This window comes from Halorubrum sp. CGM4_25_10-8A, assembly GCF_005435025.1.
In the GTDB taxonomy this organism is placed as follows: Archaea; Halobacteriota; Halobacteria; order Halobacteriales; family Haloferacaceae; genus Halorubrum; species Halorubrum ezzemoulense.
On sequence record NZ_SGTX01000005.1, the window covers coordinates 110,817 to 166,597 of the forward strand.

The 55,781-nt window shown below is 69.5% G+C and carries 51 protein-coding genes, 1 tRNA gene and 2 pseudogenes (2 of these 54 cut by a window edge); 26 read left to right on the forward strand and 28 right to left on the reverse strand.

Going from position 1 to position 55,781, the window contains the following annotated elements:
- The 5 genes from EXE52_RS07835 to EXE52_RS07855 form a co-directional block, all read left to right on the forward strand.
- Positions 1–244, forward strand: partial view of a phosphoribosyltransferase family protein gene (locus tag EXE52_RS07835; RefSeq protein ID WP_004598137.1) — the end only. It extends 470 nt beyond the left edge of the window; 244 of the gene's 714 nt are visible here — the last part of the coding sequence; its start codon lies beyond the left edge, outside the window; the stop codon is at positions 242–244.
- Positions 245–370: 126 nt separating this feature from the next.
- Positions 371–1,750: an NCS2 family permease gene (locus EXE52_RS07840; protein WP_089308048.1), complete on the forward strand. Its 1,380-nt coding sequence runs from the start codon at positions 371–373 to the stop codon at positions 1,748–1,750.
- Positions 1,751–1,835: 85 nt separating this feature from the next.
- Positions 1,836–3,320 carry a glycerate kinase gene (locus EXE52_RS07845; protein ID WP_089308049.1) on the forward strand — a complete coding sequence of 495 codons (1,485 nt, stop codon included), beginning with the start codon at positions 1,836–1,838 and terminating at the stop codon, positions 3,318–3,320.
- A gap of 20 nt (positions 3,321–3,340) precedes the next feature.
- Positions 3,341–4,399 carry an ornithine cyclodeaminase family protein gene (locus EXE52_RS07850; RefSeq protein WP_049931395.1) on the forward strand — a complete coding sequence of 353 codons (1,059 nt, stop codon included), beginning with the start codon at positions 3,341–3,343 and terminating at the stop codon, positions 4,397–4,399.
- Positions 4,400–4,439: 40 nt separating this feature from the next.
- Positions 4,440–5,003, forward strand: a complete 564-nt coding sequence (locus EXE52_RS07855) for a dihydrofolate reductase (RefSeq protein WP_089308050.1) — start codon at positions 4,440–4,442, stop codon at positions 5,001–5,003.
- A 40-nt stretch (positions 5,004–5,043) separates the two neighbouring features.
- Here EXE52_RS07855 and EXE52_RS07860 read toward each other — a convergent pair whose 3' ends face one another.
- Together EXE52_RS07860 and EXE52_RS07865 are read right to left on the reverse strand one after the other, a co-directional pair.
- The gene (locus tag EXE52_RS07860; protein ID WP_089308051.1) at positions 5,044–7,563 is read right to left on the reverse strand and encodes an extracellular solute-binding protein; all 2,520 of its coding nucleotides are present in this window, start codon (positions 7,561–7,563) and stop codon (positions 5,044–5,046) included.
- 114 nt (positions 7,564–7,677) lie between these two features.
- A complete protein-coding gene (locus tag EXE52_RS07865; protein ID WP_089308052.1) occupies positions 7,678–8,463 on the reverse strand; it encodes a 23S rRNA (uridine(2552)-2'-O)-methyltransferase in 786 nt (261 codons plus the stop codon).
- Between the two features lie 240 nt (positions 8,464–8,703).
- On the opposite strand from EXE52_RS07865, the gene EXE52_RS07870 reads away from it, so the two are divergent.
- Positions 8,704–10,062, forward strand: a complete 1,359-nt coding sequence (locus EXE52_RS07870; protein ID WP_158413992.1) for an MEDS domain-containing protein — start codon at positions 8,704–8,706, stop codon at positions 10,060–10,062.
- Between the two features lie 7 nt (positions 10,063–10,069).
- Here the strand turns inward: EXE52_RS07870 and EXE52_RS07875 are convergent, their stop codons facing one another.
- The 4 genes from EXE52_RS07875 to gatB form a co-directional block, all read right to left on the reverse strand.
- Positions 10,070–10,528, reverse strand: coding sequence for a GNAT family N-acetyltransferase (locus EXE52_RS07875; RefSeq protein WP_089308054.1), 459 nt, complete (start codon positions 10,526–10,528; stop codon positions 10,070–10,072).
- On the reverse strand, positions 10,525–10,740 hold the full coding sequence (locus EXE52_RS07880) for a ubiquitin-like small modifier protein 2 (RefSeq protein ID WP_049931388.1): 216 nt from the start codon (positions 10,738–10,740) through the stop codon (positions 10,525–10,527). The genes EXE52_RS07875 and EXE52_RS07880 overlap by 4 nt, the downstream gene beginning before the upstream one ends.
- A gap of 61 nt (positions 10,741–10,801) precedes the next feature.
- Positions 10,802–11,116, reverse strand: a complete 315-nt coding sequence (locus EXE52_RS07885) for a hypothetical protein (protein WP_089308055.1) — start codon at positions 11,114–11,116, stop codon at positions 10,802–10,804.
- Positions 11,117–11,186: 70 nt separating this feature from the next.
- The gene (gatB, locus tag EXE52_RS07890) at positions 11,187–12,674 is read right to left on the reverse strand and encodes an Asp-tRNA(Asn)/Glu-tRNA(Gln) amidotransferase subunit GatB (protein WP_049931386.1); all 1,488 of its coding nucleotides are present in this window, start codon (positions 12,672–12,674) and stop codon (positions 11,187–11,189) included.
- Between the two features lie 289 nt (positions 12,675–12,963).
- Between gatB and EXE52_RS07895 the strand changes: the two genes are divergently transcribed.
- Positions 12,964–16,392, forward strand: coding sequence for a PAS domain-containing protein (locus EXE52_RS07895; RefSeq protein WP_089308056.1), 3,429 nt, complete (start codon positions 12,964–12,966; stop codon positions 16,390–16,392).
- 71 nt (positions 16,393–16,463) lie between these two features.
- Entirely contained in the window at positions 16,464–17,018 is a 555-nt protein-coding gene (gene pyrE, locus EXE52_RS07900) for an orotate phosphoribosyltransferase (RefSeq protein ID WP_049931385.1), read from the forward strand.
- 27 nt (positions 17,019–17,045) lie between these two features.
- Here the strand turns inward: pyrE and EXE52_RS07905 are convergent, their stop codons facing one another.
- Positions 17,046–18,008, reverse strand: a complete 963-nt coding sequence (locus EXE52_RS07905; protein ID WP_049931384.1) for a MoxR family ATPase — start codon at positions 18,006–18,008, stop codon at positions 17,046–17,048.
- 129 nt (positions 18,009–18,137) lie between these two features.
- Between EXE52_RS07905 and EXE52_RS07910 the strand changes: the two genes are divergently transcribed.
- A tRNA-Ser gene (locus EXE52_RS07910) sits at positions 18,138–18,222 on the forward strand.
- A gap of 58 nt (positions 18,223–18,280) precedes the next feature.
- On the opposite strand, the gene EXE52_RS07915 is transcribed toward EXE52_RS07910, so the two are convergent.
- Genes EXE52_RS07915 through EXE52_RS07925 form a run of 3 tightly spaced genes read right to left on the reverse strand, consistent with a single transcriptional unit; the run spans position 18,281 to position 21,559 of the window.
- Entirely contained in the window at positions 18,281–18,904 is a 624-nt protein-coding gene (locus EXE52_RS07915; protein ID WP_049931383.1) for a hypothetical protein, read from the reverse strand.
- A gap of 4 nt (positions 18,905–18,908) precedes the next feature.
- The gene (glyS, locus tag EXE52_RS07920) at positions 18,909–20,711 is read right to left on the reverse strand and encodes a glycine--tRNA ligase (RefSeq protein WP_049931382.1); all 1,803 of its coding nucleotides are present in this window, start codon (positions 20,709–20,711) and stop codon (positions 18,909–18,911) included.
- Positions 20,711–21,559 (reverse strand): CBS domain-containing protein, encoded by an 849-nt coding sequence (locus EXE52_RS07925; protein WP_049931381.1) that lies wholly within the window; start codon positions 21,557–21,559, stop codon positions 20,711–20,713. The genes glyS and EXE52_RS07925 overlap by 1 nt, the downstream gene beginning before the upstream one ends.
- A 358-nt stretch (positions 21,560–21,917) precedes the next feature.
- Here EXE52_RS07925 and EXE52_RS07930 point away from each other — a divergent pair, with 358 nt between their 5' ends.
- Positions 21,918–22,139 carry a hypothetical protein gene (locus EXE52_RS07930; RefSeq protein ID WP_086216502.1) on the forward strand — a complete coding sequence of 74 codons (222 nt, stop codon included), beginning with the start codon at positions 21,918–21,920 and terminating at the stop codon, positions 22,137–22,139.
- Positions 22,140–22,195: 56 nt separating this feature from the next.
- Here the strand turns inward: EXE52_RS07930 and EXE52_RS07935 are convergent, their stop codons facing one another.
- The 3 genes from EXE52_RS07935 to EXE52_RS07945 all read right to left on the reverse strand — a co-directional run bounded on the left by EXE52_RS07935 (position 22,196) and on the right by EXE52_RS07945 (position 25,315).
- Entirely contained in the window at positions 22,196–23,092 is an 897-nt protein-coding gene (locus EXE52_RS07935) for a ketopantoate reductase family protein (protein WP_086216501.1), read from the reverse strand.
- An 82-nt stretch (positions 23,093–23,174) separates the two neighbouring features.
- The gene (locus EXE52_RS07940) at positions 23,175–24,359 is read right to left on the reverse strand and encodes a pyridoxal-phosphate dependent enzyme (protein ID WP_089308057.1); all 1,185 of its coding nucleotides are present in this window, start codon (positions 24,357–24,359) and stop codon (positions 23,175–23,177) included.
- Entirely contained in the window at positions 24,359–25,315 is a 957-nt protein-coding gene (locus EXE52_RS07945) for a succinylglutamate desuccinylase/aspartoacylase family protein (protein WP_089308058.1), read from the reverse strand. Before EXE52_RS07945 ends, EXE52_RS07940 begins: the two co-directional genes overlap by 1 nt.
- A gap of 152 nt (positions 25,316–25,467) precedes the next feature.
- On the opposite strand from EXE52_RS07945, the gene EXE52_RS07950 reads away from it, so the two are divergent.
- Positions 25,468–27,660, forward strand: a complete 2,193-nt coding sequence (locus EXE52_RS07950) for a caspase family protein (protein ID WP_089308059.1) — start codon at positions 25,468–25,470, stop codon at positions 27,658–27,660.
- Here the strand turns inward: EXE52_RS07950 and EXE52_RS19010 are convergent.
- Positions 27,657–27,788 (reverse strand): hypothetical protein, encoded by a 132-nt coding sequence (locus EXE52_RS19010; RefSeq protein WP_255510316.1) that lies wholly within the window; start codon positions 27,786–27,788, stop codon positions 27,657–27,659. The two genes, EXE52_RS07950 and EXE52_RS19010, sit on opposite strands and share 4 nt — an antisense overlap.
- 215 nt (positions 27,789–28,003) lie before the next feature.
- On the opposite strand from EXE52_RS19010, the gene EXE52_RS07955 reads away from it, so the two are divergent.
- The gene (locus EXE52_RS07955; protein WP_089308060.1) at positions 28,004–28,252 is read left to right on the forward strand and encodes a hypothetical protein; all 249 of its coding nucleotides are present in this window, start codon (positions 28,004–28,006) and stop codon (positions 28,250–28,252) included.
- 107 nt (positions 28,253–28,359) lie between these two features.
- Entirely contained in the window at positions 28,360–29,157 is a 798-nt protein-coding gene (locus tag EXE52_RS07960) for a winged helix-turn-helix domain-containing protein (protein ID WP_089308061.1), read from the forward strand.
- 225 nt (positions 29,158–29,382) lie between these two features.
- Here the strand turns inward: EXE52_RS07960 and EXE52_RS07965 are convergent, their stop codons facing one another.
- Positions 29,383–29,916, reverse strand: coding sequence for an inorganic diphosphatase (locus tag EXE52_RS07965; protein ID WP_049931373.1), 534 nt, complete (start codon positions 29,914–29,916; stop codon positions 29,383–29,385).
- Positions 29,917–30,269: 353 nt separating this feature from the next.
- Here EXE52_RS07965 and EXE52_RS07970 point away from each other — a divergent pair, with 353 nt between their 5' ends.
- Positions 30,270–30,620, forward strand: a complete 351-nt coding sequence (locus tag EXE52_RS07970) for a PadR family transcriptional regulator (RefSeq protein WP_049931372.1) — start codon at positions 30,270–30,272, stop codon at positions 30,618–30,620.
- Positions 30,621–30,725: 105 nt separating this feature from the next.
- On the opposite strand, the gene EXE52_RS07975 is transcribed toward EXE52_RS07970, so the two are convergent.
- Complete coding sequence (locus tag EXE52_RS07975; RefSeq protein WP_233125179.1) at positions 30,726–31,502, reverse strand: hypothetical protein; 777 nt, start codon at positions 31,500–31,502, stop codon at positions 30,726–30,728.
- Positions 31,489–32,085, reverse strand: coding sequence for a ribonuclease HI (gene rnhA / locus EXE52_RS07980; protein ID WP_049931370.1), 597 nt, complete (start codon positions 32,083–32,085; stop codon positions 31,489–31,491). The genes EXE52_RS07975 and rnhA overlap by 14 nt, the downstream gene beginning before the upstream one ends.
- Positions 32,086–32,197: 112 nt before the next feature.
- Between rnhA and EXE52_RS07985 the strand changes: the two genes are divergently transcribed.
- The 6 genes from EXE52_RS07985 (at position 32,198) to EXE52_RS08010 (ending at position 36,725) form a co-directional block, all read left to right on the forward strand.
- Positions 32,198–32,623, forward strand: a complete 426-nt coding sequence (locus EXE52_RS07985) for a pterin operon protein (RefSeq protein ID WP_137703607.1) — start codon at positions 32,198–32,200, stop codon at positions 32,621–32,623.
- A 30-nt stretch (positions 32,624–32,653) separates the two neighbouring features.
- On the forward strand, positions 32,654–32,992 hold the full coding sequence (locus EXE52_RS07990; RefSeq protein ID WP_137703608.1) for a hypothetical protein: 339 nt from the start codon (positions 32,654–32,656) through the stop codon (positions 32,990–32,992).
- A 30-nt stretch (positions 32,993–33,022) separates the two neighbouring features.
- Positions 33,023–34,018, forward strand: a complete 996-nt coding sequence (locus EXE52_RS07995; RefSeq protein WP_086216067.1) for a transcription initiation factor IIB family protein — start codon at positions 33,023–33,025, stop codon at positions 34,016–34,018.
- Between the two features lie 51 nt (positions 34,019–34,069).
- Positions 34,070–34,996, forward strand: a complete 927-nt coding sequence (locus EXE52_RS08000) for a hypothetical protein (RefSeq protein WP_137703609.1) — start codon at positions 34,070–34,072, stop codon at positions 34,994–34,996.
- A gap of 65 nt (positions 34,997–35,061) precedes the next feature.
- Positions 35,062–36,387 (forward strand): DNA repair protein NreA, encoded by a 1,326-nt coding sequence (gene nreA, locus EXE52_RS08005; RefSeq protein ID WP_086216069.1) that lies wholly within the window; start codon positions 35,062–35,064, stop codon positions 36,385–36,387.
- Positions 36,388–36,449: 62 nt separating this feature from the next.
- On the forward strand, positions 36,450–36,725 hold the full coding sequence (locus tag EXE52_RS08010) for a preprotein translocase subunit TatA (protein WP_049931364.1): 276 nt from the start codon (positions 36,450–36,452) through the stop codon (positions 36,723–36,725).
- A 37-nt stretch (positions 36,726–36,762) separates the two neighbouring features.
- Here EXE52_RS08010 and EXE52_RS08015 read toward each other — a convergent pair whose 3' ends face one another.
- Together EXE52_RS08015 and EXE52_RS08020 are read right to left on the reverse strand one after the other, a co-directional pair.
- Entirely contained in the window at positions 36,763–37,059 is a 297-nt protein-coding gene (locus EXE52_RS08015) for a rubredoxin-like domain-containing protein (protein ID WP_089308066.1), read from the reverse strand.
- A gap of 170 nt (positions 37,060–37,229) precedes the next feature.
- Entirely contained in the window at positions 37,230–38,228 is a 999-nt protein-coding gene (locus tag EXE52_RS08020) for a radical SAM protein (RefSeq protein WP_089308067.1), read from the reverse strand.
- A 125-nt stretch (positions 38,229–38,353) separates the two neighbouring features.
- Between EXE52_RS08020 and EXE52_RS08025 the strand changes: the two are divergent.
- A pseudogene (locus EXE52_RS08025) lies at positions 38,354–39,076 on the forward strand (DUF6517 family protein).
- Positions 39,077–39,167: 91 nt separating this feature from the next.
- Positions 39,168–40,277, forward strand: a complete 1,110-nt coding sequence (locus EXE52_RS08030) for a DUF373 family protein (protein WP_049931361.1) — start codon at positions 39,168–39,170, stop codon at positions 40,275–40,277.
- 51 nt (positions 40,278–40,328) lie between these two features.
- Here EXE52_RS08030 and EXE52_RS08035 read toward each other — a convergent pair whose 3' ends face one another.
- Together EXE52_RS08035 and EXE52_RS08040 are read right to left on the reverse strand one after the other, a co-directional pair.
- Positions 40,329–40,511 carry a hypothetical protein gene (locus EXE52_RS08035; RefSeq protein WP_049931360.1) on the reverse strand — a complete coding sequence of 61 codons (183 nt, stop codon included), beginning with the start codon at positions 40,509–40,511 and terminating at the stop codon, positions 40,329–40,331.
- A 101-nt stretch (positions 40,512–40,612) separates the two neighbouring features.
- A complete protein-coding gene (locus tag EXE52_RS08040) occupies positions 40,613–41,716 on the reverse strand; it encodes a hypothetical protein (RefSeq protein ID WP_137703610.1) in 1,104 nt (367 codons plus the stop codon).
- A 256-nt stretch (positions 41,717–41,972) separates the two neighbouring features.
- On the opposite strand from EXE52_RS08040, the gene EXE52_RS08045 reads away from it, so the two are divergent.
- Complete coding sequence (locus tag EXE52_RS08045; protein ID WP_158413993.1) at positions 41,973–43,781, forward strand: response regulator; 1,809 nt, start codon at positions 41,973–41,975, stop codon at positions 43,779–43,781.
- A gap of 108 nt (positions 43,782–43,889) precedes the next feature.
- Here EXE52_RS08045 and EXE52_RS08050 read toward each other — a convergent pair whose 3' ends face one another.
- The 4 genes from EXE52_RS08050 to EXE52_RS08065 all read right to left on the reverse strand — a co-directional run bounded on the left by EXE52_RS08050 (position 43,890) and on the right by EXE52_RS08065 (position 49,498).
- Positions 43,890–44,951: a phosphotransacetylase family protein gene (locus tag EXE52_RS08050; protein ID WP_137703612.1), complete on the reverse strand. Its 1,062-nt coding sequence runs from the start codon at positions 44,949–44,951 to the stop codon at positions 43,890–43,892.
- Entirely contained in the window at positions 44,944–47,106 is a 2,163-nt protein-coding gene (locus tag EXE52_RS08055; RefSeq protein WP_094583577.1) for an acetate--CoA ligase family protein, read from the reverse strand. Before EXE52_RS08055 ends, EXE52_RS08050 begins: the two co-directional genes overlap by 8 nt.
- Positions 47,107–47,195: 89 nt before the next feature.
- Positions 47,196–48,977 carry a PAS domain-containing sensor histidine kinase gene (locus EXE52_RS08060; RefSeq protein WP_137703613.1) on the reverse strand — a complete coding sequence of 594 codons (1,782 nt, stop codon included), beginning with the start codon at positions 48,975–48,977 and terminating at the stop codon, positions 47,196–47,198.
- 134 nt (positions 48,978–49,111) lie between these two features.
- Positions 49,112–49,498 (reverse strand): helix-turn-helix domain-containing protein, encoded by a 387-nt coding sequence (locus EXE52_RS08065; RefSeq protein WP_049931354.1) that lies wholly within the window; start codon positions 49,496–49,498, stop codon positions 49,112–49,114.
- A gap of 114 nt (positions 49,499–49,612) precedes the next feature.
- Here EXE52_RS08065 and EXE52_RS08070 point away from each other — a divergent pair, with 114 nt between their 5' ends.
- The 3 genes from EXE52_RS08070 to EXE52_RS08075 all read left to right on the forward strand — a co-directional run bounded on the left by EXE52_RS08070 (position 49,613) and on the right by EXE52_RS08075 (position 51,062).
- Positions 49,613–50,248 (forward strand): helix-turn-helix domain-containing protein, encoded by a 636-nt coding sequence (locus tag EXE52_RS08070; RefSeq protein WP_086216075.1) that lies wholly within the window; start codon positions 49,613–49,615, stop codon positions 50,246–50,248.
- Positions 50,249–50,322: 74 nt separating this feature from the next.
- Complete coding sequence (locus tag EXE52_RS18490) at positions 50,323–50,481, forward strand: hypothetical protein (protein WP_007345024.1); 159 nt, start codon at positions 50,323–50,325, stop codon at positions 50,479–50,481.
- A 125-nt stretch (positions 50,482–50,606) separates the two neighbouring features.
- Positions 50,607–51,062, forward strand: coding sequence for a pyridoxamine 5'-phosphate oxidase family protein (locus EXE52_RS08075; RefSeq protein WP_089308075.1), 456 nt, complete (start codon positions 50,607–50,609; stop codon positions 51,060–51,062).
- 348 nt (positions 51,063–51,410) lie between these two features.
- Here the strand turns inward: EXE52_RS08075 and EXE52_RS19145 are convergent.
- The 3 genes and pseudogenes from EXE52_RS19145 to EXE52_RS08090 form a co-directional block, all read right to left on the reverse strand.
- Positions 51,411–51,491: pseudogene (locus EXE52_RS19145) on the reverse strand (transposase); the annotation flags it as partial.
- Positions 51,492–51,788: 297 nt separating this feature from the next.
- Positions 51,789–54,260 carry an RND family transporter gene (locus tag EXE52_RS08085; protein ID WP_137703614.1) on the reverse strand — a complete coding sequence of 824 codons (2,472 nt, stop codon included), beginning with the start codon at positions 54,258–54,260 and terminating at the stop codon, positions 51,789–51,791.
- A gap of 3 nt (positions 54,261–54,263) precedes the next feature.
- Positions 54,264–55,781: the 3' portion of a CARDB domain-containing protein gene (locus EXE52_RS08090; protein WP_303649168.1), read on the reverse strand. The gene runs 114 nt beyond the window's last position; only the last 1,518 of its 1,632 coding nucleotides appear in the window; the start codon falls outside the window, past its right edge; the stop codon is at positions 54,264–54,266.

Here is a 55,781-nt window from a genome sequence, read left to right on the forward strand (position 1 = left end):
CGCTTCGGGCATCGAGCTCACCTACTACCTCCCCGCGAGCGCCATCGACGCCGGCGACACGGTGTTGGTCGTCGACGACCTGATCCGGTCGGGCGAGACCCAAGAGCTCCTCTTGGACATCGCGCTCCAAGGCGACGCTGACGTTACCGGCGTGTTCGCGCTCATCGCCGTTGGCGACGAGGGGATGGACCGCGCGCGAGCGATCACCGACGCGCCGGTCGGCGCGCTGACCACGTTCGAGTAGCCACGTTCGCGCATACTCTTCGAGAATAAACAGGACTTTTTCGCGTTTTAATGCGCGTTTGTGTATATCTGAGCGCTTCGTTCAGCAAAGCTTATCACTCGATCCCGGGGAACATCTACCCGTTCAATGGGCCTTTCAGACACGCTCGCCGAGCGGTTCGACGTGGAGTCGCACGGGTCGGACGTCCGCACCGAACTGGTCGCCGGGCTCACGACGTTCCTCGCGATGTCGTACATCATCGTCGTGAACCCGTTCATCCTGGCCGACGCGATCCAGATCCCCGGGTACGAGTTCTTCGAGGTGGTCCAGATGATCGCCATCGCGACCGTCCTCTCGGCGGCGGTGGGGACGGCCGTGATGGCGCTGTACGCGAACCGGCCGTTCGGGCTCGCGCCCGGGCTCGGGCTCAACGCCTTCTTCGCGTACACCGTCGTGCTGGGGCTCGGCGTGCCGTGGCAGACGGCGCTGGCCGCCGTCTTCGTCGAGGGGGTCCTGTTCATACTCCTGACCCTCGTCGGCGCGCGCGAGTACGTCATCCGGCTGTTCCCGGAGCCGGTGAAGCGCTCGGTCGGGGCCGGCATCGGCCTGTTCCTGCTTTTCATCGGGCTTCAGGAGCTCCAGATCGTCGTGCCGGACGAGGCGACGCTGGTCACGCTCGGCGGCGTCTTCGCGAACCCGTGGGCGATCCTCGGGGTCTTGGGGCTGGTGCTGACGTTCGTGCTGTGGGCGCGGAACGTCACGGGCGCCATCGTCATCGGCATCGCGACCACATCGATTGCCGGCTGGGCGCTCACTCTCGGCGGCGTCTTCGCCCGCGGGACGGTCACGCCGGAGACGCTGCCGTCGGCGCAGTACGACATCACGCCGCTCGCGGGCGCGTTCGTCGACGGGCTGGCGAACATCGACCCGCTCACGTTCGTGCTGGTCGTGTTCACGTTCTTCTTCGTGGACTTCTTCGACACCGCGGGGACGCTCATCGGCGTCTCGCAGTTCGGCGACTTCCTCGACGATGACGGCGACCTCCCCGACATGGACAAGCCGCTGATGGCCGACGCCGTCGGGACCACCTTCGGCGCGATGGTCGGCACCTCGACGGTGACGACGTTCATCGAGTCGTCCGCGGGCGTCGAGGAGGGCGGTCGCACCGGGCTCACCGCCCTGGTCGTCGCCGCGCTGTTCCTCGCGTCGCTCGCCGTGGTCCCCGTCGTCGCCGCGATCCCCGAGTACGCCTCCTTCATCGCGCTGATCGTCGTCGGCGTGATGATGCTTCAGGGGCTCGTCGAGGTCGACTGGGACGATCCCGCGTGGGCCGTCTCCGCCGGGCTCACGGTCACCGTGATGCCGTTCGCCTACTCCATCGCCGACGGACTGGCGGCCGGTATCGTCGCGTACCCGATCATCAAGCTCGCGGTCGGCGAGGGCGACGAGGTCGCGCTCGGGCAGTACGCCATCGCCGCGCTGCTGGCGGTCTACTACGTCCTCTCGACCGCCGATCTCATCCTCTGAGCGGGGCCGGGCGGGGCTCCTCCGGGCGCCCCGGCGGAGTCCTCTTGAAGCGTCGGAACGCAGACAGGAATGAGCGATCCGACCCATGTCTGACGCACCCGACGACGCCGACCGTTCCGTGACCGTCGCGGACCGCGAGGGACACGCGGGCGATCCGGTCCGCGAACTCGCGCTCGACTGCGTCGTGGCCGGCATCGAGGCGGCGCACCCGGCCGGAGTGGTCGACGACGCCCTCGCGCTGGACGGCGACCGGCTGACGGTCGCGGGCGTCGAGGACGCGAACACGGCCCACGACGACGCGACGGCCGCCTACGACCTCGCCGCGTACGACCGCGTGCTGGTCGTCGGGGCGGGCAACGCGGCGGGCCACTTCGCGGCCGCGGTCGAGCGGCTCCTCGGCGGCCGGATAGCTGAGGGCGCGGTAGTCACGGACGACCCCGTCGAGACCGAGCGGGTCGCCGTCCTCCCCGGCGACCACCCGACGCCGAGCGAGACGGGCGTCGAGAGCGCCCGTCGGGTGCGGGCGCTCACGGCCGACGCCGGCGCCGACGACCTCGTGATTGGCCTGCTCACGGGCGGCGGGAGCGCGCTGCTGGCCGCGCCCGCCGACGGGATCGGGCTTGACGGCCTGCGCGAGACGACCGAGGCGCTGCTGGCCAGCGGCGCGACTATCGACGAGATCAACGCGGTCCGCAAACACCTCTCGGCGGTGAAGGGGGGACGGCTGGCCCGGGCGGCCGCCCCCGCCGACGTCCTCGGCCTCGCGATCAGCGACGTGACCGGCGACGACCCGGCGGTGATCGCGAGCGGCCCGCTCTCGCCCGACCCGACGACCTACGCGGACGCGAACGCGGTCCTCGACCGGTACGGGGTCGACACCCCGGACGCCGTGACCGCGCGGCTCGATCGCGGCGCCGCAGGCGAGGTCGCGGAGACCCCCGAGACGGGCGACCCAGCGTTCGACGGCGTCGGGGTCCGGATCGTCGCGAGCGCGCGGACGGCCCTGAACGCGGCCCGGGAGGTCGCCGCGGCGCGGGGGTACGACCCGCTCGTGCTCTCCTCGCGGGTGCGCGGCGAGGCGCGGGAGGCGGCGAAAACCCACGCGGCGGTCGCCGAGGAGTGCCGGGCGGCGGGCGACCCGGTCGCTCCGCCCGCGGTCCTCCTCTCGGCCGGCGAGGTGACGGTGACGCTCGGGGCGGACCCCGGCGAGGGCGGGCCGAACGGGGAGTTCGCGCTGTCGGCGGCGGCCGAGCTCGACGCGTCGGGGCGCGACAGCGAGGGGATCGCCGTCGCGAGCGTCGACACCGACGGTATCGACGGCGCGACGGACGCGGCCGGCGCGCTGATCGACGACCGCCTCGTCGGCGACGGCCCCGAGGCCACCCTGAGCCGCGATGCGGCCGCGGCCGCGCTCGACGAGCACGACGCGTACCCGCTGCTCGACGGGGCGGACGCGCTGGTCCGCACGGGACCGACCGGGACGAACGTCAACGACCTGCGCGCGGTGGTGGTCGGCGGACGCGTTGCGGGGTCTGAGGCGAGCGGATCGCGTTCGGAAGGGACTAAGTGACGGCCGGCGAATTTTGCGGCATGCAGACGCTGCTCCTCAACGCAGACGACGTAGACGAGAACGCCGAGATGGACCGGGTAATCGACGCGGTCCGCGGCGCGTTCACCGCCTACGAGCGCGGCGACGCCAAGATGCCGGCGAAGTCGTACATCGATCTGCCCGAGTACAACGGCGACTTCCGGTCGATGCCCGCCTACCTCGATGTCCGTGAGGAGGACGTCGCCGAGGAGACGGCGACCGGCGACGGGTGGGACGCAGCCGGGATCAAGTGGGTGAACGTCCACACCGACAACCCCGCCGACCACGACCTCCCGACCGTGATGGGGACGATGATCTACTCTGACCCCGAGACGGCGTTCCCGCTGGCGGTCCTCGACGGGACGACGCTGACGATGAAACGCACCGGCGCGGCCGCCGCGGTCGCGACCGACCACCTCGCCGTCCCCGACGCGAGTTCGCTCGGGATCGTCGGCGCCGGCGTCCAGTCGTACACCCAACTCGAAGCGATCTCGACGGTGCGGGACATCGAGGAGGTCGTCGTGAGCGACCTCGACGAGGAGCGCGTCGCCGACTTCCTCGACGCCTTCGGGGGCCGGTTCGACGTGCGCGCGGGCTCGGTCTCGGAGGCGGGCCACTGCGATATCCTCTCGACGGTGACGCCGGTCGAGAGTCCGATCGTCGGTCCCGAGGACGTGGGCGACCACACGCACGTCAACGCGATGGGCGCGGACGCGGAGGGGAAACACGAGCTCGCGGACGACCTCCTCGTCGACGCCACGGTCGTCATCGACGACCACGAGCAGTGCACCCACTCGGGCGAGATCAACGTCCCCTACGCCGCGGGGACGCTCACCGACGAGGACATCTACGGCGAGATCGGCGAGATAGTCGTCGGCCGTCGGGCGGGCCGTCCCGGGACGCCGGGGACCCCCGCCGACGCCGACGGCGTGAGCGGCGTCAGCGTCTTCGACTCGACGGGGCTCGCGATTCAGGACGTGGCGGCCGCGCGCGTCGTCTACGAGCGCGCCGACGAGCTGGACAACGGGTACCCGTTCGACCTGCTGGGCCTCGACGGCTGAACGACGGGCCGCTTTTGTCTCCTCGCCGCGTACGCCGGCCGTGAGACTCGTCAGCGTCGCGGCGCTCGCGGAGAACCGGGTGATCGGGAGAGACGGCGAGGTGCCGTGGCCGCACATCGAGGCGGACGTGCGGCAGTACCGCGAGCGCGTCGCGGAGTCACCGGTGATTCTCGGCCGACGCACGTTCGACTCGATGCGCGGCGACCTGCCCGGACGCCGCCAGATCGTCGTGAGCCGGAGCGTCGACGCGGTCGACGCGCCGACGGCGCTCGTCGCGAGCGGCGTCGAGGAGGCGCTCGCGGCGGCCCGCGACGTCGTCGGGGACGCCCCCGCCGAGCGGGAGCGCGTGCCCGCCGAGACCAGTCCGGCGTCGGGGCCGGTCGAGGCGTCAGACGAGGGGGACGAGACGGTCTACGTCCTCGGCGGCGGCGGCATCTACGAGCTGTTCCAGCCGCACCTCGACGGGATGGCCCTCAGCCACGTCGAGGGCGCGTTCGACGGGGACACGTACTACCCGGCGTGGGACGAGGCGGAGTGGGACGTGGCCGAAGAGACGGCGTACGACCGGTTCACGCTGCGCGAGTGGGTCCGTCGGGCGCGCTGAGCGGGTTTCTCTCGGCCTTTTCGATCGCCCGCGACAGCGACTACGCCCCGCCGTCGCGCTCGGCCGCGTAGCGTTCGAGCTGGACGGCGGTGCTGTCGGCGAGGCGCTCGACCGCGGACTCGACCCCGTGCTCGCGGGCGTCGACCGACGCCTCGGCGGCGAGCGTCCGGACCGTGTCGAACGGACCGATCCGCGCGCCCGTCGTGGCCGCCGCGTCCTCGGCGTCGAGCAGCTGGTCTATCGCGGTGCGGTAGCCGGGGTTCTCGTCGAACCACCCCTGGCGGTCGAGCCGGTCGATCGCGCCCTCGTGGACCGGGAAGTAGCCGGTCTCGCGGTGCCAGCGCGCCTGCCGTTCCGGGGCCGCGAGCCAGGCGAGGAACGCCGCGGCGGCGCGCTGCTCCGCCGGCGACGCGCCGTCCGCGACCCACAGCGATCCCCCGCCGACGACGACGCCGTGCCGCTCGTCGGCGACCGGGAAGTAGCCGACGCCGACCGGGAAGGAGGCGCCCTCCCGCACGTCGACCATCGCGGAGGTGGAGCCGATGAGCATCCCGGCGCGCCCCTCCTGGAACGCCTCGCGGGCCTGCCCGCGGGCCTCGATGCCGGGGTCGTGGTACAGGCCGTCGGCGGCCATCTCGGCGATCCAACGGTAGATCCGCTCGCCGACGGGTCCGTCGAACCGGCTCTCCGCCGGCGTGCCGCCCCGACCGTTGTCGGCGTCGACGAGGGGTTCGCCGGCCTCGGCGAACCACTGCTCGATAAACCACGAGTACGTCGCGAACGTGATCCCCGTCTCGGTCGCGCCGCGCTCGACGAGCCGCTCGGCGCAGCGCCGGACCTCGTCGAACGTCTCGGGCGGGTCGTCGGGGTCCAGTCCGGCCCGCTCGAACGCCGCCCGGTCGTAGTACAGCACGGGCGTCGACGCGTTGAACGGCATCGAGTGGAGCACCCCGTCCGTCCGGTAGTAGTTCGCGACGGGGTCGAGCAGGTCGTCGGCGTCGAGGGCGACGCCGGAACCGCTCGCGGCGGCGGGCCCGCCTCGGGCGACGCGCCCGGATTCGGCGTCGAGGAGGCGCTCGACGGGCGTGAACGCCCCGCTGTCGAGCGCGCGCTGGGTGCCGATCTCGTAGAGGTGGGCGATCGCCGGCGGCTCGCCCCGGTCCGCCGCCGCGAGCGTCGCCTGGAACGCGCCGCGGTAGCTTCCCTTCGAGGCGGGGCGGACCGCGACCCCGTCGGTCTGAGCGGCGAACTCGGCGGCGAACTCGTCGAGGAGCCGCGCCTTGCGGCCGCCGAACGCGTGCCAGAAGTCGAGGACGACCGCGTCGTCGTCGGCGGTCCCGTCGGCGTCGTACGCGTCGAGCGCGTCGTCTAAGGTCCCGGTCCGGTCGGCGAGCGTCGACGCGCCGGCGGCCACCTCCGCCAGCGACGTCTTCTGCGCGTGCGCGACCGCGGTGGCGTCGCCCGCGTCCGCGGCCGTCTCCTCGGCGAGGTCGCCGACCGACTCGACGGCGTCGACCACCGCCTCGATCGAGGTCGCCTGGTCGTCGGTCGCGTCGCGGATCTCCGCGACACCGCTCGTCGTCTCCGAGACGTCGTCGGCGAGGTCGGTGAACGCCTCCAGCGCCGCCTCGGCCGTGCGGATCCCCTCGTCGGCGCGCTCGCGCATCTCGACCATCTCGTCGACGGTCGCGTCCGTCTCCGCGCGAACCGACCGTATCGACGACTCGATCTCGCCGGTCGCCTCTCGCGCCTCCTCCGCGAGGCCCTTGACCTCCTCGGCGACCACCTCGAAGCCGGCCCCGGCCTCGCCGGCGCGGGCGGCCTCGATCGAGGCGTTGAGCGCGAGGATGTTCGTCTCGTCGGCGATGTCCTGGATCAGGTCGGTGACGTCCTCGATCGCCGCGACCTCCGACTCCAGCGTTTCGACCCGTTCGAGGGCCTCCTCGGTCCGCTCGTCGACGACGCGGAGGTCCTCGATCGCGGCCGTCGCGGCGTCGGTCCCCTCGTCGGCCCGCTCGGCGACGTCGGCCGCGGTCTCGGCCACCTGGTCCGCGGAGGCGGCGACCTCCTCGGTGGCGGCCGAGACGGTCTGGAGCTCGCTCGTCGCGGCCGCGATGTCGTCGCGCTGGCGGGTCGCGGCCGACTCGATCTCGTCGACCGCGGCGTACACCTCCTCGCTCTGGTCTTTCGCCCGGTCGACGTTCGACCGGACGTGCTCGGTCGCGCCAGCGACCTCGTCGCCGAAGCCGTCGGCGTCGGACACCGTCTCCGCGACCCCCTCGACGAACTCGTTGAGCGTCGCCGCGAGCGCCGCCGCCTCGCCGTCGGTCTCCGCGGCCGGGAACCGAGCCCCGAGGTCGCCGTCGGCGAGCCGCTCCGCGACCTCCCGGAACGCCTCGGCCGGCACGTCGCCGTCGGACGTTCCCGACGGGTGCGCCGCCTCCGACGAGACGCCGCCGTCGGTGGTCGCGTCGGGGTCTGTCGTCGAGCGGTCTCCGTCGGCGGCACCGCGATCGGACGTGCCGCGATCGGAGCCTGTGCGTGCGTCGTCACTGTTCATTTGTCGTCACTCTCCGGCCGGGGTACATAAGATCGAGAGTCAGATTATTCCGACTGATAGCGACCGCGCGGACGGGAGAGGCGGGCGGGAGCGAGCGCGACCGGCGATGCCTGCTCAGGCCGACGGCTCCGCGTCGTCGACGGGCTCCGCGAAGCCGAACCGCGGCTTGACGTCGGTGACCTCGACCGCGAGCGTCTCGCCGACGTCGGCGTCGACGAACAGGGTGTAGCCGTCGACGTAGGCGATGCCGTCGCCCTCGTCGCCCTCCTCCTCGACGGTCACCTCGATCCGGTCGCCCTCGGCGACCGGCGAGGTGGTGTACCCCTTCGCGACGAGGTACACCTCCGAGGAGGCGTCCCGCGAGGCGGGCGGCGAGACGGTCCGGGCGTACTGGAACGACTCGCTCACGTCGTCGCGGAAGGCATCAAGGTCCTCGCCCTGGAACACCTTCACGACGAAGTCGCCGCCGGTCGCGAGCAGTTCGTCGGCGGTGTCGAGCGCCTGCCGCGCGAGGTGGACCGAGCGGGCGTGGTCGAGGGAGTACTCGCCGGTCATGTTCGGCGCCATGTCGCTCGCGACGACGTCGGCGCCGCGCTCGCCGACCGCCTCGCGCAGGTAGTGCCGGGTGCGCTCCTCGGTCATGTCACCGCGGATCGTCTCGACGTCGCCCTCGTCGAGGTCCTCGATGCGCTGGAGGTCGACGCCGACGACGGTGCCGCCCTCCCCGACCTCCTCGGCGGCGACCTGGAGCCACCCGCCGGGCGCGGCCCCGAGGTCGACCACGGTGTCGCCGGGGGCGAGCAGGTCCGCCTCCTCGTCGAGCTGTTTCAGCTTGTAGGCGGACCGGGCGCGGTACCCCTGCTGTTTGGATCGGTTGTAGTAGTCGTCTTTCCCGCTCATGGCGTCATCACCGCAGGCGGACGCGGGGCCACCGAGATCGGGGTGGAGGTAGCGCTCATACCCGTAACGACGGGGGCGACCGGGAAATGAACGTCGGATGCGGGCGACGGCGGCACAGTGCGACTCGACCGAGATCCGCCGCGGCGTCTCCCGCTGAATCTCGCCGTGATGAGCGGAGACACATCGGTTGCGGGCGTCAATTGTTTTTTTCAGCATCCGGCCTTTACTATAGCTGTTCAGATGACCACCGCAGGCGAGTCGACCGGCTCCACGGCCCGGCCGCGGGCGGACCTGCGCGCCGAGTTCGCCGACTGCGACCTCGACCGCCACCTCGCGCTGTTTTACGAGTCGACGGCGACGCAGCTCGACACCGTGGCCGCGTTCCTCTCGTACGGGCTCGAGACCGGGCATCGGTGCGTGTACCTCGTCGACGCGAACCCCCAATCGCGGATCGAGAACGCGCTGCGCGCGGAGGGCGTGGACGTGGCGGCGAAGCTCGACGCCGGGGACCTCGCGATCCGCGACGCATCGGAGGTGTATCTCGACGAGGGCTTCGAACGCGACGGAACCGTCGCCGAGCTGCGGTCGGAGGCGGAGCGGAGCGCCGCCGAGGGGTACGAGGGGTTGTGGGTCGCCGGCGAGAACACGTGGGCGTTCGACGGCGAGACATCGTTCGACGAGGTCGTCGACTTCGAGGTCGCGTTCGACGCCGCGTGTCCCGACTTCGCGGTGACTGCGCTGTGCCAGTACGACCTCCGTCGGTTCGACGAGGCGGCGGCCGCGAAGGCGCTTCGAACCCACCAGCAGATCGTTTACGACCGCACGCTGTGTGAGAACCCGTTCCACGTCTCCCCCGAGGAGTACCGCTCCGAGGAAGGGGGGGCCGACGCCCGGATCATGCTGAAGCAGGCTCGCGGGATCGCGGAGAGCAACCGAGAGCTTCGTCGGCGCGAGCAGCGGCTCAGTGTGCTCAGCAGAGTGTTACGCCACAACATCCGGAACGACCTCAACGTCGTTCGTGGGGCACTCGAAGACTTGACGGGAAGCGAGTCGCTGACCGCCGCGGAGGCCGACCTCGTCGCCGCCGCCGCGAGACACGCGGACGCCGTCATCGAAACGGCCGAGAAGGCCCGGTACATCCAGCAGACCATCGGGAGTTCGGAGGTCGAGCCAACCCCTCTCGGGCCGGTGATCGAGCGGGCGGTCGAAGAGGTGCGGTCGGAGCACCCGAACGCACGGATCCGGACCCCCGACTCCTCGGATCAGGTCGTCCTCGCGGACGTGAACCTCGACATCGCTCTCGAAGAGGCGATCCGGAACGGAATCGTCCATCAGGACGATCCGGCGCCGACGGTCTCCGTCGCGGTGTCGACCCCAGCGAGCGAGCGGGTTCGCGTCGAGGTTCGGAACCCCGGGTCGATACCCGACCACGAGCTCCGGTGTTTCCGCGAGAGGGGTGAGACGCCGCTGGCCCACGGGAGCGGGCTGGGGCTCTGGCTCGTTCGATGGATCGTCGAGTCGGCTCACGGGACGGTCGAGTTCGCCAACGACGACGACCGAACACGGGTCCGGTTCGACCTGTACCGGGTCGCCGACTGAACGCCGATCAGCCACCGTCGACCCGGGTCCGGCCGACTCGCCGCCCCTCGTCCGCGCCCGCGCCGTCGACCGCGAACCCCAACGCCGCGTAGAACTCGGCTAGGTCGGCGTCGAACCGGGCGGTGACGGTCTCGACCGCGGGGTCCGACTCGGCCCGATCGACCGCAGCCGCGACGAGCCGGGAGCCGATCCACTCTCCTCGGCGCACCTGCCTGACCGCGACGGCGTCGACGTGGAGCCGGTCGGGATCGGGCCGCACGGCGACCAGCGCGCCGACGACTCCGCCGGTGCGCGTCGAGCGCGCGACGATGACGTCTCCGGCCGCGATGCGGTCGTCGACGGTGGGGGCGTCGGTCTCCAGCATCGCGGCGTCGAGGATCCGGAGGACGTCGAGCCGGTCGGCCGCGGTCGCCGGCTTCACGGTCACGTCCTCCGGCGCGGTCGGAAGGTCTCGGTCTTCGGTCACGCGTCGCCCGTCGCGCCGCCCTTGATCAGCCGGAGCACTCGGACCTCCTCGGCGTCGACGACGCGGTCGCCCGGGACCGGCGAGCCGTCGACGAGCGCCGACGCCTCCTGCGGGTGGTAGCCCGCGGCGCGGATCAGGTCGTCGTACGTCGCGTCGGCGGCGAGGCTGTACTCGTCGACCCCCTCGCCGACGACCTCGACGGTCACGTCCATGAGCGCGGTAGCGGGCGGGCGGGCGTCAATCGCACGGTTTCGGCGGGGCGCGTCGAACGCCTCAACCGGCGTCGGGGGCGCGGCCGTTCCACTTCCAGAGGAACCACCCGACTGCGGCGGCGATCGCGACCGTCGCCAGCGCGCCGGGGCGGGGGACCGCGCCGGTCCACGCGTTAACGACGATCAGGCCGCTCGCGGCCGCCGAGACGATGAGGACCGCGGCCGCGTCGCGGGCGAGGTCCGCCTCGCGCTCCGGCGGGAGGTCGCCGTCGTAACCGGCGATCAGGTCCACGGCGCCGCGGCGATAGATCGCCCACGCGAGGAGGAGACAGAAGCCGGTGACGTGGCCGACGACGACGGTTTCGACGATTGCCATGGCGGAGGGAAATGCTGCGGCGTGGCGGGGGAGTTGATCCGGCGGGAGCGATTCGAGCGGTCCGGCCGGCTCAGCCGTCCAACTCTTCGCGGAGCAGCCCGTTCACCTGACCGGGGTCGGCGCTGCCGCCGGTCGCCTGCATCACCTGGCCGACGAGGAAGTTGATCGCGCCCTCGTCGCCGTCGTGGTAGTCGCTCACGGCGTCGGGGTTCTCGTCGATGGCGGCCGCGACGGCGGCCTCGACCTCGCCGCTCTCGGCCTTGCCGAGGTCCTCGCGGTCGATGACCGTCTCGGGGTCGTCGCCCTCGTCGAGCATCTCGCGGAGCACGACCTCCTCGGCGTTCTTCACGGTCAGCTCGTCGGCGGCGACGAGCTCGATCAGGCGGGTGAACTCGTCGAGCCGCCCCTCCACGTCCGTGATCGCCATCTCGCGGTAGTTGAGCTCGCCGAGCAGGTTGTCGGCGACCCACGTCGCGGCGAGGTCGGGGTCGAACTCGCTCGCCACGTCCTCGAAGAAGTCCGCGACCGCCTTCGTGGAGGTGAGCTTGGAGGCGGCCTCGCGGTCTAACCCGTACTCCTCGCGGAAGCGCTCGCGGCGGGCGTCGGGGAGCTCCGGGATCGCGATCTGTTCCTTCCAGTCGGCCACCTCAAGCGCGGGCAGGTCGCCCTCGCGGAAGTAGCGGTAGTCCTTCTCGGCCTCCTTCGACCGCATGCCGACGGTGACGCCGCGGTCCTCGTCCCAGTGACGCGTCTCCTGTTCGATCTCGCGGCCGCGACGCAGGACGTTCTCCTGTCTGGTGACCTCGTACGCGAGCGCCTGCTCCGCGCCCTTGTGGCTGGAGATGTTCTTCACCTCGGCGCGGTTCACGTCGTCGAGCGCGTCGCCCGTGATCGACCCGTCGTCGGCAACGTGCTCGGCGGGGACGAGCGAGACGTTAGCGTCGACGCGCAGGCTCCCGTCGCGGCCGGGGTCGAACACGCCGAGGTACTCCAGGACCTCCTCCAGCTTCGCGAGGAACGCGCGCGTCTCGGCCGGCGAGCGGAAGTCCGGCTCCGTGACGATCTCCATCAGCGGCGTGCCGGCGCGGTTGTAGTTCACCAGCGTGTGGGTGGCCGACTCGATGGAGCCGCCGGCGTGCTGGAGGCTGCCGGGGTCCTCTTCGAGGTGCGCGCGGGTGATCCCGATCGTCCGCGGGTCGCCGTCGACGCGGACCTCCAGCTCGCCGTCGGCGCAGATCGGCGCGTCGTACTGGGTGAGCTGGAAGTTCTTCGGGAGATCGGGGTAGTAGTAGTTCTTCCGGTGGAACGTGGTCGTCTCGGGGATGTCGGCGTCGATCGCCTTCCCGACCTTCACCGCGGCCTCGACGGCGGCCTCGTTGAGGACGGGGAGCGCGCCCGGTAGCCCGAGGCAGGTCGGACAGGTGCGCGTGTTCGGCGCCTCGTCGTCCTCGGGCTCCGTCGAACAGCCGCAGAAGATCTTCGTGTCGGTCTCGAGCTGGACGTGGACCTCCAACCCGATCACGACCGTCCGGTCCGTCGTCGCGGCCTGCGTACTCATTACCCGCCCGTTGTGAGCGGGTCGCCTAAATCGTGTCGGGACAACGGCCGCCGGGGTGAACGCCCGACGACGCTCTCAGATCCGAAAACCCGGTGGGAACGATTATCAGGAGGCCGCTCGTACCTTGCGCGATGAGTGAACCGACGACCTTCGCGGGCCCCGGCCGGGCCAGTGCGACGACGCGCCAGCGGCCGCCGCTCGGTCGCGCGAGACGAGCGGCCAACAGGGTGGATGGCCGCTGAGGGACCCGCCGGCCGCGGGCGACCGCCGCGGTGCCGTTCCGTAACGGATGTCTGCTGAGCCGACGCTCCACCTCGGCGAGCCGGTGGACGCGGCGTGGGGAGAGCTCCCCGCGGAGACGCGCGTCCGCCGAGCGAGCGAGGTCGCGAGCGACGCGGACCGGGACCCGGACCGGAGCGTCGATCCGGCGAGGGTCGTCGTCAGGCTGTTCGACGACGAGACCCGAGGTGACCGCGACGCGCCGGAACTGAACGGCGACGGGGCCGCGAGCCGGGGGCTCTCGGTCGAGCGCGACGCGGCCGCGCTCGACCGCCTCGAATCGGTCCGCGACCGCTACCCGGACGCGGCCGTGCTCGCCTACTCGGCGGGCGACGACGCGGACGCGGCCATCGACGCGAGCCGGCTCGGGATCGAGTACGTGTCCGGGCGACGGCTCGCGGCCGACGGCGAGACGCTCGCCGACCGCGTGGAGGCGATCGATGGCGAACGCGACGACCGCGACGGAGCGGGGACAGAGCCGGCACACGACGGACCCGGACCGGAACCGACGACCGCGGGCGGGCGGGAGTTCCTCGAACCGTTCGTGCGGATCGTCTCGGACCGGTGCGCCGACCTCGACGAGCAGGTCGACGCCCTGCTCGACCTCGGGCGAGACTACCTCGACCTGTCGATCGGCTACTCGTCGCGGGTCGAGGGCGACCGGATCGAGATCCAGCGGTACCGGGACTCGACCGGGCTCGTGGAGTCGATCGCGGCGGACGAACTCGACGACGACGGGACGCTCCCGCTGGAGCTGACCTACTGCCGGCGAACGGTTCGCGGCGGTGCCGGCGCGGGACCGGAAAGCGACGGGGCGCCCGGAAGCGGTGAGGAGAGCGGAGGCGACGGAGCGACCGAAGGCGGGTCGGAGACCGGAGGCGACGGCGCGGCCGAGGGCGACTCGGGCGTGGTCACGATCACCGACCCGGAGGCGGCGGGGCTGGCCGGCGATCCGGCGTACGAGCGGTCCGGCGTCGGCAGCTACGTCGGCGGTCGGGTCGTCGTCGACGGCGAGGTGTACGGGACGCTCTGTTTCCTCGACGTCGAGCCCCGCGACCGCCCGTTCGACGCGTCGGAGCGGCTGTTCGTCGAACTGCTCGCGGAGTGGCTCGGCGGCGCGATCGAGCGCGAGGTGGTCCGCGAGGAGCGGGCGGCGGCCGTCGACCGGTTCGAGGAGACGCTCGACCGGATCGAGGACGGGTTCTTCGCGCTCGACGACGAGTTCCGGTTCACCTACGTGAACGAGGCCGCCGCGACGCTGCTCGACCGCGACGCCGACGAGCTGATCGGCGCCGACATCTGGGCGGAGTTCCCGGCGGCGCTCGGGCGGAAGTACGAGCGGAACTACCGACGGGCGATGGAGACCCAGGAGGTCGTCTCCTTCGAGGACCGGTACGAGCCGCTCGACCTGTGGACCGACGTGACCGCCTACCCCTCGCCCAACGGGCTCTCCGTGTTCTTCGCCGACGTCTCCGAGCGGAAGCGCCGCGAGCAGACGCTCGAACGGCTGCTCGGGACCGTCGAACGCGTCCAGCGGGAGAGCGACGCGGACGGGGTCGCCGAGCGGCTGGTCGAGGCCGCGGACCAGATCCTCGGCTACCAGATAAGCGGCGTGCGGCTCTTCGACGAGGACGCGGACCTGCTCCGCCTCGCCGCCACGAGCGAGGGGATCGGCGACGCGTTCGCCGCCAGCCGGGACCCGCGACCGCCGAGCGAGGGGATCACCGGTGCGGTGTTCCGAGACGGCGAGACGTGGGTGTGCGACGACCTCGCGACCGACGAGCGGCTCGCGTCGATCGGCGGCGGCCCGTCGAACGGCGACCGGACCGAGTACCACGGGATGCGGTCGTTCGTCGCGGTTCCGCTCGGGGACCACGGCGTGTTCATCGTCGGGTCCAGAGAGCCGGACGTCTTCGGCGAGAGCGACGTCAGCGTGCTCGAACTGCTGGCGACGAACGCCGTCGCCACGATGGACGCCAACGACCGGCGCCGGCGGCTCCGGACCTACGAGGACGCGCTGAAGAACGTCGACGACATGGTGTGCGTCCTCGACGCCGACGGCGCCGTCACCTACGCCACCGGGCCGTTCGCCGAGTGGGTCGGCGCCGGCGGCACCGGGGACATCGTCGGTCGGCGGCTCGACGCGCTCGTCGCCCCGGACGACGCGGAGCGCGTGGTAGACGCGGTCGGCGCGCTCACCGGCACACCGGCCGAGGTCGCGGGCGGTCGAGAGCCGACGAGGACGGTCGACCTGAGCGTCGAGCGCGACGGCGATCGCGGACCGCGGCACGGCCGACTCCGGCTGTCGTCGCTGTCCGACCGCGGGGGCGGCGTCGTCGGATCGCTGTCGGACACGACCGACCTCTTCCGGACGCGGACCGAGCTGTCGGCCGAGCGCGACCGCTTCCGGCGGCTGTTCGACCGGATTCCCGACCCGGTGATAGAGGTCGTCTTCGAAGACGACGAGACGGTGATCGACGGCGCCAACCCGGCGTTCGAGGCGCAGTTCGGCGTGGACGAGGCGGCGCTGCGCGGCCGGACGATCGAGGCGTTGGACATCCACGACTACCGGCTGGGAGACAGCGTCGAGGCGAGCGCCGTCGAGGCGGCGGACCTCGACGCGCTGGTCCGCGAACACGGCTTCGCCGCGGAGGAGATCAGACGACAGACCGTCGAGGGGCCGCGGGAGTTCCTCTTCCGCGGCTTCAGCTACGAGACCGAGGGCGACCGACGCGCCTTCGGCATCTACACCGACATCACCGACCGGAAGCGCCGCGAACGCTACGTGCGGATCGTCAACCGGATCCTCAGGCACAACCTGCGGAACGAGCTGAACGTCGTGTTCGGCTTCGCCGGCGAAATCGCCGATCGGACCGACGACGACCGGATCCACGACTACGCCCGGCGGATCGAGACCACGGGCAAGCGGCTGACCGACGTCGCCGAGGGGGCCGGGACCCTCCGGGGGATCGTCGAGGAGGGGTACGCGACCGACCCCGAGCCGGTCGACGTGGGACCGATCGTCGAGGCGGTCACCGCGCGACACGCGGCCGATCGGCCGGACACGCGGATCACCGCCGACGTGCCGGCGGGGATCGCGGTGCGCGGCGACGACCGCCTCTCGGTCGCGATCGATCACCTCGTCGAGAACGCGGTCGAACACGGCGGCGACGCGCCGCGCGTCGCGGTGAGCGCCGAGCGCGACCCGGACGGCGGGGTCGTGCGTGTGAGCGTCGCGGACGACGGGCCGGGGGTGCCGACCGCGGTACGGGAGGTGATCACCGGCGTCCGCGAGGTGACCCAGCTACAGCACAACACCGGCGTCGGGCTGTGGATCGCCGCGTGGGTCGTGGAGGCGTACGGCGGCGAGATCCGGTTCGACGACGGCCTCGGCGGCGGGGGAACGACCGTGACGCTCGTCCTGCCGGCGGCGGAGTGAGCGGGGCGGGAGAGAGACGAGCCCCTCCGCGTTCCGACCCGTTTATTGTCGGCCGCGGCCCTTCTCGGCGTATGACCGACGACGACCGACGACGCGAGCTGATCGCGGCGCTCACCGCCGCCGACGCCGTCCGGTTCGGCGAGTTCGAGCTGTCCCACGGCGGGACGAGCGACTACTACGTCGACAAGTACCTCTTCGAGACCGACCCGGACGCGCTGACGCTCGTCGCCGAGGCGTTCGCCGACCGGCTGGCCGACGCCGACGCGAAGCTGGCGGGAGTCGCGCTGGGCGCGGTCCCGCTGGTGGCGGTGACGGCCGCCGAGCTCGGTCGTCCGTACGTCATCGCGCGCAAACAGGCGAAGGAGTACGGCACGGGCAACCGGATCGAGGGGCGCCTCGGCGACGGCGAGGAGGTCGTCGTGATCGAGGACATCGCCACCACGGGGCAGTCCGCTGTCGACGCGGTCGAGGCGCTGCGGGAGGCGGGCGCGACGGTGGACCGCGTGCTGGTCGTCGTCGACCGCGAGGAGGGCGCGGAAGCGCTGCTCGCCGAGCACGACATCGAGCTGGAGTCGCTGCTCACGGCGACCGAACTGCTGGCGGAGCGGGACGAGAACGCGGAGTAGCGGCGATAGCGGCGGTCGTCGCGGGAGCTACGCCTCGGCCGCGTCCACCGTCGGCACCGCGACGCGGTCGAGCACGTCGGCGATCACGTCGCGCTCGTCGACGTCGTTGACGGCCGCGTCCGGCGTCAACACGAGCCGGTGGGCGAGCGTCGGCTGCGCGACCCGCTTCACGTCGTCGGGCGTGACGAACTCACGGCCGGCGATCACCGCCGCCGCGCGGGCGGTCTCGAAGAGGCGCTGTGTCCCCCGCGGGGAGACGCCGGCCTCGACGCGGCGGTCCTCCCGGGTCGCCCGCGCGAGCGCCGCCGCGTAGCGGAGCAGATCGTCCTCAACGCGGACGGACTCCGGCACCTCCCGCAGCGCCGCCACGGAGTCGGGATCGAGGACGCGCTCGACCGTCGGCGACTGCTCGACGCGACCGGCGCGGCGGCGGAGCAGCTCCAACTCGCCGTCCTCGTCGGGGTAGCCGATAGAGGTCTTGATCGTGAACCGGTCGAGCTGGGCCTCCGGCAGCGGGAACGCGCCCTCGCTCTCGACCGGGTTCTGCGTCGCGATCACGTAGAAGGGGCTCGGCAGGGCGTGCGTCTCGCCGTCGACGGTCACCTGCCCCTCCTCCATCGCTTCCAGGAGAGCGGCCTGCGTCTTCGGCGGGGCGCGGTTGATCTCGTCGGCGAGCACGACGTTCGCGAAGATCGGCCCCGGCGAGAAGCTGAAGGAGCCGTCGCGCTCGTCGAACACGTTTGTGCCGGTGACGTCGGCCGGCAGGAGGTCCGGGGTGAACTGGATCCGTGAGAACTCCAGACCGAGCGCGGTCGCGAACGAGCGCGCCGAGAGGGTCTTTCCGGTGCCCGGCACGTCCTCCAGGAGGACGTGGCCGCGGGCGAGGATGCCGAGGGTGACGCGGTCGAGAAACTCGCGGTCGGCGACGACCGCGCCGCCGACCTCGCTCACGACGCGGGCGCAGGCGTCGGCCGCTTCGGGGACGTCCATATCCACCGCACGGGAGCCGGGCCGAAAAGCGTTGTCGGCGGAACGGTGGGGTGACGGACCGGCGGTCCGAGACCGCGCCGCGACCGCGATCGAAACGCATAACAGCGGAACCGGCCAACGTCGAGTCGAGCCGAGGTAGCCTAGCCTGGCCAAGGCGGTAGATTCGAAATCTACTGTCCATTCGGACACCGGAGTTCAAATCTCCGCCTCGGCGCTTCTCTCAGTTTCGCCCGGCGAGCGACAGCACCGCCGTTGCGCTCCGGGCGATGCGCCTACCCGATCAGCGCGGCCGCGAGGAACATGCCGCCGGCGGCCGCCGGCGGGATGGTGAGGTTGTCGTCGACCGCCACGCCGCGGATGAGCGGCGGGAGCCCGTCGGCGATCGCCGCGGGGATCGCCCCCGCGAGCGCGACGATCACGCCCGGATCGGGGCCGAACTCGGGGATCGCGTACGGGACGGCGATCCCGAAGCAGACGAACACCATCGCCGCCACCACCGGGAGGCGCTTCGGTTCCGTCGCCGCGTTCTCGCCGAGCCCGCCGCTTATCGGGTCGCCGACGGAGAGCATCCACATCGCGGGTACGGCGAAGACGGGCGCGAAGACGAGCGCGGTCGCCGCCATCCCGGCCTGATACAGCGCGTACCCAGCGATCCCGTCGGCCTCGTAGTCGCGGACGAGCGCGTCGTACAGCGGGGCGAGCGGGCCGACGGAGTCGGCGAGCCGCAGCGCTTCGAGAGCCCCGGCGATCGCGACGCTGAGGATCAGCAGTCGCCCGGTGGTCTCCCAGGAGATCCAGCCAAGTAAGAACGGGACCGGGTACAGCGTGCCGCTGGCGTGGACCAGCCGCCGCTCGAACTCCACGCGCTCGCGCCACGCGGCGGCCGGGAGACGCACGCCCTCAGTTCCCCGCCGTCTCGACGTCGGTGTCGACCGCGTCGTACCGGTCGGCGACGGACGCGAACGGCTCGCCCTCGCGGAGCGCCGTCAGCTCGTCGGCGAGGTGCGCGACCGGGATCCGGACCTGCGCCGCGGAGTCGCGCTCGCGGAGCGTGACGGTGTCGGGCCCGTCGCCCTCGATCCCGTCGCGGTCGACGGTGACGCAGAACGGGGTGCCGACCTCGTCCTGCCGGCGGTAGCGGCGGCCGATCGAGCCGGAGTCGTCGTACGCGACCGCGAGCCCGGCGGCCCGCAGGTCGGCCGCCACCTCGTCGGCGAGCCCGGTCAGGCGGTCGTCGTTGGTGACGAGCGGGAAGACGGCGGCGTCCTGCGGCGCGACCTCGGGTTCGAGCGAGAGGTAGGTGCGCTCCTCGCCGTCGACCTCGTCCTCGCTGTAGGCGTGCGCGAGCAGCGTCTGGACGGTCCGGCCGACGCCGAACGACGGCTCGACGACGTGGGGCGTGATGTGCTCGCCGCTCTCGGTCACCGCCTCGACCGAGAAGTCCGCGACGTCGACGTCGACCGCGTGCGTCTCGGCGTCGTCGCCCTCGCCGACCGTCACCTCGACCGTCTCGCCGTCAAACGCGTCGGGGTCGCGCTCCGCGAGGGCTTCGAGCGCCTCGGCGACCGCGGCGGCGTCGCCGCCGAACTCCGGGCCGAGGACGGACATGTCGGGGTCGACGGTCGCGCGCTCGACCGTCTTCGGCTCGTCGTACCGTTTGAACACTGTAAACGAGTCGTCGCCGTACTCGTCGTGCTTCGAGAGGTCGTAGTCGCCGCGGTACGCGAAGCCGGCGATCTCGATCCAGTCGCCGTCGACCTCGCTCTCGGCGTCCCAGCAGTCGGCGGCGTAGTGGGCGCGCTCGCCGGCGAGGTGCTGGCGGAAGCGGAACCGGTCGAGGTCGACGCCGACGCGCTCGTACCACTCCTGCGCGACGCCGAGGTAGTAGCCGACCCACGGGGAGCCGATGACGCCCTCGTCGACCGCCTCGCCGACCGTCGTGTCGAGGTAGTCGCCGTCGTCGGCCTCCTGCTCCGTCGCGGGGTAGAGGCAGACCTCCACGTCGCGCACGCGGTCGAGCGGCGGCTCGTCCGCCTCGGGGTCGATGAACTGCTCCAACTCGGCCTGCGTGAACTCGCGGAGACGGAGGAGCCCGCCGCGCGGCGAGATCTCGTTGCGGTAGGCCGGGCCGATCTGGGTGATCCCGAACGGGAGGTTCCCGCGGGCGTACTCCTTCAGCCGCGGGAACTCCACGAAGATCCCCTGGGCCGTCTCCGGCCGGAGGTAGCCGGGTTGGGCGTCGCCGGGGCCGATGTCGGTCGCGAACATGAGGTTGAACGCCTCGACCGGCTGGCCGGCGAGTTCGGTGCCGCAGGCGGGACAGGCGATGTCGTTGTCGGCGATGAGCTCGGCGACCTCTTCGCCGGGCAGCGCCTCGGCGTCTTCGATCTCCGTGACGTCCTCGACGAGGTGGTCGGCGCGGTGGGACGCGCCGCACTCGGGGCACTCGACGAGCATGTCGTCGAACCCCTCCAGGTGGCCGGAGGCCTCGAACACGGCCTCTGGCATCACCGTCGGCGCCTCGATTTCGCGGTTCCCCTCGCGGATGGTAAACCGGTCGCGCCACGCGTCCTCGACGTTCCGCTTGAGCGCCGCGCCCTGCGGGCCGAACGTGTAGAAGCCGGCGGTGCCGCCGTAGGCGCCGTTCGATCCGAAGAAGAAGCCCCGGCGCTTCGCGAGCTCGGCGAGCACGTCCGCGGCCATTATAACCCCTCCAGCAGGTCGACGTCTCGGACGATCCCGTCCAGATCGGTGCCGGAGACGAGCGGGACCTGCTCGATGTCGTTGCTGATGAGCTCTTGAGCGACCTCCTTGGCCGTCCGCGTGGCGTTGACGGTGATGAGGTCCTCGGTCATGAAGTGGCGGACCGCCTCCGCGGGGATCTCGACGTTCCGGGTCGGGAGGTAGCGCGCGCCCGTCGCCTTGATCCCCTCCCACGACCAGTCGGAGTCCTGGTCGGCGATCGAGTCGCCGGTGCTCGCCTCGCCCTCGACGACGCGGGCGACCTCCAGGATGTCGACCTCGGTGAGCATCCCCGCGGTCGCGGCGTCGTCGTCGAGGACGACCGCGTACGGTACCCCCGAGAGCGCGATCTCGCGCTCGGCGACCGGCAGCGGCGTGTCGGTGTGGGTCGCGTTGACCGCCCGGGTCGCGAGCTCGCCCACGCGCGTCTCGCCGTCGACCTCGCCGCGGGCGATCGCCCGCACCACGTCGGTGACGGTGACGATACCGACGAGCTCGTCGCCGTCGACCACGGGGAGCCGGCGCGAGCCCTCGGCGGCCATCGTCCGGGCGGCGTCGACGATGTCGGCGGCGGCCCCGACGGTGGGGACCTCGCGCATCAGCAGCGCGAGCTGGTCCTCGTCCGGCTGTTCGATCAGGTCGTCGCGCGTGACGAGCCCGCGGTACACCTCGTCGCCGTCGACGTCCTTCACGACGGGCACGGACGAGAAGCCGTGCTCTTGGATGTACTCTAACACGTCGTTGCGGCTCCCGGGTATCTCGACGACGACGAGCTCCGAGCGGGGCGTCATGGCGTCTGCGACGTTCATGCCCGTCTTTCAGCGTGACACCTCTTGTATACTGCGAAGGTGTGCGGAGCCGGACCACCGGCACGCGAGGCCGGGCGGCGACACGCGGGAGCGGTCAGCGGCACGCAGGGTCTGGTCAGCGACACGCGGAGCTGGACCGCCAGCGCGCGGGGCCGGGTCAGCGGCGATCGGACCCGGTCAGGCGGGGCCCTACAGGATCCCGCGAGCCGATGTAGAAACCGACACGTTTCGGCGGATCGTCGTTCGGCGGGCGCTCCGCGGAAAGAACCGTCGGCAGAGCGTCCCCGGAATCTCCGATCCGACGGCCGAATTCGATCGCGTTCGCAACTCTTATACGTACTGTGAACTATTCACAACCATGTCACGGAGTTCCACTCCATGGGACGACCCGGACCCCGACCGCCGCCGGACTGCGCTCCCGACGGACCCGGCGCTCGACGCCGCCGACGCGCCGGACGTGATGGCGTCCGTCGACTCGTCGGCGTCGCGGCCGGAGTTCGTCATCGCGGACGTCTCGCGAGAGGACGCGTGGGTGTCGGTCGACGAGACCGACGCGACCGTCCTCGAGGAGTGGTGTTGAGCGCGTAGCCGTCGCCGAGCAGAGCCGCCGTCTCGTTTTGCCGAATCGGTCCCGCATTACCGGAGCCCGCGGGCCGCTTCCCAGCCGCGGATCAGTGACCCGACCGTCCGGCAGGTCGGCGCCGACACGCCGCGCCGGTCGCCCCGGTCGACGACCGCGCCGTAGATAGCGTCGACCTCTGTGCGGCGTCCGTTCGCCACGTCCTCGTACATGGACGACCGGTTCGCCGCGGTGTCGGTGGCGACGCGCTCGACGGCGTCGGCCGCCCGTTCGTCGGACAGGTCCACCCCGACCGCACGGGCGACGCGGGCCGTCTCGCGGGCGGCCTCGCGGGCGACCTCGCCGGCGGGGCCGTCGAGCGTCGGGCCGTTCTCCGTCCGCGCGAGCGCCGACGGTCCGTTGATCCCGGCGTTGACGGCGAGCTTCTCGAAGCGCCGGGCCGGCATGTCCTCGGCCACGACCGCCTCGACGCCCGCCGCGTCGAAGGCGGCGCCGACCCGCGCGGCCTCGGGGCTCGCGCCGCCGGAGAGCGCCCCGACGACGACCTCGCCGACGCCGGTACAGGTGACGCGGCCCGGCTCGGCGAACCGGGCACCGTAGCTCGCGGTGCCCGCGAGGACCGTCGCGTCGAGCGCGGCGACCAGGCGCTCCTCGGTGAGGCCGTTCTGGAGCGAGCAGACGGCGTCGTACTCGCCGGTCGCGAGCGCGCGAGCGGCCGCGTCGGTGTCGTACGCCTTCGTCGTGACCAAGGCGAGGTCGGCTCGCCGGTGCGTCGCATCAGTGAGCGCGCGCGGCGCGACCCGGGCGTCGACCTCGCCGTCGATCCGGAGCCCGTCCTCCCGAATCTCCCGCATGTGCGGGTCGCGCCCGACGAGCGTCACGTCGTGTGTACGCGCCAGCAGCCCGCCCACGAGGCTTCCGAGCGCGCCGGCGCCGTAGACGAGCACCTCCATGCGAAAAGGGAGGGGCGCCGGTAGAATAGTGGTAACGGTGAGGTCGATCCGCCTCGCCCGAGAGCCGCCGACTCCGCTCGCCTCAGCCCTTCAACCCGCTCCCGGTCAGCGGGACGACCACGTCCTCGTCCGGGCGGATCTCGCCGCGCTCGCGGAGGGTCCGCAGCGCCGCGGGCGCGACCGCGCAGGTCGGCTCCGTGTAGAAGCCGGCGGCGTGGAGGCGGTCGAGTTCGCGCGTCGCGGCTGCCTCGGTGACCGCGAGCGCGTCGCCGCCGGTGGCGTCGATCGCCGCCCGGATCTGGCGGTCGCGGACCGGCTCGGCGATCTGGATCCCGTCGGCCGCGGCGTTGACCGTCCCGTCCGGGTCGGCGGCGTCGGGGCCGCGGAGCGCTCTGACGATCGGCGCGACGCCGGCCGCCTGCGCGCCGTAGAGGCGGGGGACCTCGTCGATCCAGCCGGCCCGTTCGAGCCGACGGAATCCGCGATAGGCGCCGAGGAAGAGCGTCCCGTGGCCGAGCGGCGTCACAACGGCGTCCGGGGCGTTCCAGTCGCGACGGAGCGCGATCTCGTACGCGACCGTGGCGGTGCCCTCGAAGAACGCCGGGTTCCAGGCGTGGCTGGCGTACCAGGCGCGTTCGCGGTCGTCGAGCGTCGCGACGCACGCGTCCGTCACGTCGCCTCGGCTCCCCTCGACCCGGACCGGCTCGGCGCCGGCGCGGCGGATCGCGCGGAGCTTCGACTCCTTGGCGTCGGCCGGGACGTAGATCTCGGCCGCCATTCCGGCCCGGGCGGCGTATGTCGCGATCGCGGCGCCCGCGTTGCCGGAGGAGTCCTCGACGACGCGCTCGACGCCCAGCTCGCGAGCCCGCGTCAGCGTCGCGGTCGCGCCGCGGTCCTTGAACGAGCCGGTCGGGAAGACGTACTCCAGCTTGAACGACGCGTTCCACGGTGCGGCTTCGCTCCCCGCGTCTCCCGAGAGCTCGCGGCCCGCGTCCGCGTCGACGAGCGGGGTCATCCCCTCGCCGAGCGTCACCCGGTCGCGGGGGTCGTCCCCGGCGGCGAGCAGGTCGTCGAACGCCCACAGGCCGTCGCGCGCGTCGAACAATTGGGGGTCGGGCACGGGACCGTCCGGAACCGGGGGATCGGCGAAATCGAGGGGTTCGCCGCACCGACAGCGCCAGCGGTCGCGGTACGTCTCGCCGCACGCGGAACAGCGGAGTCGCCGGGGGTCTCGCCCCCTCGGCGACGGAGCGTCGGGAGCGCCCATCAGTACGTGTCGACGTTCGTCCCGATCGAGCAGACATACTCCCCCGCGGCCACCTGCGGGAGCCGGCGCGTCCGCCAGAAGATCCCGTCGGTGTCGGCCGTCACGCGCCCCTCCAGCGCGCCGAAGGTGTCGGTCACCTCGAAGAGGACGTCGCCCGCGGAGACGCGCTCGCCGAGCTCGCACTCGAAACGGACCAGGCCGCCGGCGGGCGAGCCGTACTGATCGAAGCCGCGCGCCCGAGTCTGCGATTCGAGCGCGGCGTCGCCGTCGAGGAAGCCGTAGTGGCGGAGCACGTTGAACACGCCCTCGACGCCGTATCGGATCGACTCCTCGTCCCAGCCGACGCAGCCGCCGAGCTCCGGGTCGACGGTCGGGATGCCGTGCTCCGGGCCGGCCCGCGCGAGCTGGCCGTCCGGGCCCTTGATGTCGAGGACGTGCCCGCAGCCGAACGCCTTCGCGAGCTCCAGGCAGTCGCCGTGGAGCCGGTGGCGGACGCCGCAGCGCACGCGCGTCTCGTTTATCATCCGGCTCGTCGACCCCTGGTGGAGGTCGAGGATGTAGTCCGCGCGCTTGGCGACCTGGAACGTCTCGTGGGCGATCCGCTCGCTCGTCGTCCCGTCGGCGTCGCCCGGGTACCCGCGGTTCATCTTGCGGTCGTCGACCGGGTTCCGGTGTTCGGCGGCCTGGAACGCGAAGTGGTTCACGATGCCGACGACGAGGACCGAGCCGGACAGCTCCGCCGGGTCGAGCCGCGGAACGACGCGGTTGACGACGCCCAACCCGTTCAGCTCGTCGCCGTCGCTCACCGCCTGGACGTACAGCGTCGGCCCGTCGGCCGCGCCGTTGACCGCGGCGACCGGCAGCCGGACGGGGCTCCCGTCTCGCATCTCCCCCACCTCGAGACGGCCCGTGTCCGTCTCGCCCGGAGAGGCGCGGGCCGTTCCCAGCGTTATCATTACGCGAAGGTGGGGCGGCCGGGACTTTATCCGTTCGGTCCGCGGCGATCCGACCGACACAACCTTTATCGCCGCTTTCGCTCAACGGACTGGTACCACCCCCGCGGCGTCGGTCGCCGTCTCCCCGACCGACGGCCGCGGTGAGCCCGCTAATGAGTATCGACATCGACCCGCTGCGCGAGGCCGACGGGATAACCGTCACCGACCACATCGAGAACACGCAGTTCGAAGTGTACACCGACCGGCCGGTCGACCCGCGCCGGCGTCCGGAGTCGGACCACTACTTCCCGGTCGACGCCAGCGTCGCAGTCGAGACCGGGGCGATCGAGATCCCGCGGGTCGCGGTCGTCGAAACGCGCGGCGGCGACGGGGCGCTCCTGACCCACGGGGACTGCTACGAGATGCCCGACGGGATCTACCATGTCGGAATAAATCCCGCGCCGACGAAGCTGTACCTCACCTTCGAATCCGGGTTCTCCGTCTCGACGACCGACCGGACGACCCGGATCGACCTCGACACGCCGGGCACCGTCGGGCTCGGCTTCCGGTCGCTCCACCAGACGCCGGCGGGGACGATCACCACCCCCACGGACCCGGAGTCGCTGATGGACGCCGTCTCCCTGCTCGGCTCCGCGCTTCAGACGACGAGCCCGGAGCGGTCGTTCCCCACTCTGCGCGGACACCCGCCGCTCATCGAACCCGGCGAGGAACTCCGCGTCCCCGAGCGGGTCGAACCGGTCGACAGCGGCGTCCGGATCGTCGTTCCCCCGGAGTACCGCTACCTCTATCCTGTCGTCTCGCTGGCGTACTACTTCGCGGCCGAGGTCGTCCCCGGCGACGCCCCGCGGATCGAGGGCGACGGCTGGACCTACCCGCTCGAACCGGGGTTCGAGGAACGGACCGCGCGGGTGCTCCGACAGTCGTTCCACATGGACTGTCTCGCCCGCACGGAGGGATTTTACCCGGTCGACCTCCACGAGCGCGAGACGACGGACCTCGACCTCGACTGGAAGCGGCTGTACAACCTGCCGCTCGCGGAGCGACTCGGCGAGTACCTCGAAGTCCCCTTCGAAGATATCAAGCCCGAACTGCCGCAGTGGACACTGACGACGGACGTCCGTCCCGACCCGGAGAACGTGGAGATGCTCCCGTTCGTTGCCGGCGAGCTGTCGATTGTCCGCTCGCCGGAGACCGTCACACCGGTTGACGACGACGGCGGCGTCGGCGTCGGCTTCTTCGGCGGCGCGGACCGAAGCCCGTCGGCGGCCACGAGGCGAGAGGTCCCGGTCGGCGGCGTCGCGCCCGACGGCGGCGCCCTCGGCGACGCCGAGTTCGTGCGCGGCGGCGCGAGCGCTGGCGCCGAGAGCACGGCCGACACGAGCGCGGGGACCACCCGCGGCGCCGACGCCTCCGCCGAACGCGGCGCCGTCTCGGCCCAGACAGAGTTCGTCCGACCGGAGCCGGTCGACACCGTCGAGCACGCGTGGGTGGGCGACGGCGTCCCGCTCAACGCGAACAAGGCGACGCTCGACGCGTACCACCGCCGGCTCGAAGCCGGGCAGGTCGAGCAGTCGCGCATCTCGGTCCTCGTCGTCTGTAACGACGAACAGATGCGCGAGGAGGGGAACGTCGCCGACCTCTACGGCCTCCGCGACATGGTCCAGTTCGACATCGAGGTGCGTCACGACCTCTCCCAGGAAGAGATGCGCGACGCCCTCGCGTCCGACGTCGACTTCCTCCACTACGTCGGCCACGTCGACGACCGCGGGATGCAGTGCGCCGACAGCTACCTCGATTTGACCGACGAGGACCTCGAAATCGGGGTGAGCGCCTTCCTGCTCAACGCCTGCCAGTCCTACCGGCAGGGCGAGGCCCTCGTCCACCGCGGCTCGCGCGGCGGCATCGTCACTCTCTCCGACGTGGCGAACTCCCCCGCGACGACACTCGGTCGGATCATCGCCCGCCTGATGAACAGCGGGTTCAACCTCCGGACCGCGCTCCACGTGGCGAAGCGGGAGCTGATCACGGGGCACCAGTACATCGTGGTGGGAGACGGCGGGACGACGATCTGTCAGAGTCGGAGTGGGTCTGTGATTGTTATTAATCTCAGAAGAGAAGGCTCCGAGGATTGGAGAGTGTCTGCGGATGTGCTCCCAAACGGTCCGTACGGTAATGGAACCCTCACAACACTAAACCTAGCTACGGACAACTCAAACCATTACATTCCGGTAGAGATAGATTACCAGACAGTAAGTACTGAGGAACTTTCTAAATTCTTAGATTTAGAGACTGCACCCGTGTTTAAGTCTGATCAGCTAGTTTGGAGCGACGAGTTGAACTTTTAGGGCCCAGGGTTAGATGCAGCCATATTCGCCGCCGCGGGCGCCGCCTGCGTCAACAGCAGGAGCGCGGTGAACAGGACGCCGGCCATTTTCGGGTTCTCTGCCACGTACTCCGCCACACTTTCGTGCATATTCGGAAAGTATCAGGATAAATAAATATTAAGATTGTTCTGCGGTGAAATAAGAGAGATATTTAAATAGTATTCAAAGTGTATTAAATAAACACAGCCATTAAACGCCGGATAACCAGCGATTGGACGCGCTTGCGGACGGCCGAGTGTGTCGCGTTCGCGGGACAGATCGAGGACCGCGTTTTTTCACCGCCGGGCGCGGAGGTAGGGACGCTATGACCGACATCGAGGACGCGATCCGGGAGGCGTTCGAGCACACGGAGTACGACCTCGGCGACGTCGCGGTCAACCGCCGACAGGTCCGCGTGCCGGTGATACAGGAGGGCGCCGACCCCGACGCGCTGCGGGCGGTGATCGAGGAGGCGCTCGGCGCGGACGCGCTCGCGACCGTAACCGTCACGACGGAACGTATCGCCGGCGAGGACACCGTCGGCACCGTCGTCTCGTTCCGCCATCGGGGCTGAGCCGACTGAGGGGCGATTCAAGGGCCAAACGGGGGATTCGGCTCGGACACTTCCGACCGCGACGCGGTACGGTTAACAGGGCGGTACCCGTACACACGGATCACACGATGAGGGCCGAGGACGGACACGACGGCGCACAGTACCTCGCCGGCTCGCCCGTTCGGGTCGCAATACTCCGGGCGCTGCGCGACGACCCGCGGCGCCCGGCGGAGTTGACCGACGCGGTCGACGCGACCCGAACGACGGTCCAACGGATCCTCGGCGGGTTCCGCGAGCGGGACTGGGTGGTGAAACGCGACGCCGCCTACCGGGTGACGCCGACCGGCGAGCGCGTCCACGACGCCTACGAGACGCTCCTGACGGAGGTCGAACGCGGCGAGCGGTACGGCGGGTTCGCCGAGACCCTCGAACGGGCCGGCGTCGACTTCCCGCCGGAAGGGATTCCCGACAGCGACATCACCGTCGCGTCCGAGAAGAACCCCCTCGCGGTCGTCGACCGGCTGACGGAGCTCCTCCACGAGAACCACGGCGGCGAGATCCGGGCCGTCTCCCCGGTCGTCATCCGGCAGTTCAACGACGCGGCGGCCGCGGCGCTCGACGACGGCGCGAACGTGGAGCTGATCATCGACCGCGACGCGGCCGACACGTCGGTCGCGGAGTTCGAACCCGCGACCGACCGCGCGCTGGACGACGACGCCGCGGAGGTGTACGTCAGCGCCGAGCCGATCGAGTACGGGCTCTTCCGCTGCGGTGACGTGGCCTGCGTGGCCGCGTACGACGAGCAGAACAACCCGCGATGCGTCATCGAGTCGACCGACGACGCAGTCGTGGACTGGGTCGACGACGCGTTCGCGTCGCTGCGAGCCGACGCGACGCGGCTCTCGACGGTCGTCGAGCGCGCCTGAGAAGAGACGCGGAGGTGGCTACACGTCGTCGCCGTCCTCGGCCGCGTCGTCGGCGTCGTCGTCCGGGTCGAAGTTCGCGGGAACGACCGTCGGGTGGTCGATGCCGACGGAGGGCGTGGTGGCGCTCATGGCTCTATTAGATGCTAGGCGAACGACACCCTAAAAATTACCCATAGGCATAACGCATCCGTGTGCGGACGTCGGATGCGCTACAGTTATACAGCGTTACGCGATCTGTTCGTCGTACAGGTCCTGCGCGTGTTCGATGGCGTCCTTCGCGGCCTGTTTGTCCTCCCAGCCGAGCGTTTCGACCTCCTTGCCGGCCTCGAGGTTCTTGTAGGTCGCGAAGAACTCGTCTATCTCGTCGAGGGTCTGCTGGGGGATGTCGTCGAGGTCCTCGATGTGGTCGAATCGGGGGTCCTCGGTCGGCACCGCGATCACCTTGTCGTCCTGCTCGCCGTCGTCGTCCATCTTCATCAGCGCGACGGGGCGGGCCTCAACGACGCAGCCGGGGAACGTCTGGTCCTCGACGAGCACCATCACGTCGAAGGGGTCCTCGTCGTCGTAGTACGACTGCGGGATGAAGCCGTAATCGTACGGGTAGTGGACGTTCGAGTGGAGCACCCGGTCTAAGACGACGCCGGGAATGTCCTTGTCGTACTCGTACTTGTTCCGCTCGCCTTTGAGGCACTCGACGACGGCGTAGATCTCGTCCGGCGCGTTCGGTCCCGTCTCGAGATCTTCCCAGAGGTTGGCCATGTGCCTGATGATGGGTGGATGTCGGGCAAAGTCCTTTCGGGATCGCACGGGCGCACGCCGTCCGAAGCCGTCCGGAGTCGTCATCGGCGGATCGGGCATCACCGGCCCGGAGCGGGCCGAGCGCCGGATTTGGGGGTTTCGATCGGACGCCGAACACCAATTCTGGCTGACGGATCGTCGGCGTACCAGCGGACGCGGAATCGATCGGTCGAACGCCCCGAGCCGCCGGATCGAACGCGCATCCGCCGAGAGAGCGCGCCTACCGACGCACTCGGATAAATCCGGGAAGTGACGCATCGCAATGATAGTGACTGTTGAGAAGGATTATAAGTTCGAGCGCCCTCCCTACTACCATGTCAGAGGCACAATCAGTCCCTGATGAGTCGACAGCCGCGAGCGATCTCACCGCGTTCCAGCAGAACATCCTCAGTATCCTGGCCGAGGAGCCCATGTACGGTCTCGCCATCAAGCGGGAGCTCGAGGCGTACTACGGCTCCGAAGTGAACCACGGTCGCCTGTACCCCAACCTCGACGACCTCGTCGACCACGGGCTCGTCGAGAAGAGCGAACTCGACAAGCGGACGAACCAGTACGAGCTCACCGACGCGGGCCACGACGTCGTCCTCGACCAGATCGAGTGGGTCCTCGACCGGTTCGTCACCGACGAGGAACGCGCAGACGAGGTCCGGGCGCTGCTCGAGTAACGAGATCCGGACGCGACGCCGGCGCGACGAGCGGCACCGAACACCGAACGAACATTTTGGCACACGGCGCGGCGAAAGCCGCGTTCTCTTTCCGCTGAGTCGCCGCTACGTCGAATGGTCGTCTCCGCGACCGCCGGCCTCGTCGCCGCCGTCAGCGCCGTCGGGATCGGCGGCGCCCGCGTCCGCGGCGGGACCGTCGACCCCGGCCGCGACCGACTCGATCACCGACAGCGACTCGTCGACCGCGGCGAGCTGCTCGTCGGTCGGCCAGCCGTTGCGGACCAGATACTCCTCTCGGAACTCGGTACGCATCGCCGGCGTGGCGTCGTCGACGGGCCGGACGTAGTGGTTGCTCATGAACGCCGCGAACGTCTCGGCGGTCCGGGCGTGGACGTCCGCCTCCCGCTCGGCGACGGCCTCGGCGACCGCCTCGTTGTACGCGGCCACCTCGCGGTAGCGGTCGGCGTCGCCGGGGCCGGACAGCGACACTTCGACGGCGCGCTCGGTGTCCTCGACGCGGTCGAGCTGGACGGTCCCGTCGTCCATCCACTCGTCGGGGTACAACACGAGCGCGTCGTCCTCGTCGCGGACGCGCGCGGTGTAGCCGTACTCGGCAGCGAGGGCGTCGCGCCGCTCCCGGTACTGGTCGGCCGCCTGCTCGATCTCCGGCGTCGGCTCCGCGGACTCGGCCTCGCGGGCGAGCCGCGTGAGCCGCTCCGCCTCGTCGACCGCCTCGACCGGGACGTCCGGGACGCGCTCGTCGTCGGGTTCGGGCGTTTCCGCGGTCGCGGAGTCGTCCGCCCCCTCGCCCGCCGCCGCGTCCATCATCTCCCGCGCGCGCTCCTTCGCCCACTCCGGCGGTTCGTCGTCAGTTCGCGTCATCGAGTGCCTCGTTCGCCAGATCGTCGGCGCGTTCGTTTATCTCCCGCGGTACGTGCGCGATCGACCACCGGTCGAACCGCTCCAGCAGCTCCCGGGCCCGGACGCGACGCTCGCGGAGTTCCGGGTCGTTGGTGTTCCACTCGCCGCGGACCTGCCTGACGATCAGCTCCGAGTCGCCGCGGACGTCGATCGCGTCGAAGCCGTACTCGTCTGCCGCCTCCAGCGCACGGACCAGCGCGGCGTACTCGGCCTGGTTGTTCGTCGCGCGGCCGATCGGCTCGCCGCCCTCGGCGACGACCCCGTCGGACGTGACCAGACACCAGCCGACCGCGGCCGGACCGGGGTTGCCGCGGGAGGCGCCGTCGAAGTAGACGTGCGCGCGCCCGCCGCCGTCGCGCAACAGGGCGGTCAGGCGGGTGGGGTCGCTCCCCTGGACGACGACCTTGTCGTCGTACGCGACCGCGACGGCCCCGTCGCGGTCGGCGCGCCACCGCTCGTGTGGCGTGTTGCCCTCGTCGATCCGAACGCCCGCGTCGGCGAGGCGCTCGCGCGCGGCGGCCGGGTCGCAGTCGATCGTCGGCATTCGGCCGGACTCCGCGCTCGCCGGACAAAGGGCTGTCCGTCCGCCACTGAAAAAAAGCCCGAACGAATGAGGCGCAGCCAACACGGGCGGTGCGTCCCTCGATCACGACGCGATGACCGCGTCGAACGTCGAGTCGAACCTGCTGGCGTCGCTCGACGCCGTTCGAGAGCGGTGCGGCACCGTCGTCGTCACCTGTTGCTACCGGTGCGCGACCGGGTCCGAGTTCGGCGGCGAGTGGCGCGGCGTGCCGGTTGGGCCGCTCCTCGACGGGGCGCCGCCGGACACGACCCACCTCCGCGTCGAGTCCGCGGAGGGGTACCGCGCGCACGTCGCGGTGCGAGAGGCGCTCGACGCCGTCGTCGCGACGGAGCGCCTCGACGGCCCGGCGGACGGCCTCCCGCGGCTCGTCGGCCCGGGATTCGACAGTTCGCAGGCCGTCAGGGACCTCGCGGCGCTCGCGCCGGTCGCGCTCCCGCCCGACGCCGACCCCGTGCCGGGGACCGTGGGCGGAGACGGATCGGAGCCGGGCGGCGAGTGAAACGCGAGGGCATAGACCGGGTACCGACGCATGAGTCCCGCGACGCGAGACGCTGGCGCGACGGACGGGTCCGCGGCCGGAGAGTCGCGGGCGGCCAACGACGCGCGGGGAACCGACCGCCCCCTCCCGACCGTCGTCGGCGTCGCGGGCCCGCGCGGGTCGGGGAAGACGTCGCTGATAGAGCGACTCGTCGACGCGTTCGCCGCGGTCCGCGAGGCGGTCGACGCGGTCGATCCGCCGGAGTCGCTTGACCGACTGGACGGGCCGGGGGGCGAACCCGCGGCGTCCAGGGGGCGTTCCGACGAATCCGCGTCCGACTGGACGTCGCACGAAGGTGTGCCAACGACCCACACGGTAACGAACTTTTAAGTTAAACGGATTGGATAGCATATAAATGCGATGACACGGCCCACCCGGCAACGGGATCACGACCGGCAGCGCGTGGGGGACGAGGACGCCGAGGAAGACGAGATCGACGTCGAGGCGATCGAAGACGTCGACGAACTGGACCCCGAGGACTTCGATCCGGAGGATCTCACTCGGACGGCCGACGGGGAGCTGATACACGAGGAGACGGGGATGATCATCGAAGACGAGCAGATCGATCCCGGCCCGGAGTGGCGCGCGTTCAACCACTCGGAGCGGCAGGAGAAGTCGCGCGTCGGCGCCCCGACGACGAAGACGATGCACGACAAGGGGCTGACGACGACGATCGACTGGAAGGACAAGGACGCGTACGGGCGCTCTATCTCGTCGAAGAAGCGCTCGCAGATGCACCGACTGCGAAAGTGGCAGGAGCGAATTCGAACCAAGGACGCGGGCGAGCGCAACCTCCAGTTCGCGCTCTCGGAGATCGACCGCATGGCGAGCGCGCTCGGCGTCCCGCGCTCGGTGCGGGAGGTCGCCTCGGTCATCTATCGACGCGCGCTCAACGAGGACCTCATCCGCGGCCGCTCCATCGAGGGCGTCTCCACCGCCGCCCTCTACGCCGCCTGCCGCAAGGAGGGCATCCCCCGGAGCTTGGAGGAGATTTCTGAGGTGTCTCGTGTCGACCGAAAGGAGATCGGCCGGACGTACCGCTACATCTCCCAGGAGCTCGGGCTGGAGATGCGGCCGGTCGACCCGAAGAAGTACGTCCCGCGGTTCTCCTCGGAGCTGGAGCTGAGCGAGGAGGTCCAGTCGAAGGCGAACGAGATCATCGAGACGACCGCCGAGCAGGGGCTGCTCTCCGGAAAGTCCCCCACCGGCTACGCCGCCGCCGCCATCTACGCCGCGTCGCTGCTCTGTAACGAGAAGAAGACCCAGCGCGAGGTCGCCGACGTGGCGCAGGTCACCGAGGTCACCATCCGGAATCGGTACCAAGAGCAGATCGAGGCGATGGGGATCCACAGCTAACGGCCCCGCGGAAGCGGCACGGTTTTTCTCCTCGACGTTCAATCGCGAGACATGCTGGTCTGCGGAACCCACCGCGGACTGTATCGGCTCGACGGACCGCACGACGACCCGACGCGGACGGCCGAGTGCGGCCGCGTCCACGAGGTCGCACCGAGCGGCGACGCGCGGCTCGCCGCGACCGCGGACGGGCTGTTCCGGTCGCCGGACGGCGAGAACTGGCGACCGCTCGACGGCCCGGACGACCCCGTCTCCGTGCTCGCCGGCCCCGAGACCGTGTTGGTCGGGACCGGCGACGCCGACGTGCTGCGCGCGCGACCGGCGACCGACGGGTGGCGCTTCGACCCGGTCGGCGACCTCGGCGCGCACCCGCACGGCGACCGCTGGCGGGACCGCGCGCCGAGCGGGGCGCCGAGCGTCAGGACGCTGGCCGTCCACCCGGACGACGGCGTCCTCGCGGGGTTAGAGCCCGGCGGCGTCTACGTGTTCGCTGGCGACTTCTGGCGGCGGTACGGGGAGGGCGTCCACGACGACATCCACGACCTGCGCGTGCTCGGTGACGGGAGCGTGGTCGCCGCCACCGGGAACGGGCTCTATCGGACGGACGGCGGCGACCGGTGGTACCGGCTCGATACCGACTTCCGCGACTTCTGGGCGAACTACTTCCGGGAGTCGGTCGTCCACGACGGTCGCCTCTACGCCAGTGCGAACCGCTGGGGACCGGAGGCGCCCGCGGGCGTAACCCTCTCGGCGGCCGCGGGCGACCCTGCGTTCGACGCCGTCGCCGATCCGTTGCCCGCCGCCGATCCGGCGTTCGCGATCTCCTGGGCGGTCGTCGACGGGGCGCTCGTCGGCGGGACGATGCGGGTCGACGAGGACGGGTTCGCGCCCGAGGCGTCGGCCCCGCTGATCCGCCGCGAGGGCGACGAGTGGATCCTCGGAGCCGAACTCCCGGCCGGCGTCACGTCGCTCTCGACCTGACCGTCCCGCGCCGCGGGGCCGCGGCGGCGACACCGTCAAGTCCGACTCGCCCCTACGGTCGGCGAATGCGGCTCGACGAGTTCATCGAGTATGAGGCGAACGAGCGGGCCGAGCGGCGGCGCCTCGCGAGCGAGAAGGACTACGGCATCCTCGATCACCTCGACTCCTTCGAGCGGCGCTTCGACGAGCACGTCTCCGACGACGCCGTCGTCGGGAGCGTCTCGCCGTCGATCTTCGTCGGCCGCGCCGACTACCCGAACGTCTCGACCGGCCTGCTCTCGCCGGTCGGCCGCGAGGAGCGGGCCGAGGCGTTCGAGACCTCCGCCGCGTGGTACGAGGAGGGCGTCTCCATCTCTGACGTGTTCGACCGTCGGACGAGCCTGCTCAACTCGACGCGGGGGGTCGACGTGGCGGACGCGGGGGCGAGCGGCGGGGTGAAGTCGGTCGGCGAGGGCGGACCGGCCGAGAGCGTTCACGACGCGTGGGACGGTTGGCTGGGCGTCCAGCGCGAGATCGCCATCGCGGACCGGCCGGTCGACGTGGAAATCGGGCTCGACGGCCGGCCGGACCTCGACTTCGAGGTCGGCACGGAAGACATCAAGACGCCGACCGGGCCGCGCGCGGCGGCGCGCACGGCCGACCTCGGCGAGAACCCGCACGTCCCGCGGCCGGTGAAGAAGACGCTCGAAGACGACGACTGGCGCGCGGAGGGGGCGATGACGTACCTCTACCGCCGCGGGTTCGACGTGTACGAGATCAACACGATCCTCTCGGCGGGGGCGCTCGGGCGCGGCGAGAACCGTCGGCTCGTCCCGACGCGCTGGTCGATCACGGCCGTCGACGACACGGTCGGCCAGTTCCTCCGCGGGTCGATCCGCGACAACCCGACGGTCGACCGGATCGAGGTCCACCGCAACGAGTACCTCGGCAACGCCTTCTGGGTGATCTTGGTGCCGGGGCGGTGGGAGTACGAGCTCGTCGAGATGAAGTCGCCCGGGTCGATCTGGAACCCGGACCCCGAAGCGGGGGTGTACCTCGCGGCCGCGAGCGAGGGCCGCGAGGGACGGACCGGCTACGTCGAGGAGACGGCGGGCGCATACTACGCGGCACGGCTGGGCGTCTTGGAACACCTCGACGACCGCGGCCGGCAGGCGAAGGCGCTCGTCGTGCGCCACGTCTCCGACGACTACTGGGGTCCGGTCGGCGTGTGGCAGGTGCGCGAGGCCGTCCGCGACGCCTTCGAGGGGGAGCGGGGGACGGCGGAGACGTTCGGCGAGGCGGTCCGCGGCGTCGCCGACCACCTGCCCGTCTCGCTCGGCCGGCTCCGCCGAAAGTCGACGCTGGCGGCGGGGCTACAGGCGAACCTCGCGGACTTCGTCGACGCGGAGTGAACCGGCGGGCGAAGGGCCCTCGCCGCCGATCCGTTTTAGTCGCGGGCCCGAGTGGGCGGCGTATGGTCCCTCTCGCCCTCGCGTTCGGCGGCGTCCCCGGCGGTCCGGAGCTGGTGATCGTCCTGATAATCGCCGTCCTCCTGTTCGGGGTCCCCCTCGTTCTCGTCGGGGGTGCGGTGCTCTACCTCACGACTCGGTCTGACGACGGGTCCGAGGACGGTGCGTCCGGAGCGGGAGGGCCCGACGCCGAGCGGATCGCGGAGCTGGAAGCGGAGGTCGAGCGGCTCCGAGAGAAGGTGGATGACGGGGCGCACGAGGAGGAGGGCGAGCGGGCCTGAGCGGCGCCGCCGCGTCGACGCACTCGCGGCGCGTCGATCAGTCCTCTGCCCAGTAGTACAGTTGCTCGCGCGGCGCGTCACAGTTCGGGCAGTTCGCCGGGAGCTGGTCGCCGATCTCACCCATCTCGCCGCACTCCCAACAGCGCCACATCACGTACGCGGTGCCGAACACGTCCCTGGCGTCGGTGAGCGCCAGCGTGTCGGTGCTCGACGGCGACGCGACGTAGAAGCCGTCGTCGTCGACGCCGCGGATCGACCCGAGCCGCTCGCCGTCCTCGTTGTACACCGCCTGTCCGATGCTCACGTCGGCGAATACGGGTTCGTCCGAGGCCATACGCGGCAATAAGTGCCGGTAGTACATAAGTGTGGTACCAAATGTCACGAAGCGTAGCGAGGAGAGTGGCGGCGAGGGGGCCGGAGCGCGGCCTCGGAGTCGGGACCGGCGGGACAAGCGATTCGACCGGAACAGGAGGTGCGACGGGGGTGGGGAGTCGGCGGAACCGGTCAGGCGACCGGCGTGCGCTCGACGACGGTCCCGTCGACGGTCGGGTACTGTTCGACGATCTCGCCTTCGTCGAGGTCGCCGTCCTCGATCATCTCCTTGAGGAGCCACCACGCGACCTCGACGTGGTTCGACTTGACGGTGTAGAACTCCTCGGGCACGCCGAGCGCCTCGAACCGCTCGGGGTCGGCGAACGCCTTCCCGTAGACGAGCGTCCCGTCGTCGGTCACCTCGTCGAACTCGCGGCGGATGTTCTTCGCCATCCGCTTGAGGCGGTTGCGGTGTTGGGCGGCGTCTTTGAACACCGACGTACAGAAGTACACCTTCTCGTGGCTCGCCATCTCTTCGAGGATGGCGTCGTCCTTCGACCCCTCGACGGCGGACATGTGGCCCTCCTGTAGTTCGAAGCCCTCCTCTTGCATCCGGCGGTAGTTCCCGTCGGACATCTCGAACTCGTTGATGTTACAGAACTCGGCGGCGCCCTCGTCTAAGAACTCCAAGAACTCCGGCTCCGCGCGGATGCCGGGGATCTCGAAGGCGGGGGTGAGCCCCTCCTCGCGGGCGATGTGGAGGATCTCCTCCCACTCGGTGCCGTGCATGTCGCCCCACATCTCCAGCGGCGGGTGGAAGCGGATCTCGTCGAGGCCGGCCTCCGAGAGGCGGCGCATGTTCTCGCGGCCGCCCGTGATGCCCGTGTAGAGGTGGGTGTGGTGGTCCTCACCGAACTCGTCTTTCAGCAGTTCGAGGTACCGGGTCGTCTTCGCCATCGCCTCCTGCGGTTCGCCGCCGGTGATCGAGGTGCCGAGCGCGCTCATACGCTTGGCCTCCTCGATCACGTCGGAGTCGGACTCGACCTTCCGCTCGTTGGCGTACACGTCGGTGACGTTCTTCCGGTTCTCTCCGAGGGGGCAGTAGAAGCAGTCCCGCTGGTCGCAGTAGCCGTAGACGAAAAGCACCATCTTCCCGCCCTTGGCGCACTGTTCGCAGCCCTTGGAGATCATCTACCCTATCCTACCGGCCGCGGCCTCAAAAAGCGTCCGAACCGCGCGCTCCCGAGAGAGCCGTTGGCACGGCGGAGCGGCACCGAACACAAAGTATGTACCCCCGCATGGTGTCAGTAGCGGCCATGAACCGGAACCCGAACGCCGAGAACGCCGCGGAGAACAGTAACGCGAGCGACGCGGTCACCCGTTGCCGGGCGCTCGCGGCCGGCGGTGCGGTCGGCCTCGCAAGCCTCGCCGGCTGTACCGCGCTCGACGTCGCGACCGGCGACGGGCCCGCGGAGTTCGCCGCCGTCACCGCGACGGTGGCCGACGCGACGCTCTCGGAGAGCGGGTACGAGCTCAACGAGGTGTCCGACGAGACGATCTCCCGAGAGGTCGAGGCGGCCGGACAGACCCGAGAGGTCCGGGTGACGAACACCGTCGCGGAGTAGGACAAGGCGGTCGAACTGCTCGGCGAGCGCTACCAGGCCGCCGTGTTCGCCGCGGTGACGACGCCGCAGATAGAGGTCCTCGGCCGGGCGCTCAACCCGATCGCGGAGATGGGAACCCGCGAGCGCGCCGAGCTCATCTTGAGCCGCTTCGAGAACGTCGGCGACTTGGAGCGCGGCTCGGAGTACTCGACGAGCGTCCTCGACACCGACACGGCGGTCGTCGTGTACACGGTCGACGCGGAGATCGAGGGGACGGGCGTGACCACCGAGCTGGAGCTCCACATCGGCGAACCGGTCGGCGTCGAGGACGACTTCGTCCTCCCGCTGGCGGCGTACCCGGCCGCGTTCAGCGACGGCGAGAACGTCCGCCGGATGATGAACGGGGTCGAACACGAGCCGACCGACGAGAGCTGACGGCGAGGCGACGCAGTCGGCGGATCGCGTACGACGCGGAGGGGCGACGCGAGCCGAAAACATATGTCGTCCCCTCGCGTAGCCCCGTTCGATGCTGCTCGTCCTCTGCGTCGACCTCGACGACGACCTCGGCCGCAAGACGGGGATCCCCACGCCCGTCATCGGCGACGAGGACGTCACCGAGGCCGCGGTCGCGCTCGCGACCGCCGACCCCGAGGACTCCGACGTCAACGTCCTCTTCCAAGGCGTCAACGTCCACGATGAGCTGGCCGCCGACGGCGAGGCCGTCGAGGTCGCCGCCGTCACCGGCGTCGACGGTCCCGACGTGAAGGCGAACCGCGCGGTCGGCCAGGAGGTCGACCGCGTGCTCGCCGAGCTGTCGACCAGCGAGGAGGTCTCCGCGGTCGTGATCACCGACGGCGCACAAGACGAGTCGGTCCTCCCCGTGATCCGGTCGCGGATGCCGATCGACGGGATGCGGCGCGTTGTCGTCAGACAGGCGCAGGACCTCGAGTCGCTGTACTACACGATCAAGCAGGTCCTCGCCGACCCGGAGACCCGCGGCACGATCCTCATTCCACTCGGCGTCCTGCTGTTGATCTACCCGCTCGTCGTGGTCGCGAACCTCTTCGACGTGGCGGGGGCGGCCGTGCTGGGGATCCTCTCCGGCGCGGTGGGGCTCTACTCGCTGTTCCGCGGGCTGGGGCTCGAAGACAGCGTTGACGGCGCCGCGGAGAGCGTCCGGAACGTCCTCTACACCGGCCGCGTGACCCTCGTCACCTACGTCGTCGCGCTCGCGCTGGTCGTCGTCGGCGGCGTACAGGGAGTCGAGACCGTCGACGCCGTCGGCGGGGTTCAGGGGAGCTCGCTCGCCGCCGGCACCACCCTCGCCGCGTTCGTCCACGGCTTCGTCCAGTGGCTCGGCGTCGCGGGCGTCACCTCCAGCCTCGGGCAGATCACCGACGAGTACCTCGCCGGCCGGTTCCGGTGGCGCTACCTCAACGCCCCCTTCTACGTGGTCTCCATCGCCGTCGTGCTGTTCGCGGTGTCGGGGTTCTTCCTCCCGGACGCGCCGGGCGTGACGGCGCTCGGGCTCTCGGAGTTGGCGATGGCGCTCGCGGCGGGGACGCTCATCGGCGTGTTGAGCACGCTCGCGTTCGCGGTCGCCGAGTCACAACTCCCGTCGGCCGAACCGGTGTGATGCCGCCACGGCGGCGCCGAGGGCGAGCCGCGGCGCCCGCCGTCGGACAGGTCAGGCCGGGGCGGTCTGCCAGCCGATGAATCGGTCGAATCCGTACGTGAACCCGAGGGACAGCGCGGCGAACACGACCCAGCGAAACACGTCGAACGCGCCGGTAAACGCGAGGACGTTGAAGACATACGAGAGCGACGCTCCGACGAATCCGGCGACGAGGAGGGTACGGCGGTCGTCCATGGGGTCCGCTCGACGCTCCGCAAGTTAGCTCTTCTGTCGGGAAACCGCCCCGACCCGACCGTCTCTCGGTGTCGCCAGCGCGCTCGCGACGACGTGGCAGACTATCGCGGCGTCCAATCGTCGCAGGCTTCCATGTCGTCCATCAGCTCGTCGTAGTGGCCGCAGTAGGGGCGCATCCCGTCGTCGGTCCGGACGTAGTCGAACTCCGCGCAGTTGCCGCAGTAGGCGTCTCCGGGCCCGTCACGCGCCGCGGGAGAGCCGGGCGCGGGCGCGGACTCCGGCGTGGTCGGGGACTCCGGCCCGTCCGTCGGCCCCGCGTCGTCCAGCGGCGAGGTGATGTCGCTGTCGGCGCTGCCGCCGTCGCTCACGCCCGGCGACCCGGGGATGGAGCGACCGCTCGCCCCGGAGCGCCCCCCGCTACTCGTTCGTCCCGGACGGTCCGACCGCTCGGCGCCGCTCGGCGCTCCCGCTCCGTCGCTGTTCGGCGTTCCCGCTCCGCCCGACCGGTCGGTGCCGCGCGGCGTTCCGGACGAGTTCCCTCCAGAAGGCGGGCTCGAACGCGACGGCGCGGCGCCCGGGGAGTCACTCTCGGCGTCGTCGGGGCGGTTCGTCTGCGTCTCGATCTCGCCGTCGGGGGTCCCGCCGAGGAGGCCGACGCCGCCGCGGCTCCCGAGCTGGTCGCGGGAGACCTCGACGACCTTCGTCTCGCCCTTGTGGGTCACCTCCATCGTGACGGTGCCGCCGGGGTCGTTGCGGGTCTTGAAGTTGGCGACGCCGACGAAAACGCTCCACAGCGTCGTCGCGGCGCCGAGGAAGTAGACGCCGGCGGTGGGGAGGGTGAGGTCGGTCAGCTCTGGGCGCGGGCCGCCAACCCACTGCTGGGGGTACGCGTGCGCGAACAGCGCCACGCCGAGGCACATGACGGCCGCGCCGACGACGGCCGCGGCGTAGGTGTTGCGGTCGGCCGGGAGGACCGCCATCACGCCGAGCAACACGAGGGGAACGCCGACGCCGCCGAGGATTCCGCCGAGCTGCCGGGCCGCGCCGGAGCTGTAGCCCGCCGGCACCGCCACCTCCGCCGCCACGAGGATGCCCGCGACGACGAGCAGCGCGCCCGCGGCGAACGCCCCCACGCCGAGGTACAGCCGTCGCGGGTCGACCCCGGAGCGCCCCCGTCCGCCGTACGCCTCCGAGAGACTGGTCATGGGCGGGGTACGTCGTCCACCCTGAAAACAGTACGTCAGACGATCACCCGCGGAAGCGGGCGAGGGCGCGGGGCGCACATGCGGGCGACCGACGGCGGCGACCGCTCGCGGATCCGGCCCCCGTGTAGAGCGCGCGGTCGGGCGTCGAGCGTGGATCGATACGCGACCGCCGGATAGGCGGGGTATCGGCGACTGAACGTGTGAAATGCGAGTGTTGCCACCGGATTTATCACCTCCAGACGCGATCATTCGTCAATTGGTAGCACAGATGGAGCCGATAACCGAACCGATCCGCGTCCTGTACGTCGACGACGAGCCGGAGTTCGCAGAGATGGCTGCGACCTTTCTCGAACGCGAAGACGACCGGTTCGACGTCGAGATCGTACCGAGCGGGACCGAGGGATCAGCGAGGCTTGCCGACGAGGCGTTCGACTGTGTGATATCCGATTACGAGATGCCGGGCCGGAACGGGATCGAGTTCCTCCAGGCCGTCCGCGACGATCACCCCGACCTCCCGTTCATTCTCCACACCGGCAAGGGAAGCGAGGAGGTCGCCAGCGACGCGATCTCGGCCGGCGTCACCGATTACATTCAGAAGAAGGGGAACGCCGATCAGTACGCGCTCCTCGCCAACCGGATCCTGAACGCCGTCGAGGCGCATCGATCGCGGCGTATCGCGGCAGAGCGAACGCGGCGGTTAGAGACGCTCATCGGCAACCTTCCGGGGATGGTCTACCGATGTCGGAACGAACCGGAGTGGCCGATGGAGACCGTCAGGGGCGAAGTTGAGGCCCTCACCGGATACAGCGCCGGCGCGATCGAAGGCGACGGCGGGGTCGTCTGGGGCGACGACATCCTTCACCCGGACGACAGAGAGGAGATGTGGGCGACCGTCCAAGCGGAACTCTCCGCGGGCGACACCTTCGAGGTCACCTACCGTATCATCACCGAGGGCGGCGAGACGAAGTGGATGTGGGAGCGCGGACGGGGCGTGTACGCGGACGACGGCGAACTGGACGCCTTGGAGGGGTTCATCACCGACATCACCGAGCGGAAACAGCGTGAACAGGAACTCGCGAAGAGCGAGTCTCGGTACCGGACGCTCGCGGAGAACTTTCCGAACGGCGCCGTCTTCTACGTCGACGGCGAGTTTCGGTATGAGATCGTCTCCGGAGGTGGCTTCGACCCGCTCGACACCGCCCCCGACGACATCGTGGGTCACAGCGTCTCCGAGGTCGAACGGTTCTCCGAGGAGCTCGTTGAGACGATCGAGGCGATCCACGAGGCGACGCTGGCCGGACGGTCCGAGCGCGTCGAGGTGCCGTACGAGGATCGGGTCTTCGAGATACGCACGGCGCCGGTGCGCGAGGACGGCGACGTCGTCGCCGGGTTACACATCGCGCGGGACATCACCGAGCGGCGGGAACGCGAGGAAGAGCTACAGCGACAGAACGAGCGCTTAGAGAAGTTTGCGAAGGTCGTCAGCCACGACCTCCGGAACCCGCTGAACGTGGTCGAAGGGCGGCTCGAACTGGCCCGAGCCGAGTGCGACAGCGACCAGCTCGTCGAGGCCGAGAGTGCGCTCGAACGCGGTCAGGCGCTCGTCGACGACCTGTTGTCGTTGGCGCGCGAGGGAAAGGTCGTCACCGAGGCCGAGCCCGTTCTCCTGAAGCCGATAGTCGAGCAGTGCTGGGCGAGCGTCGAAACCGCCGACGCGACGCTGAACGTCGACGCTGACCAAGCGGTGATGGCCGACCGGAGCCGGCTGAAGCAGCTCCTCGAGAACCTGATCCGGAACGCGGTCGACCACGTCGGTCCGGAGGTGACGGTCGAGGTCGGGCGCCTCGCGGACGGGTTCTACGTCGCGGACGACGGTCCCGGAATCGTCGCAAACGACCAGGAAACAGTGTTCGAGTCGGGGTATTCGACGGTGCCGGACAACACCGGGTTCGGGCTGGCGATCGTCGACGAAATCGCGGACGCGCACGGGTGGGACGTGACCGTCACCGAGAGCGCGTCCGGCGGCGCGCGGTTCGAGATCACCGAGGTCCAGTTCGACACGTAGACCCGGCGTCGCGGGCGCTCGGGCGGGCGTCCGAGAGCCGGAGACGCGTCGTAGCGCGGAGCGCGCGTCGACGGCTGACCTAGCCCGACCGGCCCCGTCGCGCGCCGCTCAGACGAGCGCGTCGACGTCGACGTTGTCGGCGAGCAGTTCGGCCATCCGGTCGACCGTGCGAACGTCGCGGGTGCGGCCGCCGCGGACGACCTCCTCGGCGCGGTCGATGGCGGTGACCGTGTCCGTGTTCACGGCGAGGACGGGCGTGCCGGCGTCGGCGGCCTTGCCCAGCACCGCGCCGGAGGGGCGGTGCCCGCCGGTGAGGACGAGGCAGGCCACGCCGGAGGCGTCGAGCGCCGCGGTCTGGACGTCCGCGCGGTCGCCGCCGGTGATGACGGCGGCGTCGCGGGCGCGCCGGAAGTAGCGGAGCGCCTCGTCGCCGCCCATCGCGCCGACGAGGAAGCGCTCGACGAAGGCGTCGGTCGACGCGTCGGTGAGGAGCTCGGCGCCGAGCTCGTCCGCGAGCTCGCCGACCGTGACGCCCGCGAGCTCCTTCTCGTACGGGAGCGCGCCGAACACGGTGACCTCCTTCGATTCGAGGAACGGGATGCCGTCCTGATCGAGCGACTCGAAGGCGTCGTCGGACACCTTGTTGAACACGACGCCGGCGAGGCGGTCGCCGAACGCGTCGGCGGCCGCCAGCACGTCGTCTAAGTCGTTCGGCGAGCCGTACTCGGCGACGAGGACGACGTTCGCGTCGAGCAGCTCCGCCACGTCGACGTCGGTGAGGTCGACGACGCCGCCGGTGGTCCAGCTGCCGCCGCCCTCGACGAACACTTGGTCGTGGTCGGCCGCGATGTCGTCGTACTCCTCGCGAATGCGGTCGCGCAGGGCCTCGGAGTCCTCGGTGCCGCGGATGGCGCCCTCAACGAACGTCGGCGAGTAGACGACGGGCTCCATCTGGTGCATCTCGGCGTCCAAGCCGAGCACCTCGCGGGCGAGCATCGGGTCTTGGTCGAGCGTCTTCCCGACGTTCGACTGGAGCCGGGTTCCCTTCGGTTTCATGTAGCCGACGCTGCTGTCCTGGTCGGCGGCGAGCCGCGCTAAGGCGACGGTGATCGCTGTCTTTCCGGCGCTGTCTCCGGTCGCGGTGACGAGTGTGGTGGGTGTGTCAGTCATTGGTGGGTTCCTCCGCGTCGAGCGGCTGTTGTTCGGTCTCCGCCGGATCGAGCTCCTGCGGGTCGACGGTGAGTCTCACGTCGACGGCGGCGGCGTTCGTGCCGCCGTCGCCGTCGGGCAGTGCGACGAGGGGGTTGATATCGAGTTCAAGGATGGCCGGGAAGTCAGTGACTAGCTGCGAGAGCCGGCCGATCGTCTCGATCACGGCGTCGACGTCGACCGGGTCGCGGCCGCGGGCGCCCCGGAGCAGGGGCGCCGACTGGATCTCCTCGGTCATCTCCCGCGCTTCGGGCTCGGAGACGGGCGCGACGCGGAAGGTGGTGTCCTCCATCACTTCCACGAAGATGCCGCCCAGCCCGAACATCAGCAGCGGGCCGAACTGCGGGTCGCGGTTCATCCCGACGATGGTCTCGACGCCGTCGTCGAGGTCGACCATCTCCTGAACTTGGACGCCGAGGACGGTCGCGTCCGGCTGGTAGTTGCGGGCGCGGGTGATCAGGTCCTCGTAGGTGTCGGCCACGTCGTCGTCCGCGACGCCGACGGCGACGCCGCCGATGTCGGACTTGTGGAGGATGTCCGGCGAGACGATCTTCATCACCACGTCGCCGTCGACGCCCTCGGCGACCTCGCGGGCGCGCTCGGGCGAGTCGACGATGGCGCCGTCGGGCGTGGGGATGCCGTACGCGTCGAGCAGTTCCATCGCCTCGACGCCCAAGCGGTTGTCGTCGCGGTCGCGCACCGCTCCGAGGATCTCGCGGGCGCGCTCGCGGTCGACGTCGAACGACATCGGGTCGGCGTACTCGCGCGCCTTGATGTCGCGGTAGGTGGCGAGCGTCGCGAGACTGTCGATAGCGCGCGCGGGATCGAAGTAGCAGGGGATCCCCCGCGCCTGAAGCTGCTGTTTCGGCTCGCGGGTGCGGTCGCCGCCCATCAGGCAGGCGGCAACGGGCGCGTCCATCTCGTCGCTCACGTCGGTGATCGCGTCCGCGAGCTCGTCGAAGTCGATCGTCGCGGTCGGCGCGGCCAACACGAGGGCGGCGCCGACGTTGTCGTCGGTGACCGTGATCTCCAACGCCTCTCGGAACCGGTCGACGTCGGCGTCGCCGATCACGTCGACCGGGTTGTGGATGTTCGCCTCGTCGGGCATCGACTCGGCGAGCGCGTCGCTCGTCTCGCTCGTGAACGACGCCATGTCGAGGTCGGCGTCGCCGACCGCGTCAGTCGCCATCACGCCGGGGCCGCCGGCGTTCGTGACGATGGCGACGCTGTCGGTGTCGGGGAGGGGCTGGCTGCCCAAGATCCCCGCGGCGTCGAACAGCTCGTCGACCGACTCCGCGCGGATCACGCCCGCCTGATCGAGCCCCGCCTCGTACGCCTTGTCGGAGCCGGCGAGCGTGCCGGTGTGCGAGGAGGCGGCCTGCGCGCCGGCGCTCGTGCGCCCCGACTTCACCGCGACGATCGGGGTGTCCTGCGAGGTCTCGCGGGCGGTCTCGATGAACTCGCGGCCGTCCTCGATCCCCTCGAGGTAGCCGATGATCACGTCGGTCTCCTCGTCGTCACCCCAGTGGTCGACGAAGTCCGTCTCGTCTAAGACGGCCTTGTTACCGAGCGAGACGACATCCTTGAATCCGATCCCGTTGTCGTTGGCCCAGTCGAGGACCGCGGTGACGAACGCGCCGGACTGGCTCATGAAGGAGAGCCCGCCGGGGAGCGCGTTCTCCGGGCCGAACGTGGCGTTCATGCCCGAGGGCGTCGACATGATCCCTAGGCTGTTTGGGCCGACGAGGTTGAGGTCGTACTCGTCGGCTAGCTCCGCGAGGCGACGCTCCCTCGCCGCTCCGTCCTCTCCGGTCTCCCCGAACCCGGCGGTGATCACGACGACGTTGCGGACCCCCGCCTCCCCGCACGCCTCGATGGCGTCCAACACGATCGAGGGGGGGACGACGACGACCGCGACATCGGCGTCAGCGTCGGCGACGTCGTCGACACAGGGCGTGTCGAGCACCGCGTCGTAGTTCGGGTTGACGGGGACCGTGTCGCCGTCGAAGTCGTCGAGGAGATTCGACGTGACGGCGCGGCCGACGGCCCCTTCGCGGGCGGTCGCGCCGACGACGGCGACCCGGTCCGGGTCGAACAGCTCGTTGAGCGTACCCATCAACCCGGGAGTACGCGAAGCGACGGCTTAAGATCGGTGGGATGTTCTTCGGAATCGGAGTCAACGGTGAACGATCGATCGGGTTTCGGTTAACCGTTCGTGGATCCCGGCGGTGAGTCGGGGGGGCCGTCGAGATCCGCGGCAGTCTCGGACGCGGAGAGGCCGGAGTCAATCGGCTCCGAGCCGGTGGGCTCCGGATCGGCCGACTCCGCGCCGCCGGCTTCGGATTCGGGCTGGGTGGTCCCGGCGTCGGAGGGGGACGACTCGGCGGTCTCGGCGTCAGCCGAGGGCGACTCGGCGACCTCAACATCGGACGGTGGCGAACTGACGACCGGCGTCATCTCCCCCGCGTCCGGTCCGGCTGGCGTCGGGCGGGCGTCCGGCGCGACCGGATGGGTCCGATCCACCGTCGAGTCGCCGGGGTCACAGTCGGCGTCGGGGACACAGATCGTCACCTCGTTGCCGTCGGCGCCGGCGTCGAACGCCAAGTCGCCGCCGGACCGATCGGCGATCCAGTAGACGAGCCACAGCCCCATCCCGCCGGTGTGTCTGAGGTCGTCCATCTTCCACCGGTCGGTGATCGGGTCCCGCTCGGCCGGGGGGATCGGCGGCGCGTTGTCGCGGACCGCGATCTTGACCCGGTCGGCGGGCGCGGTGACCTCGATCTCGACGCTCGGCGCCGCCTCGGCGTGTTCGATCGCGTTCTCGATCAGTTCGGCGATCGCGTAGTCGAGCTCGGGGTGCGTGAACGCCCGCACGTCGCCGGGGCAGGAGACCGATATCTCCGCGGTCGGACTTGACCGGTCGTCGACGGCGTCCGCCACCGCGCTCTCGACGAGCGGCGCGACCCGGAGGGGTTGCGGGTGTTCGTGGTGGCGGAGGAGGTCGATCACGCCGCGCTGTTTCTCGGCGGTCGTCAACAGGTCGTCGGCGACCCGGCGAACCGTCTCCGCGTGGTCGATCAGGTCGGCGGCGAGTTCGGCCAGGTCGAACTCGTCGGGAACGACACCGCGTTCCTCGGTCGCCGTCGCGCTGACGGCGTCTTCGACGCGGTCGGCGATGCGCTCCGCGGTGCCGTCGACGATGTTCATGTCGTTGCGGATCGTGTGTCGGAGAAGGTTGTCCATCACCGTGAGCTGACGCTCGCGGCGGTACTCGTCCGTGACATCGCGGGCGAAACCGGCGACGGCGACGACCTCGCCGTCCTCCCACACGGGGCGCGAGGGCACCCTGACCCAGGTGGTCCGCCCGTCGGCCGGCCCGATCCGGTAGTCGAGGTTCGTCGGCTCGCCGTCGGAGAGCCGCTCCATCGCGTCCTCGACGGCCGGACGGTCGTCGGGGTGAACCGCGGCGAGGAACATCTGCGGGCGCCGTTCGAGCGCGTCCGGCTCGATCCCGAACACGGATTCGAGCGCGCCGTTGACGAATAACAGGTCCTCCAAGTCGGCGCTGAACATCCAGAGCACGTCCGGCGACGTCGACGCGATCGTCTCCAAGCGCCGGCGTGACTCGACCTCAAGGGTGACGTCGCGAGAACTCAGCGCGTAGCCGTCGAGGCCGGTCTCCGACGGCGGAAACACGCGGGTGCGAAACCACACCCAGTCGCCGTCGGCAGTCGCGTAGCGGTACTCCAACGGAGATTCCGGGGCGGTTCCGCCGGCGACGAGGGCCTCGAACGCCGTCCGAACGCGGTCGGCGTCGTCGGGGTGAATCAGGTCGAAGGCGTCGGTCCCGACGAGCGTGTCGGGGTCGAACCCGAGCAACTCGCGGGTGGCCGCGTTGAGGTATCGGAACCGGCCCTTCTCGTCGATCACCGCGACCTTGTCCTGCGCAAGGTCGACGAGGGTTTCGGGTTCCGGTGAGCGGGACATACGGAACACCTTCGAGAACTGGCGTATAAGCGTGGCCGCGTGATTATCAGGTGCGAAAACGGTCGCCGACGAACCGCCGGGCGAACGCGCCCTGATCGCACCTCCGGGAGGCCGATCCGTTGCGCCGTGGCAGATCAGTCGGCCGAGACGCCGGGGGCGTTGAGCGCGGCGGCAAGCGGGTCGGCCCCCTCGTCGTCGACCGCGAGCGAGACGCCGTCGTCGCCGAACTCGATCGCGGCCTCGGCGGCATCGCGGACGTACTCGGCGGCGTGGTCGCCGTCCGGGTCGAGCCGAACCCCCTCGGCGAGCAGCGGCGTCTCGCTCAGCAGCTCAACCTTCCGGTAGGCGGTCGAGAGGGCGATGTCGCAGTCGTCGGCGAGTTCGCTCGTCGTCTTCGGCGTCGCCGCGGCGGCGAGGATCGCCCGACAGTCGGCGTCGGCGAGCGCCTCGAACGTCGCGTCGAGCGCCGCGTCTCCCTCGGTCGTCGTCGTGGCGTCGGTCGTGCGCGGGGGGCGTTTCATACCTGTACGTTACGGCTACAGCCTCCCGAACTGTGGCCCCTCATATGCGGGGAGTTTTATATCCGACCGCGCGCCCGCCAACGTTTTTGCCCGGCGCGGGCACGGACGAACGAGATGGGATCGGGAATCCGGGCGGAGGTCTCGCTGCCGACCGCGGCGGCCTCGCCGTTCGACGGCGTCGTCGACGGAACGACGCCCGTCACGGGCGTCACGCGGTGTACGCCCGCCGACGACCGCGAGCGAGTGGTCGTGGAGTTCATCGCGGACGCGGACCTCTCGGTCGCCGAGGGAGTCGAAGTGGTCTTCGACTACGGCGGCCGAGCGGCCTACCGGTTCGAGGCGGCGGTCGACCCGGACTCGCCGTTCGCCGTCCTCGACCGCCACGAGACGCCCGTCTCGGAGGCGGTGGTCCGCGACGGGCGGCTGCGCGTCACCTTCCACGCGAGCGACTTGCCGACACTGCGGTCGGTGTTGGAGGCGTTCCGCGAGGCGTGTCCGGAGATGGAGGTGAAGCGCCTGCTCCAGTCGTCGACGACGCCGACGGAGTCGGACTTGGTGACCGTCGACCGGAGCGAACTGACGGAGCGCCAACGCGAGGTGCTCGAAGCCGCCTACGAGGCGGGGTACTTCGACCACCCGAAGGGCGCCAACGCCGGCGAGGTCGCGGCGTCGCTGGGCATCGGTCGGTCGACGTTCACCGAGCACGTCGCCGCCGCCCAGCGGAAGCTGTTCCGGTCGCTGCTTGACTAAGGATCGATTATCACATTCCGACGCCGCGAGAATCCGAGGTCCGTTTGATGGGCATGGGGAGCGTACGCACGGGTATGACGGGGCGATCCACCCACACCTTCGTCTGCCCGGAGTGTCGGCGCTCGATCGAGGTGGACGACGCGATGCGGGCGACGCTACTCGAGACGGGCTGTGTCGTCTGCGGGGCGCCGGTCACCGAGGAGGACATCGGCGAGGCGCCGACGATCAGCTGAACGGAGTCGGCCGGCGACCGCCGCAGAGCCTCCGCCGTCGTCCGCACCGCAGAGACACCTCCCCGCTGTCCCCGCGCTGCGCGCCGTCTCGTTCCCTTTATCAACTCGTGGGAAGAAAGTTCGATATGCCGACGAACAGCGAGGTCGAGATGTCGTCGACCGAGGTGGACGCACACCTGTCTCGCCACGAGACGGGCGTTCTCGCGCTCGCGCGCGACGACGCGCCGTACGCGATCCCGATCTCCTACGGGTACGACGCGGACGAGCGCGCGTTGTACCTCCGGCTGGTGTCGACGCCCGACAGCGAAAAGCGCGGGTTCCTCGCGTCGACGCCGCGGGCCCGCGTAGTCGTCTACGAGGACGAAGACGACGAGTACGCCAGCGTCGTCGGCGTCGGCACTCTCGAACGCGTCGACGTCGACGAGCTCACCCCCGAAACTATCGCCCAGTACGGTGAGACGCAGCGTCCCCTCTTCGAGATCTGGGCCGACGACAAGCCGGACCTCGACATCGAACTCTACCGCTTTGCGCCCCAAGAACTGACCGGACGGAGGGTCGTTGTCGAGCGCGACGAGGCGTAGGGATTTTTCCGATTAGGTTTGTATTTAATCTAAACTAATTTTTCTGCCGTCTCATGGGAAGCGAATAACTCAGGCTGTTTGACACCCTCCCCGCGCTGAAGCGCAAAGATTCCCACGGCACCGCACCACTGGGTTGGGATATTGTAGTTTACCTGAATTGAGGCGCTGAGGCCCCTTCCTCAACGAACGAGCGAAGCGAGTGAGTAGAGAGGGGATACAGTGTTCACAAGAGCAGCTCTTGTGTGCGGACGAGACGCAAGAGCGTGGCATTCAGCGTGGACTCCCGTTTTAACTGCCCAAGGTAGTAGGCGAGGATCCGCCATTCACATTCAACGCCTCGCTGTCCAATCACACGCCTACGGATGCGCCTCTATGCCTAGACTTTTGCTGGTCGCAGAGGTACTTCAGCCCGATATTCTTCACCGCATTATTTCACTACTCGATCAAAACGAAAGGTGTCGGCGACGCACCCGGACCGATGCCAAGTCAGGTAACCGTACACACTAGTACAGATCCCAGAGTAGCATCGCCGACAACAACCGGTGACTCTTGCTGGATAGATAGCTACCTGTCCAAGCAACAATTCGACTAGAATTACATGTCGAAAATATACTGACTTCTTCCCAACCCTACTCAATCACCGCTGACACGGTTCTCCTCTTGAGGGTGAAGGGTTTGTTTCTGTAGCTTACTTTGTAAAATTATAATACTGGCAAATATTGAATCTCACCCAGAGACAGACAGGTTGATCCCTTCCCATATCCCGTGATAGTGCTCCCACAACAACACTGCTGGAGGAAGCGCGATCACTGTGAATACGAAAGAGTATACCACGCTCAGCGCCATCAAAAGGCCGAAGTCCCCAAGCACGGGTGTGATGGCGAGCGCGAGCGCGCCCGTCCCGAGCGAAGTGGTGAGCATGCTTCCGAGCAGGGCGCCGCCCGTCCCCGAGAGCGTGATAATCATCGACTCGTAAGCGTCGGCGCCGGCGTTGTACTCATCGATGAACCGATGAGTGGCGTGTACTGAGTACGCAATTCCGAGTCCAATTGAAATCGATAGAATTGTTCCGGTCAGCGCGTTCAATGAGATCCCAAGGTATCGCATTGTCCCAAGTAGGAATGCGATTGCGATTAAGATCGGGAAGAGATTCGCTATTCCGAGGAGCGGCTTGCTCTCCAATACGGCGTAGGCAATAACGAGGAACAATCCTGTTAATCCCATCGCGATGATCAGTCCCTGAATCGAAGAATTGAAGATGATATCAGTCACCGCGTCGAAAACGACGATCTGACCGGTGGCGGTCGTCTTGTACCGGAACTCTTCAGCGAACTCCCGAGTGTCGGCCGCGGCCTCAGCCTGTGAAGCCCCGGAGTCGATCGCATAGTCGACCTGCGCACTCCGTCGATCCGGCGTGAGGTACTGCTCAGCCCGATCGCCGGACGACGAGGCGAACAGCACGTCGTAGATGCGGTCGAGATTCTGGTCGGGAATTCCGTTTCCGTCGATATCGTTGCGGGCGACCAGTTTGGCGAACTCCGGATTTTGTTCGGCATGCGATTGAATCACAGTCACAATACTTGTTGGCTGGGCGCTCCCGCCGTCACCGACTGCGAGTGAGCCTGATGCATCGTCGTTCGGGTCCGCGAGAGCCTCAAGCGCATGGCCCTCCTCAAAGTTCCCTTCGACGTACAACTTCACTGTTTGATCCTGGTTAGTTGAGAAGCGGTCTTCAAGCAGGTTCAACGTCTCAGTGACAGTGTACTCACTCGGTGCGAACGGCTCAGGGAGGCTGGTCACATAGTCCGGTTGCTCCTCCGGGGGAAGGAAGTCCTCAGTCTCGAAAGAGGTGTCGACACCGCTGCCGTACGCCGCAGCCATCCCCCCCGTCACGAGCAGCACGACCACGAACGCGATTGGCGCGTACCGGCTAACCTGTGCCGGAAACGTCAAGAACTTTCCAAGCGTCGAGTCCTCGGAGGAGATCGGAGCCGAGTTGAACTCCGGGACTCCGTACTGCTCTCGCAGCCTGTCAACAACCAGTTTTGCTGCCGGCAGGAACAGCCCGAATATCAGGAAGGTGAAGGTGATCCCGACCGCCGAGGCGATTCCCATGTTTCGGATCGGCGTGAGGTCAGAGATTACGTTCGCCCCGAATCCGAACACAGTGGTTACAGTGACGATGATGAACGCGATCATTAGCTGGTTGTTCGCCTCGCGCATCGCCTCTGTCGCCTCATAGCCGTCGACGACCTCCTCGCGATAGCGGTTGATGATGTGGATCCCGAAGTCGACCCCGACCGCAAGCAACAGCACGGGAACGGTAATCATCTGTTGATTAAATGGGATTCCAGAGAATCCGAGGAACCCAAACGTCCAGATGATGGTCATCAGAAGCGACAGCAGCCCGAGCGCGAGGTCGATCGGGTCGCGGTAGGCGACAACCAGGAACAAAAGCAGCAACAGCACAACGACAGGCATTACGATGGTGAGCGAGTCACCGATGACGTTGGCCGTCTCGGCGTTCGTCACGCCGCTGCCGAACGCGGTGAGATCTCCGGGCTGATCAGCCGCAATCGATCGGATCGTCGTTTGAACCTCTTGGAGGTCCCCATCCGAGAACCCTCCCGGCACGTCGTGTGAGATGACCGTAATCGACGCGCTTGCGCTCACGCTCGTCGGATTGAAATCTGTCGCGAGCGTCCCCGTAAACCGCGGATTTTCTGAGAGGCTGCGAACGACCTGTCTGACTCGGGTCGCACTCGTCGACTCCAGGACGCGCCGCTGTTCGGCTGCCGTAGTCGCCGACGGGTCGATTGTCTGTGCGACGACTGTGGCCGGGCCGTTGGCCGAGGCTACCCGGAGGTCGTCTCGCGACTCAACCTCCTCTAAGACCCGGAGGTCTCTGAGTAACGCCTCTTTCGTCAAAACGTTACTTCCCGAGTGGATGAGTTGTGTGGACTCATCATCGGATTCGAATGGATCTTCGAATTCTTCGTTAACCGCGTCAAGTGCCTGCTGTTCCTCGAGACCATCGGTGAACGAATCGGTGGCCTCAGTGTCCGTGCTGACAAGGCCTATCCCGCCGGTAAACACCAGCGTGAGAACAAGGAATATGATGATGACTCGGCGCGGGCTGTCGACGATGGCGTCGTTAAGTCGCCGTGTCCACGCCTCGATCCGCTCGCCGAGAGACATCGGTTACTGCCGCCTCCGGTAGACGACAAGCGCCCCCGTCCCAACGACAAGCAGCGCGACAATGATAACTGGCAGCGGCAGTCCGCCGCCCTCACTCTCGATCACGTCTATCGGGACACGGTAGGTGTCTGTCAGTTGGCTGTCTCCGTCCGCGTCATCGTACCGGAAGTCAAGCGAGATTGGGTATGTGCTACCCGGCGTTGCAGAGCCTGTAGTAGTCAACTCGAAAGTCATCGTGGTGGTTTCCCCGGAGTCGAGTGATTGGACGTATCCCGTGTCGGTATCACCTGTATCGAGCGGATCGTCGGCGAACAACCGTGCCTCGACGTCGCTGGCAGTCTCGTTGAGATTATTCGTTACGGTGACATCGACGGTACGAGTCCCGTCTGACTGGATAGTGCGGTTCTCGACCGCAACGTCGAAACGGTCGCGCTCAGGGGCAACCTCAGCGTCGACGACGAGGTCTTCGAAGGCCCGCAATTCATCCTCACCGTTTCGGTACTGGACTGCCATATCGAGCGAGCGCAGGCCGGACTCGGCCTCGCCACTAATCGAGATTGGCAGTGTGAAGTTCGCGGATTCACCGGAATCAAGCGTCCCTACAGCGGTCGACCGCTCTGCCGGGATCACGCTCTGGGAATTGCCGGCGTACTGAACAACAACGCTACGGGCCGGAACAGGGCCGTCGTTGCGAACGGTGCCGACCAGTTCGCCATCCTCGGCGACGCGAAGCTGTGACTCCACGTTAGTGAATGCGAACTCCTGTTCGGCAAGGGGGAGGATCCCGAGTGAGAGCCCATCATCGGTGCGGGTGATCCCGTCTGGGTCCTCGAATTGTACGGAACCGGAGAGCGTGTACTGCTGGACTGGTAGATCGGACGCGACGCCCACATCGTATGCGACAGATGTCGTCTCACCGGGTTCGATCTCCTCGATCCGAACAGTGTTGGACTGACCATCACTCACTGTGACACTATTACTTTGCGTCCCAAAAGTCACGTCAGCATTATGCGCCGTCTCCGCGCCGACATTCTCGATCGTCGCCTCAACGGTGCCGCTGTCACCGATCTGCGCGTCGCTGTCGATGTCAACGACTTGGAACCGGGCGTCGTCGCGCACGCGGACTTCGACGTCGCGGGAGATCGTTACGGTTCGGCTCTCGCCGGAGGATATGTAGCCGTAGGTGAGATCTAGATCTAGCGAGTATGTTCCGGGCTTGACGCCCTGCGGCACGTTCAGACTCACCGGTAGTTCACCGGGGGCGCTTGTCGTCACGCTGCCGATCGATGTCTCGCCCGACTCGACAGATAGTGGACCACTCGCCTCAACCTCGGCGCGGACGTTGCGCGCCGTAGTGACAAGATCGCTGTTCGCAGCGTTCCCGAACCGGAGGTCTCCGTCGTTGGCGATCTGGAGGGAGATCTGGTTGGTCCGGCCGGGGACGAGGTTCGGGTTCGGCGCGAACACGTCAAGATCAGGAGACCCACCGATGTTCGAGGCCTGTGCGGGCGCGCTAACGCC

Bases quoted from the DNA above. Each gene is read 5' to 3' on its own strand.
- EXE52_RS07895 (WP_089308056.1), top strand. From the start codon at position 12,964: ATGTCTGCTGAGCCGACGCTCCACCTCGGCGAGCCGGTGGACGCGGCG.
- EXE52_RS08030 (WP_049931361.1), top strand. From the start codon at position 39,168: ATGCTGCTCGTCCTCTGCGTCGACCTCGACGACGACCTCGGCCGCAAG.
- EXE52_RS08070 (WP_086216075.1), top strand. From the start codon at position 49,613: ATGGGATCGGGAATCCGGGCGGAGGTCTCGCTGCCGACCGCGGCGGCC.
- EXE52_RS07940 (WP_089308057.1), bottom strand. From the start codon at position 24,359: ATGGGCGCTCCCGACGCTCCGTCGCCGAGGGGGCGAGACCCCCGGCGA.
- EXE52_RS07975 (WP_233125179.1), bottom strand. From the start codon at position 31,502: ATGACGCGAACTGACGACGAACCGCCGGAGTGGGCGAAGGAGCGCGCG.
- EXE52_RS07865 (WP_089308052.1), bottom strand. From the start codon at position 8,463: ATGAGCGGGAAAGACGACTACTACAACCGATCCAAACAGCAGGGGTAC.
- EXE52_RS07935 (WP_086216501.1), bottom strand. From the start codon at position 23,092: ATGGAGGTGCTCGTCTACGGCGCCGGCGCGCTCGGAAGCCTCGTGGGC.
- EXE52_RS07970 (WP_049931372.1), top strand. From the start codon at position 30,270: ATGTCAGAGGCACAATCAGTCCCTGATGAGTCGACAGCCGCGAGCGAT.
- EXE52_RS07945 (WP_089308058.1), bottom strand. From the start codon at position 25,315: ATGATAACGCTGGGAACGGCCCGCGCCTCTCCGGGCGAGACGGACACG.
- EXE52_RS07990 (WP_137703608.1), top strand. From the start codon at position 32,654: ATGAGTCCCGCGACGCGAGACGCTGGCGCGACGGACGGGTCCGCGGCC.
- EXE52_RS19010 (WP_255510316.1), bottom strand. From the start codon at position 27,788: ATGCACGAAAGTGTGGCGGAGTACGTGGCAGAGAACCCGAAAATGGCC.
- EXE52_RS07950 (WP_089308059.1), top strand. From the start codon at position 25,468: ATGAGTATCGACATCGACCCGCTGCGCGAGGCCGACGGGATAACCGTC.
- EXE52_RS07955 (WP_089308060.1), top strand. From the start codon at position 28,004: ATGACCGACATCGAGGACGCGATCCGGGAGGCGTTCGAGCACACGGAG.
- EXE52_RS07960 (WP_089308061.1), top strand. From the start codon at position 28,360: ATGAGGGCCGAGGACGGACACGACGGCGCACAGTACCTCGCCGGCTCG.
- EXE52_RS07860 (WP_089308051.1), bottom strand. From the start codon at position 7,563: ATGAACAGTGACGACGCACGCACAGGCTCCGATCGCGGCACGTCCGAT.
- EXE52_RS08065 (WP_049931354.1), bottom strand. From the start codon at position 49,498: ATGAAACGCCCCCCGCGCACGACCGACGCCACGACGACGACCGAGGGA.
- EXE52_RS07925 (WP_049931381.1), bottom strand. From the start codon at position 21,559: ATGAACGTCGCAGACGCCATGACGCCCCGCTCGGAGCTCGTCGTCGTC.
- EXE52_RS08020 (WP_089308067.1), bottom strand. From the start codon at position 38,228: ATGATCTCCAAGGGCTGCGAACAGTGCGCCAAGGGCGGGAAGATGGTG.
- pyrE (WP_049931385.1), top strand. From the start codon at position 16,464: ATGACCGACGACGACCGACGACGCGAGCTGATCGCGGCGCTCACCGCC.
- EXE52_RS07965 (WP_049931373.1), bottom strand. From the start codon at position 29,916: ATGGCCAACCTCTGGGAAGATCTCGAGACGGGACCGAACGCGCCGGAC.
- EXE52_RS08035 (WP_049931360.1), bottom strand. From the start codon at position 40,511: ATGGACGACCGCCGTACCCTCCTCGTCGCCGGATTCGTCGGAGCGTCG.
- EXE52_RS08085 (WP_137703614.1), bottom strand. From the start codon at position 54,260: ATGTCTCTCGGCGAGCGGATCGAGGCGTGGACACGGCGACTTAACGAC.
- EXE52_RS07870 (WP_158413992.1), top strand. From the start codon at position 8,704: ATGACCACCGCAGGCGAGTCGACCGGCTCCACGGCCCGGCCGCGGGCG.
- EXE52_RS07845 (WP_089308049.1), top strand. From the start codon at position 1,836: ATGTCTGACGCACCCGACGACGCCGACCGTTCCGTGACCGTCGCGGAC.
- gatB (WP_049931386.1), bottom strand. From the start codon at position 12,674: ATGAGTACGCAGGCCGCGACGACGGACCGGACGGTCGTGATCGGGTTG.
- nreA (WP_086216069.1), top strand. From the start codon at position 35,062: ATGCGGCTCGACGAGTTCATCGAGTATGAGGCGAACGAGCGGGCCGAG.
- rnhA (WP_049931370.1), bottom strand. From the start codon at position 32,085: ATGCCGACGATCGACTGCGACCCGGCCGCCGCGCGCGAGCGCCTCGCC.
- EXE52_RS08055 (WP_094583577.1), bottom strand. From the start codon at position 47,106: ATGGGTACGCTCAACGAGCTGTTCGACCCGGACCGGGTCGCCGTCGTC.
- EXE52_RS07985 (WP_137703607.1), top strand. From the start codon at position 32,198: ATGACCGCGTCGAACGTCGAGTCGAACCTGCTGGCGTCGCTCGACGCC.
- EXE52_RS08010 (WP_049931364.1), top strand. From the start codon at position 36,450: ATGGTCCCTCTCGCCCTCGCGTTCGGCGGCGTCCCCGGCGGTCCGGAG.
- EXE52_RS07840 (WP_089308048.1), top strand. From the start codon at position 371: ATGGGCCTTTCAGACACGCTCGCCGAGCGGTTCGACGTGGAGTCGCAC.
- EXE52_RS08060 (WP_137703613.1), bottom strand. From the start codon at position 48,977: ATGTCCCGCTCACCGGAACCCGAAACCCTCGTCGACCTTGCGCAGGAC.
- EXE52_RS07905 (WP_049931384.1), bottom strand. From the start codon at position 18,008: ATGGACGTCCCCGAAGCGGCCGACGCCTGCGCCCGCGTCGTGAGCGAG.
- glyS (WP_049931382.1), bottom strand. From the start codon at position 20,711: ATGGCCGCGGACGTGCTCGCCGAGCTCGCGAAGCGCCGGGGCTTCTTC.
- EXE52_RS07850 (WP_049931395.1), top strand. From the start codon at position 3,341: ATGCAGACGCTGCTCCTCAACGCAGACGACGTAGACGAGAACGCCGAG.
- EXE52_RS07885 (WP_089308055.1), bottom strand. From the start codon at position 11,116: ATGGCAATCGTCGAAACCGTCGTCGTCGGCCACGTCACCGGCTTCTGT.
- EXE52_RS08075 (WP_089308075.1), top strand. From the start codon at position 50,607: ATGCCGACGAACAGCGAGGTCGAGATGTCGTCGACCGAGGTGGACGCA.
- EXE52_RS07930 (WP_086216502.1), top strand. From the start codon at position 21,918: ATGTCACGGAGTTCCACTCCATGGGACGACCCGGACCCCGACCGCCGC.
- EXE52_RS07995 (WP_086216067.1), top strand. From the start codon at position 33,023: ATGACACGGCCCACCCGGCAACGGGATCACGACCGGCAGCGCGTGGGG.
- EXE52_RS18490 (WP_007345024.1), top strand. From the start codon at position 50,323: ATGACGGGGCGATCCACCCACACCTTCGTCTGCCCGGAGTGTCGGCGC.
- EXE52_RS08000 (WP_137703609.1), top strand. From the start codon at position 34,070: ATGCTGGTCTGCGGAACCCACCGCGGACTGTATCGGCTCGACGGACCG.
- EXE52_RS07880 (WP_049931388.1), bottom strand. From the start codon at position 10,740: ATGGACGTGACCGTCGAGGTCGTCGGCGAGGGGGTCGACGAGTACAGC.
- EXE52_RS08040 (WP_137703610.1), bottom strand. From the start codon at position 41,716: ATGACCAGTCTCTCGGAGGCGTACGGCGGACGGGGGCGCTCCGGGGTC.
- EXE52_RS08050 (WP_137703612.1), bottom strand. From the start codon at position 44,951: ATGACTGACACACCCACCACACTCGTCACCGCGACCGGAGACAGCGCC.
- EXE52_RS08015 (WP_089308066.1), bottom strand. From the start codon at position 37,059: ATGGCCTCGGACGAACCCGTATTCGCCGACGTGAGCATCGGACAGGCG.